The sequence below is a fragment of the Burkholderia sp. YHN3-13 genome, from assembly GCF_055810675.1.
Map to the genome: position 1 here is coordinate 225,342 of NZ_JBVVNQ010000002.1, position 57,671 is coordinate 283,012.

Below are 57,671 nucleotides of genomic sequence, written 5' to 3' on the forward strand. Positions count from 1 at the left end.
ACCCGCACCGACCACGCGCCCGTCACGACACACGATGCGCCATCCGCCGATGCGCCGCGCACGCTCGACGGCCTCGCGGTCGACCTGCGCTTCGAGCTGCCGCCCGCGTCGATGCCGCTCGGCGAGCTGAGCGCGCTGCAGCCGGGCGCCGTGATCGAGCTGCAGCAAGGGATCAACCAGAGCGTGATCCATCTCGTCGCGAACGGGATGCTGATCGGCACCGGCCACCTGATCGCGGTCGGCCAGAAACTCGGCGTGCGCGTCGTCACGCTGACGCAACCCGCGCCGCGCGAGCGCTGAACGATGGGCAACCTGCCGAACCCGGTCGCGCTGATCGCGGTGATCGCCGCGCTCGGCATCGCGCCGTTCGCGGCGCTGATGGTGACGAGCTACACGAAGCTCGTGGTCGTGCTCGGCCTGCTGCGCTCCGCGCTCGGCATCCAGCAGGTGCCGCCGAACCTCGTGCTGAACGGCATCGCGCTGATCCTGTCGCTGTTCATCATGGCGCCCGTCGGGATGTCGATCCGCGATGCGCTGCAGGCGCGCCACTTCGACGCGTCGGGACAGCTGTCGACGGCCGACGTCGGCGCGCTCGCCGATGCCGCGCTGCCGCCGATCAAGGAATTCCTCGTGTCGCACACGCGGCAGCGCGACCGCGAGTTCTTCGTGCGCACCGCGACGTCGGTCTGGCCGAAGCACCGCGCCGACGGCATCAAGGACGACGACCTGCTCGTGCTGGTGCCGAGCTTCACGCTCGCCGAGCTGACGAAGGCGTTCCAGATCGGTTTCGTGATCTACATCGTGTTCATCGTCGTCGACCTGCTGGTCGCGAACATCCTGCTCGCGCTCGGGATGCAGATGATCTCGCCGACGACGATCTCGGTGCCGTTCAAGCTGCTGCTGTTCGTCGCGCTCGACGGCTGGTCGCTGCTCGTGCACGGGCTCGTGATGTCGTACCGCGTGGCGGGTGCGGGATGAACGCGCGCGGCCTACGAATCGCGGCGGCGTGCCTGTGCGCGCTGGCCGTGCTCGCGCTGGCGGGCCTGCAGCCGCGTGACGCGCGGGCGGCCGGCGCCGCCGCGGGTTTCGCTCGACTCGCGCGCGCCTGCGCGCCGAACGTCGATCCCGACACGCTCGCCGCGCTGGTGCGCACCGAGTCGGGCTTCAATCCGTATGCGATCGGCGTGGTCGGCGGCCACCTGACGCGCCAGCCCGCGTCGCTCGACGAAGCGCGCGCGACCGCGCGCGAACTGTCGTCGCGCGGTTACAGCTACAGCGTCGGCCTCGCGCAGGTGAACGCGCGCAACTTCGCGAAATACGGGCTCGACGAAACGACGATGTTCGAGCCATGCCGCAACCTGCAGGCCGGCGGCGCGATCCTGACCGAATGCTTCGCGCGCTCGTCGGGCACCGGCCGCGCCACGCAGGCCGCACTGCGCGCGGCGCTGTCGTGCTACTACAGCGGCAACTTCACGACCGGCTTCTCGAGCGGCTACGTGAGCCGCGTCGTCGCGAGCGCGCAGCGCAACGCGCGCGAAGGCGGCGTCGAACCGATCCCGGTGGTGCGTGACGTGCCGCCGCTGGCGCGGCAGCGACGCATGGACGCGGCCGCGACCACGCCGCCCGATCGCGCGCGCAGGCTGCCGTTGCCGGCTGCCTCCGCCGACCCGCCGTCGTGCCATGCGCGCCCGGTCGTGATGATGTGCCACGGCTTGTCGGCGAGCCAGACGAAGCGGCTGTGCGTGCGGTGTCTCGATCAGTGACCGCATGAGCGCACGCGGCGCCCTGCACGCGCGTCGCTTTCAGGGGTCCGAACCACGCCGCGCGGCACGGCTGCCGCACGCGGCGCCCGTCTCGTAGCCCGCGCGGCGCCCGGGCGCCGGCCCCTTCCTGCCGCTACGAAACAGCGGTGTTCCCGTCGCCGGGGGCGTCCGTACACTCGAACGATCACGTTGCGGCGCGCAGGGCGCCGCGCGTGCCGCGCATTGGGCGGTTCAACGGAGACGAGCATGCTGTTGATCGACGGAGTGGGACTGGGTGTCAACTGGCAGCGCTTCCTGTCGGAAACGCTGAATCCGGTCGTCGCACCGCCGCCTCCGCCGCCTCCGCCGCCGAAAAAGGACGATCCGGCCGCCGGGCCCGCGAGCCCGAGCGTCGCCCCGCCGATTCCCGTCACCGCATCGCTGGCCACCGATCCGTCGAAGCCGACCAACGCCGAGATCCAGTCCGCGACGTCGCTGATCCAGAACATGGCCGCGCAATATACGGCGCCGCCGCCCGACATCACCGTCGAGAACGACAAGACGCGCGCGGTGCAGAAAGCGATCCAGGACGCGCAGACGAACTACGACAACGCATCGCAGACGCTGCAGGGCGCGCAGAACGTGCTGCACCTGGTCAACCGCGATCCCGAGTCGACGGCCGACGACCGCAAGACCGCGCAGGCCGACTACGCGAAGGCGCGCACGGCGGCCGACACCGCGCAGCGCGAGCTGAACGTGACCACCGACGCCGGCTACATGATCCTGTACGGCGAACAGGCGAACGCCGACATGCCGGCCGGGATGAAGATCGACGATTCCGGCAAGGTGACGGACGCCGGCGACGCGCAGCACGCGGCCGACCAGCAGTTCAAGACGCTGCTGGCCGCCTTCCCCGATCATGCGAACGATCCGAACTGGGTACCGCAGCCGGGCGACTGCAAGAATCCGCTGCAGATCCGGCTCTACGACGACTGGCAGACCGCCAGCGCGAAGGCGGCCGTGGGCGCGTCGAAATACTTCGCGGACGTCGCGAATTCCAACCTCGCGTATACGCAGTTCCAGTCGTACCTCGCCGATCCGGACTACAAGGCCGCGCTCGATGCGGGCGTCGGGCGGCTGAACGATGCGCTGCAGCCGCTGGAACTGCAGGTCACGATGCCCGATGCCCCCGCTTCACAGGATGCCGCGCAGCAGGCGGTCACGTCCGCCGCGAAGGATGCGAACTACGCGAACGCCGCGTACGGCGCGGCCAACGACAGCCTGGCGCTCACGAACGCGCAGCAGCACTACGATTCGGCCAGCGGCAAGGAAGGACCGACGGTGGTCGTCGCGAATGCGGTGTCGGACGCGAAGACCGCGCTCGCCCGCGCGCAGACGGCCGCGAACACGAGCGGCGGTTATCTGCAGATGCTGTCCGCGCAGCGGCAGGTCGACGCGCTGCAGGCCGACTATACGAAGAAGCTGGACGCATCCAACGCGTGGCACAAGGACAATCCGCACGCGATGATCAAGGATCCGCAGGTCGATATGGACCTCGGCGATGCGTATGCGAAGCTCGATCAGGCGAAGCAGCAGGCAAGCATCGCGCACGACGGTTTCGTCGTCGCGTACGGTGCGACGCTCGCGCAGCAGTACGACGATCAGGCATCGCAGATCAAGGCGCAGGTGAACGCGCAATCGATATTCACGAAGCCGGGGCTTCAACCGCCGCTGCTGACGCCGTCGCTGTCGACCGCGAACGGCCTGCCGGGGCTGCCCGCATCGTCGTTGTCGACGGCGACGTCGGCCGCCCCCTCCGGCACGCCGCCGCTGCCGAGCGCGTCGCCGCTGGCCCCGCCGACGTTGCCCGGGTCCAACGGCGCAGCGTCGCTGCCCGCGTCGCCGCTGCTCGACAGCCCGTTCCTGCTGCCGCAGTCGTCGGGCCCGTCCGCCGCGCAGGCCGGCCCGACGATGCTCGACGTGAAGCGCATGCAGACCGTCGCGGGCGCGATCCGCGCGGCCGACGGCCGGATGTCGGATTCGGTAAACGAGCGCGCGACCCAGCTCGCGCTGTCGCAGGCGCGCATCCAGCAGACGCAGGCGAAGAGCACGCTCGCGTCGGTGCAGAAGCAGTACGACGACTGGGCAGCCGCGAATCCGCCGCCGATGCGTTTTCGCACCGTCGCGGGCGACGACATGATCCCGGCGCCGTCGATGCCGCGGCCCAACCTGTACCAGGACCCGCTCGACAAGGCGAAGGCGGCCGTCACGCAGGCCGACAATGCGGTGCAACGTCTGCAACTGCTGAGCGAGACGTCGCATCAGCAGGTATTGATGGATCAATTCGACGCGGGACTCGACGAGCGGCTGCGCTACGCGGCGCCCGACTCTGACGCCGGCAACGACTACAAGAAGGCGCTGCACGACTTCTACGAGGCGCACCGCGGCGAGCTGTCGAACTCGCTACTCGACGCGGCGAGCGCGAGCACGCAGAACGGCGATACGATCGCGTTCGGCAAGCTGACCGACAACGAGCAGCGCAACCTGATCGGCGTCGCGCTCGGCATGCAGCCCGACGTGCCGAACACGGCATCGTCGAGCGATGGTTCGGATCCCGTATCGCCGACGAAGGACGATGTCGCGCGCTACACCGACAAGGACAAGCTGTCGACGATCAACAGCGTGCGCGACAAGCTGCTGTCGATCGGCGGCGGCGCGACGACGCAGGTCAACGTGCTGCCGATGGTCTATGCCGCCAAGGATGCCGGCATGACCACCAGCGCGCTGTTCAAGGTCAGCGGCAAGGACGGCACGCAGTACGTCGACGAGACGGCGAGCACCTACAACGACATCAACGACTACATCGACAACAACGAGCTGTCGAAGGACGGCACCGTCGACATCGCGACCGGTCACAACGCGGACGGCTCGCTGCAGCTCGTGTCGAAGGCCGCGCATCACGAAAGCGGCTTCGACAGTTTCCTGAACACGCTGACCAGCACGGGCCTGAACATCGGCATGATGGTCGGCGGGATGGCGCTCGAAGGTCTCGGCACGCTGCTCGACGGCACCGGCATCGGCGCGATCGTCGGCGTGCCGCTGAACATCCTCGGCGCGGGGATGATGTACACGGCGATCGGCGCGACGATGACGAGCGCGGGCCTCGATCTGGCCAACCGCGCCGACCACGGGCGCAGTCTCAATCCGTTTACCGACGCGGGCGCGCGGGCCGACTTCATCAACCTCGTGCCGATGGGCGCGGCGGGCGCCGCGAAGCTCGCCGGCAGCAAGCTGTTCACGCGCGCGGTCACGGCGCTCACGCGCACGCCGAAGGTCGCGTCGGTGCTTACCACCGGCGCGCGCGCCACCGCGGTCGTGACGGGCGTGGGCGGCGCGGTCGAGGCGTTCGGCGAAGCGGGCTACGACTATTTCGTCAAGGGCGACACGAAGGCGGCCGGCGAGCAGCTCAAGTCCGGGATCACCAACGTCGCGCTGATGGCCGCCGGTGGCCTCAAGGAACGCGCGGTGACGTCGGTGCGCACGCACACCGGCCGGCCGGTGCCGATCCGCGGGGCCGACGGCGACACCGTCACGGTCGACAGCCAGATGCTCGGCCAGATCCTGAACAAGGGCGACGTGTCGTCGCTCGCCTACGGCCGCACCCGGGCGACGCTCGACGGGGAAGCCGTGAAGGTGTCGCCCGACGGCATGCTGATGGTCGGCGACAAGATCCTGACCTACGACAACCAACCGATCCGCGTGCTCGACAAGACGTCGAGCAAGCAGATGCCGCCCGGCAAATCGGTGGTGCTCGGCGAGGACGGCACGCTGTCCGTCGTGTCGGCCTCGCCGAAGGAATGGACCAACGGCACGCGCATCGACGACGTGACGGGAACCGGCGAGCGCCTGTCGTTCGGCCCGGACGGCGAGATGACCACGACGCCGAACGTCGTCCCGAAGACGCGGCTCGAACTGCTCGATCACACCCTTGCGCAGACGAGCGAAGCGATCCGGCAGGCAAGCGGCGCCGACGCGCAGGCGCCGCGCAGCCTCGCGCAGACGGCCGCCGAAAGCGAAACGGCCAGCACGGCGAACAACGCCCGCAGCACGCAGCGCGCGAGCCAGGAACGCGCGCGCGTCGATCAGCAGCACGACGAAACCGAACTGGACCGCACGTCGGCCGCGCGCAACGACCGGCGCAGCGAGGATGCGCAGGCGCTGCGGACGCGGCCCGCCGACCTCGAGGAACCCGCCGGCGGCGGCACGCGAACGAAGACGGATGGCTCGCCGCCGCGCGTCAACGTGAAAATCGTCGACCTGACGGACGAAGCGCCGGCCGCCCGACCGGCCGCGCGCGATCCGGCCGGCGTCGCGGTCCCGCGCGGGCCGAGCGCCGAACCGCTGGAGGTCGGCGACCGCACCGTCTATGTCGTGCGCGACCGCGCGGCGCAGGACGCGCCTGGCGCACGGCCGTCCGCGTTGCGCCCGCAGGATCTCGACGAGCCGGTGATCGTCGTCGCGGGCGAACATGACGCGGCACTGGCGCCCGAACTCGCGAACCGCTGGCAGAAGCCCGTCTACGCCGCCGCACCCGACGCGTTCGGCGCCGACGGCCAGCTGCGCGCCGACGCACGCGTGCTGCGTTTCGATCCCGCGCCGGAAACCCCGGCAGCCGAAACCGGCTTGCCGGGCGCGGCCGCGGCCGACGAAACGCCGCCGGCATCGCCCCGCCCGGCTGCCGGCGACGACACGGTGATCGTGCTGGCCGGCAAGCGCGGCCCGAACGAACCGGCGATGCCCCGTACGGCCGCGCCGCCCGAGCCGGTCAAGGCGCTCGACGGCGTGTTCAGCGCGCCGAACCGCGTGCTCGTGCTCGTCAAGCCGGAACGCCCCGGTGCGCCCGAGCGGAACGCGGAGCGGGAAACGGCCGCGGCCGACCGCGGCACGCGCGCGATCGACGACGCGGGCGACCCGACCGCTCCCGCACCGACCGGCGGCGAACGTCGCGCCGCGGCGAACGACGACATCGGCCTCGCCGCCGCGCACCCCGAAACGACCGAGACCGCCCCGCCCGACCCCGGCGCATCGAAGCCGGGCTGGGTCACGCGGATGCAGATGCGCTTCGGCGGCGCGGCGCTGCCCGAAGCCGCACAGGCGCTCGCGATGCAGTCGGGCACGCTCGCCACCCAACTGCGCATGCTGCAGGACGCCGGCTGGCGCGTGACGCTCGGCAAGCGCGGCGGCGGCAGCCGCATCGACCCGCGCAAGCGTCGCGTGACGATCGACGGCGCGCTCCAGCATCCGGGCAGCATCACATATACGCTCGCGCACGAAGCGCGCCATGCGGTCGAGGCGATGGCCGGTGTGCTGAATCTCGACTACGGCAACCGCAGCCGCTTCACGCGCAAGGCGCTCGAAGCCGAGGCGCGCGCGCAGATCAACGCGTTCGAGGCACGCTACGAAATCAAGCTCGCGGGTGGCGGCGACATTGCCGCGCATGTGCGCCTGCCCGATGCGATCGAGCGCGAAGGCGCCGCGTGGCGCGCGCCGTCGCACGACTATGCGGGCACGGTCGGACGCCTCGTCGACGCATTCGCGGATGCGCCCGTGTCGGGCCGCGACGGCGAGACCTACCGCGACTTCTACGACGACGTATGGTCGCGCCAGAAGCGCCGCGGCGGCATCCCGCGCCGAATGCCCGCGCCGCAAACGCACGAGACCGCCGACGCGCCGCGCGGCGTGCGCAGCTTCGACGAACGCGTCGCCTGGAGCCGCGCGCATGCCGACTATGCGTCGCCGTTCGGCGACGGGCCCGTGCCTGCCGCGGCCGACCTCCAAGCAGCGCGCAGCCGCCACTTCACGATGCTGCAGGACGAAGGCGTGCTGATGCTGCATGCCGACACGTTGCCGGACGGCACGCTGCTCGCGGATGGACAACCGGCCAGCGTGCATGAATACGCGCTCGACCAGGCGCCGTCGTTCCTGATCAAGGACGGCTATTCGATCGTGCTGTCGGCGAAGCACGGCGGCGATGCGGCTGCCGCGCAGCTCGCGAACCTGTGGCAGCGGCCGGTGTATGCGCCGCCCCCACACGCGGTCGGCGAACGCGCGGCGCTGCTCGACACCGGCGTGTTCCGCCGCTACGACCCGGCGCCCGCGGCACCGCACGATCTCGGGCCGCTGGCGGCCGACGCCGAAGGCGTGCACGTCGAGGGCAATCCGGCCGCGCGGATCGACGTCGAGCGTCACGTCGGCGAACTGCTCGGCGCCGGCGGCGAGAAAACCGTGTTCGCGCTCGGCCACGATGCCGCGCTCGCGGTTTACGACCACGGCCCGCATACGTCGGAAGCCCGCCAGATCGAAGCGGCGATCGACGAGAGCATCGCACTCGACGATCTCGCCGCGTACGACCTGAAGACCGTGACGATGCACGGTCCGTTCTCCGCGCTGAACCGCGTCGCCGTGCTGTACCGGCCGCTGGGCGTGTTCCACAGCTACGGCTTCGAGACGGGCGCGCTGCCGCGCGTGGTGTCGCGCGCGGCGCTCGAGCATATCCGGCAGATTCGCGAAGTCGTCGAACGCACGGGCATCGGCTTCGACCTGCAAGGCCTCTTCACGCGCGGCGGCGATTTCCTGCTGAGCGACCCCGGCCCGATCGGCACGGGCGCGGGCGAGCACTTCACCGCGCTGCAGCGGCTCGCGGTAATCGAGCGCGCGCTGACGCAAGGCCTCGAGCGCGGCAACATCGAACTCGCGCATCCGCGGCTCGCCGAAACGCCGCCGCCCGATGCGTTCGTGCAAAAACCGTCGGTCATCACGCGCGTGCGGATGCGCTTCGGCGGCGCCCCGCTGCCGAAGGAAGCGTACCGGCTGATCGACGCGTCGAGCCTGCTGTCTCAGCAGCTTCGGCTCGGCACCGACGCCGGCTGGAAAGTCGTGCGCGGCAAGCCCGGCGGCGGCAGCAAGATCGATACGCGGCGGCGGCGCGTCACGATCGACGGCGGCCTGCGGTCGACCGGATCGATGGTCTACGTGCTCGCGCATGAAGCCCGCCACGCGCTCGAGGCCGCGACCGGCACGCTCGGGCTCGACTACGGCTCGACGCAGGGTTACGTGCGTAGCGCGCTGCTCGCCGAGGCGCGTGCGCAGGTCAACGCGTTCGCGGTGCGCGACGAGATCCGGGCGAACCTCGGCGTCGACATCGGCCGCCACGTCGCGCTGCCCGAGGCGATCGCCAACGAATACGGCCGCGCGCGGCCCGGCGACGCCGCCTCGCTCGCGCGCCTCGCCGACGCGTTCGAGCACAGCCCGACGTCGCTCGACGGCGGCGTGACCTACGGCGAGCTGTATCGGCGCCACGCGCAGGCCGCGCGGCGTACCGGGGTCACGATGCCGGCGCCGCGCGACACGGCCGCCACGCTCGCCGAGGAAACGGCATGGTCGCGCGCCCGCCCGGTGAAGGCGTCGCCGTTCGACGGCAAGCCGGTAGCCGGCGTCGACGCACTGACGCTCGACCGCTCGGGCCCGCTGTCCTACGACCGCGACGGCCGCATCGTGATCGTGCATGGCGTCACCGACGCGCAAGGCCGCCTCGTCGATCCGGACGGCCGGCCATACACGCCGGTCGAGGTCACGCTCGCGCACCGCTCGGTGCTCGGCCTGCCCGGCTCGTCGGTGATCCTCTCGGCACGCAACGGCCGCGACGCCGCCGCGTGGCTCGCGAACGTCTGGCAGCGCCCCGTCTACGCCCCGCCGACGATCGCGGTCGGGCTCGGTGCCGAGGCACGGCTCGGCCATACGAACGCGTGGCTGCGTTACGATCCGGCGCCGCACCTGCGCCCGGACCTCGGCGCGCTCGAGGTGGACGGCAACGGCGTCCACGTCAGCGGCGATCCGACCGCCCGCGTGCCGGTCGAGCGCTTCACCGGCGCGGCAACCGGCGCCGGCATCGAGAAGACCGTGTTCGAACTCGGCCGCCGCAATGCGATCGGCCTCTACCAGGGCACCGACAATCGCGCGATCCTCGGTCACATCGAATCGATCCGCCTCGAACAGGAAGGCCTCGCGGCGCTGCGCGCGCACGGGCTGCGCACGCTCACGGTCGGCGGCCCGTTCGCGGCCTTCGATCGCGTGGCCGTGATGTACGCGCCGTTCGCGTCGCTGAGCAGCCACGACGTGATGGCCGGCGTGCTGCCGGCGCGCGTCACCCGCGACGCATTCGCGCAGCTCGACCGTGCGCGCGACATCACCGCGCGGCACCGCCTGTACTACGACTTCGAAGGCGTGTTCGACGCGCACGGCGACTTCTACCTGAGCGACCCGTCGACGGTCATGACCGATGCGCCGAAGCTGAACGTCGAAGGCATCGTCCGCGAGATCGGCGCGCTGCGCGTGACGCTCGAAGACGGCATCGCGCGCGGCGCGATCGAGCTCGCGCATCCGGGCATCGCCGAACACCTGCCGCCCGACGCATTCGTGCAGAAGCCGTCCGTCGTCACGCGCATCCGCATGCGTTTCGGCGGCGCGCCGCTGCCGAAGGCCGCTCATGCGCTGATCGACCGCTCGAGCCTGTTGCGCCAGCAGGTCGCGCTGGCCGGCGAGGCCGGCTGGCAAATCGTGGTGGGCCGGCCCGGGCGCGGCAGCCGGATCGATACCGCGAAGCAGCGGATCGTGCTCGACGGGCAGTTCCACGGCACCGGCACGCTCGTCTATACGCTCGCCCACGAAGCGCAGCACGCGGTCGAGACGATCACGCGCCGCCTCGCGCTCGATCGCTCGTCGCCGGAGGCGCTGACCGACAGTGCGCTGATGGCCGAAGCGCGCGCGCAGGCGAACGCGTTCGCGGTGCGCCGCGAAATCCTCGACGACGGCGGCATCGACATCGCCCGGGACGCCCGCCTGCCCAACGCGATCGCACGGGAAGCCGACCACGTGATGCCCGGCGACGAAGCCGGGCTGCGCCGGCTCGCGGCCGCCTTCGGCGATGCCGCGCCGTCCGTGCCCGGCCACATGAACTATCGCGCGTACTACGCGAACCAGGCCGACGCGATGCATGCGCGCGGCGTGCCGCGCGAGATGCCGGCGCCCGCACCGCAGCCGGCGTCGAACGTGCCGGCCGCCGCCGCGACGGCGGACGCCGCGAGCCGTCGGCATGCGCTCGATCACCTCGCGTCGCATGGCAAACGCGACCTGGTCCGCATCGACGGTTCGCAACTCGCGTCGCTCCAGCAGATGAAGGAAGCGTTCGGCACGAACGCGCACGTGCTGATCGCCGAGCATGAACCGCGGCCGGACGCCTCCGTCGAGGCGCGCCATGCACAGCCGAAGTTCATCGCGAGCATGCGCACCGACGGCAACGGTACGTTCGTCGACAAGGCGTCCGCCGATCCGGCCGCGCCGATCCCGGACGCGGTCTATCGCGCGCTGAAGGACAACGGTGGCGCGCAACGGGCGGACGTCGATTTCTACGTGTCGCCCGTGTCGCTCGCGCAATTGCGCGAGTACGGCGGCGCCGCGCGGATCACCGCGCGCAGCGACGGCCGCACCTGGGAAGCCGAACAGGCGGCGGCGACGCCCGACGCGAGCGTCGTCACGACGCTGAAATCGCTCGCCGACGCGCCGCGTTTTCGCCGGCCGAAGCAGGCGGCGAAGGCGGCCGGCGACGGCGCGACGCTTTACGCGATCGACAAGGAAACCGGCAAGGTGCTCGGCTACGCGACGCGCAACGCCGCGCACGACTGGACCTATCACGAGTCGACCTCGCTCGGCGACGCGACGATCGCACCGCGCGATCTCGGCGCCGCGTTCCGCCGGCGCGCGCGCAATCTGTCCGGCGGCCGGCGCGGCGTGCGATTCGTCGTGACGGACGTCGCGCACGACACGGTCGAGCGCTACGGCGGCTTCGCGCCGGCCGCGATGCGCAAGGCGCTCGGCGACGAGAAGCCGCCGATGCAGAAACTCGGCACGCGCGTGCAGCGCGGCCTCGCGAAGGTCGATCCCGGCGTGCGCCGCAAGATCGCCGAGATCGACGGCGCCGACAGTCCGTTGCTGCCGCCGAAGCTCGTCCCGGACAACGAACAGCTCGCGATCGACTTCAGCGGCGCGAACACGCTGCATCTGATGCGCGCGCTGGAGCTGAAGGCCATCCGCGGCGATCACTACGTGTACGTGTACGAGACCGATCATCCGGTCGCCGAATCGCTGCATGCGCGCCGCGGCATCATCGCGATCCGCGATGGCAACGCGCGCTGGTACGACGACGCCGAGCAATTGCGCGACCGGCCGGACGCGGGCCGCCCGCTCGACGAGATGCCGCTCGGGCGCGGCCCGTTCGGCGCGAATCAGCACTTCCTGCTGTCGACGCTCGCGCCCGATGCGTTCGATCCGCGCGCGACCGCCACGCAGAAAGCCGCGCTTGCGCAACGGCTCACGCAGTTGCTCGACGAGAAATCGAATTTCGATGCGCTGCCGGCGAAGTTCGACCTCGCGACGCGCTGGATCCGCACGCAGATCGCCAGCCAGATCGATCGCGTGAAAGCCGCGCAAGCCGACCTCGCCGCCGCCCAGCAGGCCGCGCAGCCGGCGGGCGGCGGCACGACCCGCCCCGCCGGCCGGGTGCGCAACGCGCTGCGCGGCAAGGGCGGCCGGCGCAGCCGCCGCGCCGCGAATGCGTCGAATGCGTCGAACGTGCCGGCCGCGCCGAAGCCGCCGAAAACGCCGGCCGCCAAGCCGCTGACGCTGCGGCCATACCAGCCGAGCCTGGGGTCGAGCACGGTCGCGGAATGGGTGATGCGCTACGGCGCCGCCAAGGTGGCCGACTGGTTCCCGACGGTCGACCGCGTGAAGGCGGTCGCCACACGCCGGAACCAGCCCGATGCCGGCGGCCTCGCGCTGACCGACGAACCGCAGACGATCCTGGCCGACGCACCGATGCTGAAAGCGCTCGGCATCCCCCTTGGTCTCGCGCGCGAGGTGTCGAGCATGCCGTCGCGCGGGCCGGTCGCCGATCCACACGGCGATCACAACCGGTTCGTGAAGTGGATGCAGGCGTACGCCACGCGCCACAGCGCGGCACGCATGATCGACAAGCGCGCGATCCAGGCGTTCGTGCGCGCGCCGGCCGAGATCCAGGACCGCGTCGCACCGATGGCACGTGCGTTCAACCTGCGCGACGATCCGGCGCTCGCGGTGCGCTACATCGACCAATATGGCGGCGCGATGCCGGTGGTGTCGATTCCGGTCGATCCGCACACGCTCGCGGCCGCGCGCGGCGGCAAGCACGACCCGGCGTTCATCCGGCGCGCCCGCCAGTTCGGGTCCCCGATCGGCGCGCGCTACAACGAGGCCGACGCGACGATCACGCGCGAGACGCCGGACGGCACCACGCGCACGCTCGAGCTCGACGACATCGCGCATCTGCACCAATGGCTCACCGCGGCGTCGCGCTACGGTTTCCAGCTTCGTCTCGAAGCGGCGGCCGGCCGCCCGCTCGTGTCCGCGGACGACCGCCGCACGATCGCCGGCACCAACGACAGCTACGCCGAATACACGCGGCTCATGACGTCGTTCGAGCGCTGGTCGCACGATCACCCCGGCGCACCCGCGCCGAACGTGATGCTGAGCTTTCACGGGTGGGACGCCGTGCTCGAACCGGTGCCGGGCGCCGGCCACGTCGAGCTGCTCGATGCGCTGCTCGACCGCAAGGCGATCGACTGGCTGCACGTCGGGCTGTCGTACGGCACGCACGGGACCGACTTCATCGCGAACCAGGACCTGACGCGGGCGCTGGCGGAACGGATCGTCGACTATTACCAGACCGACCGTCACGGCAAGTTCGCCCGGCTGCACGGCGCCGACGCGCTCACGCGCGTCTTCGAACCGGTGAGCCCCGAGGCGTTCGCGAACCAGCAGCAGGTGCTGTTCGCGGAAATCGCGCGCATCGGCAAGTCGAAAGGCCTGTCCGACGACGCGCTCGCGACGCTGCGCAGCGAAATGTACGAACGCAACACGACCGCGCTCGTCAACCAGGCCCGCAAGGCGACGATCGAGCATGCGATGACGCAGTGGGCGTCGGCCGACCATCCGCCCGCCACGCGCACCGAAAAACTCGCCCGCCGCTTCGGCGAACGCTGGCTCGCGGAAGCCGGCGGCCGCGCGCCCGCACGCGGCACCGTCGTGACGAGCGCCGATCCCGCCGGGCCGCTGGCCGACAGTCGCGCCTACTGGCAGTCGGTGGTCGAGCGTGAAGCGCTGAAGAACGACCCGTCGAAGCCGATCAGCGTCGGCCGGCAGATCGCGGCGAACCCGAAACAGGCCAAGATGATCGAGGAACTGCAGGCGCTCGCGCAGATCAACGCGCTGCGCGTGCACCGGCCGTCGTTCCGCAAGGCGGAGCTGTGGAAGTCGATCGGCTTCAGCTCGCTCGTCACCGGGGCGGGCGCGCTCGTGATCGCCGATACGCTCGGTGCGACGCACGTGCTGCGGCACGACATGCTGAGCAGCGCGACGTCGTCGTTCCTGCTGGGCTCGCGTCTCGGCCGCGTGTTCCAGGTCATGCACCAGGGCGCGGTGCGCAGCCTGCAGGCCGGCGATCCGAAGGCCGCGCAGGCGGTCCTCACGCGGCTCGAAGTGACGCTGTCGCGGCAGTTGCGCTCGGGCGCGCACGATTACGGCCAGAACCGGCGCGCCCAGCTGGAGCAAATCTCGAACGAAGCGCGGACGCTGGCCGCGCAGTACGTCGAACTGAATCGCGTCGGGCTGATGAGTTTCGACGACGCGACCACCCACATCAAGGCGCTCGCCGCGGACGTGCTCGCGCAGATGCAGGGCACCGTCGGCGGCACGTCGCTGCAGCAGCTCCATACCGGCAACCCGCGCCACCTGTTCGGCATCGCGGGTCGCGCGGGCGCCGCGATCACGTCGACCGCGACGCTCGCGGTCGGCATCAGCGGCGTCGTGCACGCGCACGGCGCGTTCGATCTCGCCTACGGCTCGGCCGCCATCGCGAGCGGTGCGTTGGGTGCCACGTACGCGGGGCTCGTCTATACGATCGGCGCGCACCGCGTGAATGCCGACAAGCGCAGCCGCATCGTGCGCTTCACCGATTCGGCGAGCGACTTCATGGCCGTCGCGTACGGCGGTCTCGGCACCGGCGTGCAGTGGAGCGGCGGCCATTACGATCTCGCCATCGCGACCGGCGTGTCCACCGCGCTGCTGCTCGGCGGGCGTCTGAACACGCATTTCCCGAACGCGACGCCGCTGATCAAGAAGATCCCCACGGCCGTCGTGCTGATTCCGGTCGGCGCGTTCGCGTACAAGCTGATCGAAGGTCTGTGGACGACGTTCTTCGGCTCGGGGTCCGGCGCGTCGAATCAGTCGAATTCGTCGCAATCGCATCTCGCGCCCGGCGCGTCGCCGAGCGCTTCGGCCCATCCTTCGGCCAGCGCCGCGCCGAGCGCTTCGACAACCGCGTCGCCCGGTACCTCGCCTGCCGCGCCGGCTTCGCCGTCGGCCAGCGCCACGCCGTCGACCGCGCAACCGTCCGGGTCGCCGCAGCCCTATATCGTCGTGGCCGGCGATTCGCTGTGGGTGATCGCCGACCGGCATCGCCAGTCGCTGCTCGACGCCGCGCACGTGTCGCGCGCCGACCGGCAGGCGATGCCGCGCGGCAAGCAGGATATGCTCGCACTCAACGAGATCCTGCAGCTCAATCCGTCGGTTTCACGCGATCCGAACCAGTTGTCGGTCGGCACGCCGCTGATCGTGGGCTGATATCGGCGCGCCGTCCGCGGGGCGCCGATATCACGCCGCATCACGCCGCCCGCTGATGTTCCAGCCACGCCTGGAACATCAGCACCGTCCACAACGGGTGCTGCCAGTTCATCCGGCCGGTCTGGTGCTGCCGCCACAGCCGCTCGACCGCGGTCGCGTCGAAGAAGCCTTCTTCGCGTAGCCGCGACGGGCGCAGCAGCGCCTCGGCCCAGTCGCGCAGCGCGCCGCGCAGCCAGTGATCGACGGGCGCGCAGAAGCCCTGCTTCGGCCGGTCGATCAGCGCGGACGGCACGTACCGGTCGAGCAGCCGGCGCAGCAGCGCCTTCGACTGCCCTTCCGGCAAGCGCACGGACGCCGGCACGCGCCACGCGAATTCGACGACGTGATGATCGAGGAACGGCATGCGCGTCTCGAGGCTCACGGCCATCGCCGCGCGATCGACTTTCGCGAGAATGTCGGTCGGCAGGTAGGTGAGCGTGTCGATCGCCATCGCCTGCTCGGCGAAGCTCAGGTGCGCGGGCCACGCCGACACCGTGTCGAGCGGCGTCGGCGGCTCCTGCCCCGACAGCGCGATGCGCTCGGGATGATGCACCGACGACATCAGCAGCCGGTACAGCCCGATCCGGCTCTCGGCCGTCATCACGTGGCCGAGCTTGTGCAGGCGATCGCCGATGCGCGTCGCCGTGTCGCGCGCCTCCACGCCGCCCCACGCGCCCTGCGCGACGGCCGCGAGCTGGTCCGCGTGATCGGGCCGCAGCGCATGCAGCGCGGCCGCGATGCGCGCCCGCACGGCCGCCGGCACGCGGTGCAGCTTGCGCCACAGGCGCGGCGTCAGGAAGTAGCGCGTATAGCCGCCGAACAGCTCGTCGCCGCCGTCGCCGGACAGGCTCACCTTCACGTGCCGGCGCGTCAGTTCCGACACGAGGAAGGTCGGGATTTGCGACGCATCGGCGAACGGCTCGTCGTAGATCGACGGCAGCTTCGGGACGACGCCGAGCGCATGGTCGGCCGTCACGTAGAGTTCGGTATGGCGTGTGCCGAGGTGGCGCGCGACGGCCTTCGCGTAACCGGCTTCGTCGTAGCCGGCCTCGTGGAAGCCGATCGTAAACGTGTCGACCGGCGTCGACGATTGCGCCTGCATCAGCGCGACGATCGTCGACGAATCGATGCCGCCCGACAGGAACGCGCCGAGCGGCACGTCCGCTTCCATCTGCCGCGCGACGGCCCGGCGCAGGATCGCGTCGAGCTGGTCGACGGCTTCGTCGGCATTGCCCTCGAACGGCTGCGCACGGCCCGCCTCGATCGTCTGCTCGAGCGTCCAGTACGCCCGCACGCGCGGCGTGTCGCGCGCATGCTCGAACTGGATGTAGGTGCCGGGCGGCAGCTTGTGGATGCCGCGATAGATCGTGTAAGGCGCAGGCACGCTCGACTGACGCAGGTACAGGCACAGCGCGTCGCGATCGATCGCGCCGTCGAAACCCGGATAACCGCGCAGCGCCTTCAGCTCGGACGCGAACACCAGCGCGTCGCCGATCCGGCCGTAGTAGAGCGGCTTCTCGCCGATCCGGTCGCGTGCGAGCGTCAGCACGCGCGACGCGCGATTCCACAGCGCGAACGCGAACATGCCGGTCGCGCGGCGCAACGTTGCCTCGATACCCCACGCGACGATCGCCGCGATCAGCACCTCGCTGTCGGAGTGGCCGCGCCACGCCGGTGCGCGACCCGCGCGCTCGAGCTCCGCGCGCAGTTCGCGATGGTTGTAGATTTCGCCGTTGAAGACCATGACGTAGCGGCCGCACGCGGATGCCATCGGCTGCCGGCCATGCACCGACAGGTCGAGGATCGCAAGTCGCCGGTGGCCGAGCGCGATGCCGGCTTCCGGGTCGACCCAGATCCCCTGCCCGTCCGGCCCGCGATGCGCGAGGCTCGTCGTCATTCGCGCGAGCGTGCCGCGCGCTGTCTCCTCATCGAAGGCGACGCTATTCAGAAAGCCGTCGATTCCGCACATTTGATTTGTCTGCCCCTGTTGACCTGTTCCGTCATGTACCGCGCAAACTCGCGGCCGCCGTCGGGCGTGACGGTCGGGCCATATTACGAAGAAATAAATCAGCAATAATTCACTGGTGAACGCAGACGAAATCCGGAAAAAAACCCGCGTCAAGCCCCGGGGGCGGATCGCCCCGCCAAGGGGCCATATCGAATGGGAATGGACGGCCGATGCGCGACGCGCGCAGGAAATAAGGGCGGCATGCACAAACGCTCACCGCCACCGCGCCACGCCGCGTCACCCCCCGCCGGTCGCCCATTTCAGCAACTGCGCGACCTCGCGGAAATGCTGCGGCTGAATCGTGCCGTTCTCGGGCGTCGTCTCGTACAGCGCCTGGGCGAGCCCGACGTTCGCGAGCGTCGGGCGCAACACGTCGCGGGCGAGCCGCACGATCCGCTCGGCCGCGTCGCCCTCGCCGCGAGCGAGCACCCACGGCAGCGTGCCGATCCCGCCGTAATAGAGCGCCACCGCGACGCGCGGCGAATACACGACCACCGACGCGTAGCCGATACGGTCGGGCAGCGACGCGAACTGCGCTTCGCGCGCGAGCTGCCGGCGCTTCGCCTCGATGTGCGGATCGCCTTCGTCCTCCTTGTGCTCGCGCCGCACTTCGTCGATCGACATCTTCATCTTCTGGTTGAACTCGTGCCGCTGGTGCACGATGTCGATCAGCGCCATCACGATGTAGATCAGCGCGGCCCAGCCGAACAGCAGCATCAGCAGCTTCACGATCAGCGCGAGGATCGAGACCGGCCGCGTGAAACCCGACTGCACCGCCGGGTCGAGCGACTCGACGATCAGCCAGCCGAGCGTCGCGACCAGCAGCGCCGTCTTCAGCAGCATCTTCGCGAGATTGACGAGGTTGCGCAGCGACCACAGGTTCTTCATGCCCTCGGCCGGATTGAGCCGCGACAGCTGCGGCACGAGACGGCTCCACGCCATCACGCCGCCCACCTGCACGAAGCCCGCGAGCAGCCCGGCCAGCAACCCGGCCGCGACGATCTGCGCGGACAGCGTCGCCCAGTCGCGCGCGGCGCCGTCGATCAGCACCGCGAGCCGCGCGGCCGGGTCCGCCGCGCCCACCGCGTCGAACACGAGCCGGAACAGCGCCTGCAGCCGCGCGAACAGCGAACCGATGCCCACCGCGAGCGCGACGCACACGCCGACGAAGAACGCCGACGAAACCGTCTCCGCGCTCTTCGGCACGTCGCCTTTCTCGCGCGCCTCGCGCAGGCGCTTCGCGGTCGGCTTCTGGTCCTTTTCGGCCATGTCGGTGCCGCCGCGCTCAGCCGCCGCCGTGCGCGGCGAACAGCGCGCGCAGCAGCGCCATCAGCCCGCTGTCGGGGCTCAGCAGCGAATGCAGCGACGCGTACACCACCGGCAGGAACAGCATCATCATCAGCAGGGCCAGCGCGCTCTTCAGCGGCTGCGAGAACACGAAGATGTTCAGCTGCGGCACCGCGCGCCCGACGAGGCCGATGCCGAGCTCGACAAGGACCAGCACGATCGTCACCGGCGCCGCGAGCTTCACCATCCATTCGAAGATCGTGTCGGTCTGTCGCACGATGAAGGTCTGCAGCATCGACGAGAAATCGGGGCCGAGCGAACCAATCGGCCACCACGCGTACGACTGCGCGAACAGCTGCACCAGCACCTGCAGGCCGCCCGCCGTGACGAACAGCGTGATCGCGACGAAATTCAGGAATCCCGACGTCGGACCGCCCTCGTGCCCGCCCATCGGATCGAAGAACGCGGCGCTGCCGCTGCCGGTCTGGAAGTCGATCAGGTAACCGACGCCCTGGATCGCGAACAGCACCGCGCTGAACGCACCCGCGAGCAGCATGCCGACCACCGCCTCCTTCGCGACGAGCAGGCACCACATCAGGAACGGCAGCGCGGCCACCTGCGCGGAATCGATCGCGGGCGCGACGAATGCGGCGATCACGACGGCGATCCCGTTGCGCACGAGGCCCGTGATGATCTGCTCGTTGAACACCGGCACAACGAACATGACCGGCAACAGGCGCGGCATCACGTAGAGCAGCGGCCGCAGCGTGCCCGCGACGTCGTTGAAACCCGCGGCCTGATCTAGCATCGGCGCTCCGCGGCCGCGGGTGGCGCGGCATCGTCGGCCGCGGCCTCGCCAGCCGGGCCGGACATCTCCGCATCGAACGCGGCGGCCGCTTCAGGCGGCGTGGACGCATGACCGGCCGTATCGCCCGCCCCGGCCACCCCGGCCACCCATGCGCCGGCCGTCGAGAAACGCCGCACCGCGTAACCGTCCGCGACTTCGTCGGCGTCGCGCTCGATCCGGGCGGCGCGCGCCTGCAGCGCCTTCTCGCCGGCCTTCTCGAGCTTGTCCTCGGCGGCCTTCGCCTTGCGCGCGGCGCGCTGCAGGTCGGCGAGCGTCGCCTCGTGGCCGCGATGCAGGTGCGCGGCCTGGTTCACCGATGCGTTCGCGGTGCCGATGTGGCGGTCGAACGTGCGTGTATCGGCCGCGGCCTCCTGCAGCGCGCGCGCCTCGCGCAGATCGTCGGCGAGCCGCACCTGGATCGCGGCCTTCGCGGCAACCTGTTGCGCAAGCTGCGCTTGCGCGGCATCGAGCGCGCGACGGCTCTGCGCGGCGACGCCCTGCTGGCGCGCGGCCGCGACGCGGGCGATCTGGCTGCGCATCTCGCGCACGCGCTTCAGGCGCGCGAGCGTCGCGAGCACGAGGCGGTCGTCGGTTTCAGACATGATCGTTCGCCAGCTTCATCAGCTTCGCGAGCTGCGCATCGAAACGCACGTCCTCGTTCGACGCCTGCGCGCAGAACGCGCCGATCGCGTCGCGCGCGCGCAGCGCGAGATCGCCGAGCCGGTCGCTGCCTTCGCGATACTCGCCGATCTGCACGAGCAGCTCGATCTCCTGGTACTTCGCGATCAGCTCGCGCACGCGCGCGGCCGCCTGCTGGTGCGCGCGGCTCGCGACGAGCGGCATCACGCGCGACAGGCTCGCGAGCACGTCGATCGCCGGATAGCGGTTCGCGAGCGCGATCTTGCGCGACAGCACGATATGGCCGTCGAGGATCGACCGCACTTCCTCGGCGATCGGGTCCGATTCCTCGTCCCCTTCGACGAGCACCGTATAGAGCGCGGTGATCGACCCGTGCGCACCCTGCCCCGCACGCTCGAGCAGGCGCGGCAGCACCGCGAACGTCGACGGCGGGAAGCTGCGCCGCGTCGGCGGCTCGCCGCTCGCGAGGCCGACCTCGCGCTGCGCGCGGGCAAAACGCGTCAGCGAATCGACCAGCAGCAGCACGCGCTTGCCCGCGTCGCGGAAGTGCTCGGCGATCGCGGTCGCGACCAGCGCGGATTTCACGCGCTCCATCGCGGGGCGATCGGAGGTCGATACGACGACGATCGACCGCGCGCGCACCTCCGGCGACAGGCTGTGCTCGATGAATTCGCGCACCTCGCGACCGCGTTCGCCGACGAGCGCGATCACGTTCACATCGGCCTGCGCGCCGCGCGCGATCATCCCGAGCAGCGTGCTCTTGCCGACGCCGGACGGCGCGAAGATGCCCACGCGCTGCCCGACGCCGAGCGTCATCAGGCCGTCGATCACGCGCACGCCGGTCGGAAACGGCGTGTCGATCATCTTGCGCGCGAGCGGATTCGGCGGGTCCTGCTGCGTCGACACCCACGCGGCGCCCGTCACGGGCCCGCGATCGTCGAGCGGCCGGCCGAGCCCGTCGAGCACCCGGCCGAACAGCCCGTCCCCCACCGGAAACACATGCTCGCGCCCGGACGGCACGACGGTCGTCTCCGGCGACAGCCCCGCCACGTCGCCGAGCGGCGTGAGCAACGTCGTCTGCCGCGAGAAACCGACCACCTCCGCGAGCAGCGTCGGCTGGTTCGGCGTGCGCAGCTCGCAGATCTCGCCGAGCCGCGCGCGGATGCCCGTCGCGTTCAGGATCTGCCCGACCGCGTGATTGACGCGACCCTGCACCGATACCGGCGAGAAGAACGCGAGCCCCGCGTCGAGTTCGCCGACGAGGCGGCCGCGATCGAACGGCGCGCCGTCGTCGTCGCCGCCGAACGGTTGCGGATCGTCGAGCGGCGCGTTCATCGCGCGGCGCCCTTCAGCGCATCGCGGCGGATCGCCTGGCGCAGCGCGTCGATCTGCAGGTCGAGACTCGCGTCGATGCGCCCGGACGGTGTCTCGACCGTGCACGCGTGGCGCTCGAGCCGCGCGTCCTCGACGATGCGGATCTTCTGCCGGTTCGACTGTCCGGCGAACGCGCCGTCGAGCGCGTCGCGCATCTCGTCCTGGCGGCCGGGCGCGACATGCACGACCAGAAACGCCTCGTCGCGCACGAGCGGCGCGATCCGCGCGAGCGCGGCCTCGTACAGCTTCTGCGTGCTCATCTCGCCGACGATCGCGCGTACGGCTTTCACGACGATATCGGCCATCGCATCCTTCATCGTCTCCATCGTGCGCGTGGCCGCAAGCGCCTGCGCATAGGCCTGCGCGGCCTGCTCGCGCTGCGCGCGGCGCATCCCTTCGTCGTAGCCGGCCGCCTGGCGCTTGTCGAATTCGCGCTGCGCGTCGGCGACGATGCGCGCGGCCTCTTCATGCGCGGTCGCGATCACCGCGGACGCATCGAGCAGCGCCGCGTACTCGCGCTCCTTGAGCACCTTGCGCTCCGACAGCAGCTGCAGGTTGTCGCTCGTGATCAGAAAAGCCAGTCCCATGACGCAAGCCTCTCGGGAATCAGAAACAGGAACATCAGTTCGCCGAACTGGTCGCGCTGGGCGCGGTTCAGCCAGTAAGGCGCCTCGTCGTCGATCGCGCGGTTGAATTTCAGGCGCACGCGCCGCGCGACCGCCTCGCCGGCCGCGCCGATGAAATCCGCGAGCAGCCGGCCGCCGCGCGCGCGGATCACGACCGGCAACGCGGCGGGATCGGCCCGCCACGGCTCGAGCGTTTCGGCCAGCGCGCCGAATTCCGGCGCGCGTTCGAGCGCGAGATCCAGCGCGTCGCCGCCGAGCCGCGCCGCGACTTCAGCGCGGATGCGGCGCCCGGCCAGCGCGTCGCGCAGCCACGCGCGATGCAGCAGCAGTCCCGCATACGCGGCCAGTTGCTCGAGCGCCGCGCCCGGCAGCAGCGCGAGCCGCGCGCACGGGTTCGCGACGTCGAAGTCGTGCCGGCCGTCTACGTCGTTCACTGCGAGCAGGTGCCGCGCGAGCAGCTTGCGGCCGGCCGCGCCGAACGCGTCCGGCGAGCGGTAGCGCGCGGGCCAGTCGGCCGGCACGCGCGTCACGTGCAGGTAGCGGTCGGGCCGCAGGTTGAAGTCGCAGACGAGCGCATGAAACGCCGCGCGGCGCGGCGCGGGCGGTGCCGCGAGCGGCTGCAGCCACGGCAGCGGCGCGGCGTCGGCCGGGTTGAGCCCGTCGCCCGGCGGCGGCGCGTGCGGATCGCTCATGCGCCGTCGCGCGCCCCGTCCGCCGCGCGCAGGCCGCCGCCCGGCTGCGACGCGCCGCCGGCACCGTTCGCCCCGCGCGGCGCACCGAGCAGGCCCGCGAGCCGCGCGCCGAACATCCCGCGCCGCGCGGCCGACAGCGCGATGACCGCGCAGGTCAGCAGGATCAGCGCGAACACGAGCCAGCCGAGTGGCGAACGCAGCCGCAGGACGTCCGACACCGCGCTGCCGATCCCGTCCACGCGTGTCGCGCGCGCGGCGGCCGGCTGCAGGAACAGCGACACGTTGTCGTACTGCAGCCCTTCGATGCTGTGCGCGACGAGATCCTTGACCATCGGCGCCATCGCGCGCAGGTCGACGCCGGGCCGGTAGCGGATGTATACGGCCGCCGACGACGGCTTGATCTTGTCCGCCAACGGATCGTTCTCGGGAATCACGACCTGCACGCGCGCGACCACGACGCCCTCGATGTCCTGCAGCGTGCGCGACAGATCCTGCGACACGCCGTACAGGTAGCGCACGCGCTCCTCGGCGGGCGTCGACACGAGGCCCTGCTTCTGGAACAGCTCGCCGAGGCTCGCATAGCTCGGCTTCGGCAGCCCGTTCGCCTGCAGCACCGTGAGTGCCGACTGCATGTCGCCGTCCGCGACGCTCACGAGCCACGCGTTGCGGTCCGACGTGTCGCGCGCGTCGTTGTCCTTCGACGCGCTGATGCCCGCGTCGCCGAGCACGGCGACCATCTGGTTCGCGTCGCGCTCCGACAGGCCCGAGTACAGCTCCTTCTGGCACCCGGCCAACAGCACGAGCAGCCCCGCGAGCAGCGCGCGCGCCGCCCGGCTGCGCCACGCATGCACGCGCGGCGTCGAATCGATCGTCGTCATCGTTTGTCCGCTTCAGGGCGCGCGAGACCGGATCCGGCCCACGCGCGCCATCACTCCTGCGTCTTCAGCACCGTGTGCGTGAAGCCGTTCGCCGCCTGCGCGACCGACAGGCTCAACTGGTATTCCGAAATCGTGGTGGTCGCCGTCCACTGGAAGTCCATCGCCTTCACCATCGTCATCAGCGGGTCGCTACGGCTGTCCGCCATCGACGTCAGCATCTCGCTGCGATGCTTGTCGATGTTCGCGTACCGCGAATCGAGATCGTTGCCGTAGGTGCGCAACCGCTCGACGAGCGACGACTGGTTCGCCTGCGCGGGCGTCATCTGCACGGCCGGCGCCGCATCCGCCGGCGCGCGCGACATCGCGACGCCCGACGCGGACGGCGGGGCCGCCGCCGATGCCCCCGGCTGCATCAGCGCATCGAACTGGCGCACCTGCGCCGGATCGGACGCCGCACCCGTTTGCTGCTGCGCGGCGCTCGCGAGCGCGGCCGCGCCCGGCGGCGCCGCGCCTACGCCTGTCACTGACATGTTCATGCCCTCCTCGAGTGGCCGACGCCGGACCGGATCGGTCGGGCCAGCCCGGAACAAACCGGCCGGCACGCACGCATCCGCCGCCGGACGCCCTGCTCGGGCAGACCCGGCGCGCGGCCACGCGCGGCACGGCCGGCGACCGGCGTCATGCGCGGCCGGCCGAGCTCAGGTGCTGCGCAACCTGGGCGTTCGCCGTCCCCTCTTGCGCGGTCACTGCGTTGCTGGTTTCGAACGTCGCCGTCGACTGCTGGACCTGGAAGTTGATCTTCGTCAGTTCGAGCTGCGTCTTGGTCAGGTCGTCGGCCTGCTGCTGGACCTGGTTCGTGTTGGTTGCACCACCTGCTGCCTGCGTACCCATGTTGTGCTCCTTTAAGTGAAGTTCATCCACCTCCCGGCGGCGGCCCCATGCCCCGCCGGCGACGTGAGCCGCCGCACCGCTGCGACGCCTCGCGTAATGCGCGCACCGCGCGCCGCGCGATGCGCATGACCTGTCGCGGCGCTAGTGCGCCTTCTCCTTCGATGCCGCCGCGGTTGCCGCCGCCTCCGGCAACAGCGTCGGCCCCGGCACCGGCTGCGCGACCCCGGCGGCCGCGCCGCTCGCGAGCGGTGCCACGGGCGGCGCCGGCGCCTGTTCGGGCGCACGCGCCGACGGGCCGCCGAGCGGCATCGTGATGCGCTGGCCGCCGCGTTCGAACACGACTTCGTCCGGGCCGATCGACACGACCGTCGCCCCCTCCTTCAGCCGCGCGCCTTCGAAATAGCGGCTGCCGTCGGCCGTCTCGATGTAGCGCTGGTCGCCGTCGCCCGCGAACACGGTCGTGATCTCCGGAATGCCTGCCGTGCCGCCCAGCGTCGTCGCCGTGCGCGGCGCGGCCGGATCGGCATCGCGCACGTGATCGACGACTTCGAGCGCCGGTCGCGCATCCTTCATGTAGTTGCGGATGCGCGGCTCGATCTGCGCGCGCGCGGCCGCGCCCGTCAGTTCGATCCGGCCGCGGCCGAGATATGTCACCGTCAGCGCCGTATCGCTGAAATAGGTCTGCGCGGTCGCCACCAGGTCGCTGACCACGTAGATGTTGCCGAGCGCCGCGTTGTCGACCTCCGCGACGATCTGCGCGACGCGTTCGCGCGCGGCCGGATCGCTGACGTAGCCCGACACGATCACGCCGTCGTCGCGCGGCGCGACGGCCAGCTCCGGATACGCATGCAGCAGCTGCTGCAGCCGGTGCGTGCGCGCGAGCACCGATTCGTGCTGCCACGGCAGGCGCCCCGACCACGCGACGAAGCCGTAGCCGAGCGCGCCGAGCAGCACGCCGATCCACAACGCGACCAGCGCGATCACGAGCCGGCGGCTGCCGAGGCGGCGCAGGCCGCCCGTGAGCCAGCCGAGCCACGCGGCCTCGCGCGCGGCGTCCGGCGCATCGGCTTCGTCCGGCACCGCGACGCTCGCCTGCGCATGCCGCGCGATGCCGAGCCGGATCGAGCCGACCGTCACGACGTCGTGCGGCGTCAGCGAGCGGCGCCCCGCGCCGAGCGGTTCGTCGTTGAACAGCACCGCCGCGCCGGTCTCGCCGCCGTGGTTCTGCACGGTCACCGCGAGCGCGCCGACCTGCAGGCACACCTGCTTCGCGCCGATCTCGCGATCGGGCAGGATCACTTCGCAATCGGCCGCGGTGCCGACCCAGTTCGCGCCGCGCGCGAGCGACATCGTGCGGCCGTACATCGGCCCGCTCAGGAAGCACAGGTTCCACGGCGACGCGAGCGCGGCCGCGCCGCCCCCCGCGCCGCCGGGCAATGCGCCGTCGCCGTGCGGATCAATGATGCTCGTCGACATGGGGAGTGGCTCCTGCGGTCGTCGCGGGCTGCGCCGCCGCATCCTGCGGCGGCGGCAGCGCGGGCGGACCGAACTTCGTGCCGGGCAGCGGCTTCGGCGTCAGCGGCACCGCGACGTCGTTGTCCGGCGGGCGGTACATCGACAGTCCTTCCTGGCCGGCCGGCGCGTCGACACCCGGGTTCACGGGCGAGCCGTCCGGCGCATACATCGACGCGGTCGTCACCACGCGCGGCGTCAGCAGGTAGAACCGCTCCATGTGGTTGCCCGACTTGTCGGTGTACTTGAACAGGTTGCCGATCAGCGGAATGTCGGACAGCCAGGGCACGCCGCTCTTGTTCAGCTTCACCTCGTCGTCGTTGAAACCCGCGATCAGCAGGCTCTTGCCCTCGTCGATCATCGACTTGGTGACGATGTTGCGCTGCTGGATCACCGGAATGTTCGACACGGCCTGCCCTTGCACGACGTTGCCGTCCTGGATGTCGATCGACATCATCACGCTCTGCGGATTGCCGGACACGGCCGCCGCGTTGCGGATCGCCTCGTCGACGATCATCGGCGTCACCTTGATGCTCGTGCCGGTCGTCACGCTGTACAGCGACGAATCCTGGTAGCCCTGCACCTGCACGTAGAACTGCGTGAGGTTCTCGAGGATCGCCTCGGTGTTGTCGAGCGCGAGCACCTTCGGTTTCGAACGCAACTGCGCCTGCCCCTTCTGCGCGAGCGCGTTCACGCGCGTGAGCAGGTAGTTGCGCAGCGAGCCGCCGATCGATGCCGTCAACGCGATGCCGGTCGGCAGGAAGGTGCCCGTCTGCCCGGTTTCCGACGTGCCGACGCCGAACGTGAGCGGCGGATTGCCCGAGCCGTTGTACTGCGTGTTGCCGTTCAGCGGATTCGCGCCGTTGCCGATCTGCACGTCGCCGTGCGTCGTGTGCAGGCGCCAGTCGATCCCGAGGCTGTCGAGCGAATCCTCGTTGATGTCGATGATCGTCACGTTGATCTCGACGATGCGCGGCCGCTCGTCGAGCTGGTTGATCAGCGACTGGTAGCGGTACATGTTCTCCGGCAGGTCGCGCACGATCACCGCGTTGATCGCCGGATCGGCGACGATCTGCGGCAGCGTGTCGCCGCCGCCGGCGTTCCCGAACGGTGCAAGCCCGCCGCCTGCGCTGCTGTCGCCCGCGTAACCGCCCGCGCGCGGGCCGCCGGCGATATCGGGGAAGTCGAGCCGCGGCACGGCGATCGTCAGCCCCGAGCCCAGCTTCACCTGGCGCGCGGCCTGTCCGAGCGGCGTGCTCGACGGCAGCGCGTTCGTGCCGCCGCCCTTGCCGAACAGGCGGCTCAGGATCGTCGCGACGCCCGGCACCGTCACCTCCTTGCCCGAGCGGTTGATCGTGAAATCCGACGCCCAGCCGTACTTCAGCCGGAACGCGCGGATATCCGCATGCGCGCCGTTCGCCGACGGATCGCCGACCGAGCCGACCGCCTGCCGCACGAGCTCGACGTAGCGGCGCGGGCCAGCCACGTACACGCTGTTCGCGCGGTCGTTGATCACCAGCGTGTAGCGCTTGTCGGGAATCTGCATCGCCTGCAGCGCGCGGCCGATTTCACCGGCTGCGTTCGGCGGGATCGGGATCATCTGCGTCTGCGACTGATCGGCCGGATCGACGTACAGGAACGAGCCGTCGTAGTACCACGTGAGCCCGTAGGTCGAGCAGATCGTGTCGAGCGTCTGTTGCGGCGTGCCCGAGAAGCGGCCGCTGATCACGCCGTCGACCTTCGGGTCGACCACCGCCGTCACGCCCTGCGACGACGCGAGCTCGCGGATGAAGTCGCCGATCTTCTTGCCGTTCGCGACGATCGTGAACGGCTTGTTGCGCCAACGCAGGTCCGCGGCCCGCGCATGCTGCGCGGGCGCCATGCACAGCGACGCCGTGAGCAGCGCGGTCGCGCACATGGCGAGCGCGGCCCGTTGCAGGCTGCGCGGTTGAAACCGGATCGAGGCGACGCGTCGACGCATCAAAGGACTCCTGTGGAAGAAACGAACATGCGTTCCAGCGCCTGCTGCGCGAAGCGCAGCACTTCGCCGCCGAGCCAGCCCGACAACAGCACGAGCGCGACCATCACGGCGATCAGCCGCACCGCGATGCCGATGTTGGCGTCCTGCACCTGCGTGACGGCCTGCAGGATCGCGACGACGAGGCCCGTGACGGCGGCGATCAGCACGATCGGCAGCGACAGCAGCAGCACGAGCATCAGCGCCTGGCGCGTCAGGTCGAGGATCGTCGAGCTCGTCATTGCACGGCTCCCGGCGCACGCACGCCGGCACCCGCGCCGACCGTGCCGTCGTCCGGCGGGTTCTTGACCCAGCCGACCGTATGCAGCTGCACGTCTTCCTCGACCTCCTGGTACGACAGCACCGCGAGGTCGGGCAGGACCGGCTGCAGGATCGTCTTCACGTAGCGGCGCGCGCCGAGCGCGACCATCACCGCGAGCCGCACGGCGCCCTGCGCATTGCCGTGCCCGCCGCCGCCCGCCTGCGCGGCCTGCACGATCGCGCGCACCTGCTCGCCGATGTCCTGCTTGACCGCGCTCGACAGCGCGAGGAAATTGCCCTGCTTGGTGCGCATCACCGCGCTCTCGATCCGCTCCTGCAGGTTCTGCTCGAACAGCACGACCCGCAGCTGGCGCGTCGTGCCCGCGTGGCGGTCGGTAATCATCCGGCGCAGGTCGACGCGCACGAGCTCGACCAGCGCGATCACGTCGTCCGGTTCGTTCGGCGCCCACGTGATCAGGCTTTCGAAGATCACGCGCAAATTGCGGATCGGTACCTGCTCGGCCAGCAGTCGGCGCAGCACCTCGGTCACGCGCTGCAGCGGCACGAGCCGCGTCAGCTCGCCCACGAGTTCCGGATGCTCGCGGCGCACGAGATGCACGAGCGCCTGCGTTTCCTGGATTCCGAGCAGTTCGTCCGCATGCTGGCGCACGATCTGCTCGACATGCGCGGCGAGCGCGCTTTCGCTCGACAGCCACTTGCCGTCCGGCGCGGGGCCGTCGGGCTTGATCCACAGCGCCGTCGCGAACGGGCCGAATGCCTCGGCCGGCTGGCGCTCCGCGCGCTCGGGCAGCGGCGCGACGCCGTCCCACAGCAGCCAGCCCGGCTTCAGCGCGCCGTGCGCGGCGAGCACGTCCTGCAGATAGATCCGGTACGTGCCGGCCGCCGCGCCTTCGTCGTCGTTCAGCGTGATGCGCGGGAACACCGTGCCGATGTCCGCATCGACGCGCGCTTTCGCGCTCGACAGCGCGGCTTGCAACTGCGCGAGGTTCAGGCTCGCGCGCAGGTCGTCGGACAGCGACACCGCGATCAGCGACGTGACGCCGGCCGCATGCGACACCTTCGCGGGCTGGCCGTCGTCGGCCGCGCCGACGCGCCCCGCGATCTGGATCAGGTTGAAACTCGGCGCGGCCGTCTTGCGCTTGAGCTGCGAGAACGCGAACACGCCGAGGCCGATCGCGATCAGCGCGAACGACCATTTCGGAAAACCGGGCACGACGAGGAAGCCGGCCAGCACGACCGCCGCGATCAGCAGCGCGCGCGGATGCGCCCCCAGCTGCTCGCCGAGCTGTTCGCCGAGCTGGCGCTGCCGCGCATCGCGCGTCGCGACGCGGGTCGTGACGATGCCGGCGGCGATCGACACGAGCAGCGACGGAATCTGCGACGCCATCCCGTCGCCGACCGTCAGGATCGCGTAACGCTGCAGCGCCTGGCCGATATCCATCCCGTGCATCAGCGTGCCGACCGCGATCCCCGCGACGATGTTGATGAACGCGATCACGAGGCCCGCGATCGCGTCGCCCTTCACGAACTTCATCGCGCCGTCCATCGCGCCGTGCATCTGCGATTCCTGCTCCAGCTTCTCGCGTCGCTCGCGCGCTTCGTCGGCGCTGATGATGCCCGCGCGCAAGTCCGCGTCGATGCTCATCTGCTTGCCGGGCATCGCGTCGAGCGAGAAGCGTGCACCGACTTCCGCCACCCGCTCCGACCCTTTCGCGATCACGATGAACTGCACGACGGCGATCACGAGGAACACCACGCCGCCCACCACGACGTTGTTGCCGACCACGAGCCGCCCGAACGCGTCGATCACGTGGCCCGCGTTCGCGTGCAGCAGGATCAGCTTGCACGACGCGATGTTCAGCGCGAGCCGGAACAGTGTCGTGAACAGCAGCAAGGCGGGAAACGACGAGAAGCTCACCGCCGACGGCACGTAGGTCGATACCGTCAGCAGTACGACGCTCGCGGCGAGGTTCAGCGAGATCATCCCGTCGAGCGCGGCCTGCGGCAGCGGCAGGATGAACAGCGCGACGACCGCGACGATGAACACCGCGATGAACAGGTCGGCGCGCGGCGATGCGCCCCCGAGACGCGGTCCGGACACGCCGCGGCCGGCGGAAAACAACCGCTGCCAGTCGCGGGGGAGCGCCTTCGGTTCAGCCATCGTGCCGTCGTCCTGTCGTTATCGCCGGCCGGCACGGGCAATCCTGCCCGTGCCGCGCGGACCGTTGAATGGGACGAGTGTAGCGACGGGAAACGATGGAAAAAGGGATGCGCCTCGTAGCGCGAAAGCGCGTTTTCCGGCGACGATCGAATCGGACTACGAAACCCGGCGGCACGCTCGGGCACGCGCCGCCGGAACCGCTTCCATTGCGGGCCGGGCCGCCGGCGCGCACGCCGGCGGTGTGCCGCTTCGGGGTTACAGGCGCCGCGCGGCGAGGTACGCGAGCTGCGCGCGGTTCTGCACGTTGAAGAGTTTCTCGAGCGACCGGATGTGATGGCCGACCTTGTGCAGCGACGTGCGCAGCGCGCTCGCGATCTCCTGGTCGGACAGCCCGTGCACGAGGCGATCGAGCACCTGCTGCTGCTCGTCGCCGAGCGCGAAACCGCGCATGCGTGCGATACGCGCCTCGAGGAACGGCAGCGCGACGCGATGCACGGCGAGGCTCACCGCCAGCGCGCCGCCGATCACGCGATCGTCGATCCATTCGGTGCCGTGCGTCTCCGACGTCACGTTCACCGCGACGCGCAGGTCGAGACGCGGCGCCGACAGGCTGAAGATCACGCCGCTGTTCATCGCGTGCGCACGCAGATGGCCGGCGAGCGCCAGCACCTTGCGGTCGCCGCTGCCCTGCGCGGCCGCCTCGATCTCGTCGAGCCGCCATGCGACCGGAAAGCCGCTCTGCCGCACCTGCGCGAAACGCGGGTCGCTCTCGTAGAGCATCCCTTCGATGAACGGCTGCATGAACGTTGCCGGCGCGAGATCGCGCAGCAGATGGGCGCACAGAATGCGCCGCCCGATCATTTCGTAGGCGCCGTAACCGAGCGTACTGAAACCGATTTGCCGCAATCGCGCATGGCATTGCGCGAAATCGATTGGCGCAAGGTCGGTTTTACCGGATCCGATTTGAATGCCGGTAAAAACGTCGCGCTCGATTGCCTGATATTCGCTCGAATAAGCGGCCGCTGCCGCGATATCGGCATGTGAGAACCATTCGACGCGTGGTGCGCCGTCAGCATGTGTCATGAGGAGCCCGCCCCTTTCCCAATATATGAAACTGCGCCCCGTCACGATCTGGTCTTTTCTTTATGATTTTCTGGTAGTCAATATACGCGCGCGAACATGAACCTTTCGCCGCAATTAGTATTACGGCATATTACGCATACACAGGCATTTTTGTACAATGCCCCCGCGTTTCGTCAGGGATGACGATCGGCGCATATCAAAACGATGCTCGATCGCACCGCCGCGAATGCCGTTCACGATACGGCCGCCGCCAGGCGATGCGCGTCGATTCCGAGGGATGGCTCATGTCCGATATTGCATTGCATGAAGAAGCGGTCGCCCCAACCTTTCCGCGCGCGTCGGGCGCCTGCGCGGATGCGCGCCGGGAGCGCACCGTGCAGGTCGTCTGGTGCGACGACGTGAAGGGCGGCGACGTCACGCAGCCGCACGCGCCGAAGCTCGGCGTCGCCGATACGCTCGCGCACGCGCAGAGCACGGCCGAGCGCAACCGGATCGTCACGAGCCTGCTGCATCTGACAGGCTTCTCGACGTTCGCGTACTTCGCGCTCGAATTCTCGCGCGAGCGCGTCGAAAGCCTCTATCTGCACGAAGCGTTCACGCCGCCCACCTATCGCGGCGACTACGTGCGGCACAACCATCACGACGTCGATCCGCGCACGCTCGGCGCGCGCGTCTGCAACATGCCGATCGTGTGGGACCTGCAGCAGCTGCGCCGCGAGCACCGCGAGCGCGACGACGGCCCGAACGAAAGCCCCGCCACGCTCGACGGCTTCCTGCAGACGATGCAGGACGACGGGATGTGCAGCGGCATCATGTATTCGATGGCCGTGCCCGGCACGCGGCTGCACGCGTTCATGAGCTTCACCGCGCCGCGCCGCACGCGCGAGTGGATCACGCCGGCGACGATCGAGCAGGCATTGTCGATCGGGTTGTCGGTGCACAAGTTCGCCTCGCCGCAACTGATCTCGACGTCGCGCGAGCGCGCGGTGAACGGGCTCACGCCGTTCGAGCAGGAACTGCTGCTCGGCATTGCCGAAGGCGCATCCGACAAGGAGATCGGCCGGCGCCTCGACACCAGCGCGCACAACGTCGACTATCACCTGCGCAAGCTGCGCAAGCGCTTCGGCGTCGCGAACCGGATCCAGCTCACGTACCTGACGTCGAAGCTCGAATTGATCTGAGCGCGGCGCCGCCGCTTGGCGAATTCGAACGCGTAAACGCGCATGCCGGCCTCGAGGGCCGGCATGCGCGGGTTGCGGTGCGACGTTACGTCAGCAGCGTCATCTGCACGACCTTCACGATCACGAGCCCGACCGCGATCACGAGATAGCCGCGCAGCACGGCCATCCAGATCCGCGTCGCGAGCGTCATGTTCTGCGGCTCGAGCGTGTCGAGCGGCGGCATCCGCCACGTATCGCGCAGCGACCGGTCGACACCCGGCTCCACCACGCGCTTGTTGCGGCGAATCAGGACCGTCGCGAGATACCCCGCGATCGCAAGCACGGTACCGCCCACCAGCACGTCGACGATCGCTTCGCCGCTGATATCCGGATACATCACCGACGCGGTCAGGATGATCGACAGCAGCACGAGTACCCAGATCACCGCGCCCGTGAACACGTTGAGCTTCGTCGAGTTGACCCACGGGCCGAGCACCTGGCGGTCGTTGCACAGCACCAGCAGGAACACCGTGGCACTCGGCAGCAGCACGCCGGCCAGCGTCTGCACGGCTTCGGTCAGCAGGCCGAGCGGGCTGCCCGGGATCAGCACGAGCGTGGCCGCCGCCGCGACGATGCCGAAGTAGACGAGATAAAAGCCCTTTGCGTCGGTCACGCCGCGATGCAGCGAGTGGCGGATCTTGAACACGTCGCCGATCGCATACGCGGTCGACAACGACACCGCCGCCGCGCCGATGATGCATGCGTCGAGCAGCGCGATCGCGAACAGCGTCGCGCTCGTGCGGCCCGCATACTTCTCCAGGCCCGCGATGATGCCGCCCGCGTCGGTAAAGTTGCCGGCTTCCGGATGGCCGCTGAACAGCGCGGCGCTGAAGCCGATCATGGCCACCGCGCCGACCAGCACGAACGCGATACCGATCCACAGGTCGGCCTTCTCGTACTTCATGAAGCGCGGCGTGATGCGCTTGTCGATCACGTAGCTCTGCTGGAAGAACAGCTGCCAGGGCGCAACCGTCGTGCCGACGATGCCGATCACGAGCAGCATCACGTCCGACAGCTTCGCGTGCGCGGGCCAGTTCGGCACGAAGAAATCGCGCGACATCTGCGCGACGCTCGGATGGATCGACACGAGCACGGGCACGAGCAGCAGGCTCATCACGCACAGCCCGATCGCGAACCGCTCGAAGCGCCGGAAATCGCCGGTACTCACCGCGGCCATCGTCAGCGCGGCGGCCACGCACACGCCGGCCACCTTCGGCAATCCGAAGAAATCCAGCACGAACGTGATGCCGATGAACTCGGTGACGATCGTGAGCGCATTGAGCAGGAACAGGTCGATCACGCTGAACGCGCCCCAGAACTTGCCGAAACGCTCGAAGATCAGGCGTGCATGGCCGACGCCGGTGACCGCGCCGAGGCGCAGCACCATTTCCTGGTTTACGTACAGCACGGGCACGAGCAGCAGCAGCGTCCACAGCAGCGTCGTGCCGTAGTTCTGGCCGGCCTGCGTGTAGGTGCCGAATGCGCCGGCGTCGTTGTCGCCGACCATCACGATCAGGCCCGGGCCGATGATCGCGAGCAGCGTGCGCAGGCGCGCCCACCACGTGCCGCGCGCACCGGTGTCGTGGTGCGGGATCGTGCCGAGTGCGCCGCGGATGTCGCCGAGGTGGGCGTCGTCGAGCACGGCGCTGCGTTCGGCGGCGATCGGTGGAGAGACGTTGGATGGCGTGGACATGATGTGTTCCGTACGGCTAAGGGTTATGCGATTCGATAAGCGTGTGACCTTGGAATGCGCACGGGGCGACCGCCCGAAGGCGGCCACGCGTGCGCATGCCGAGGCGCGCTCGGCGCTTCCTTCAGTGGATCAACGATTTCAGCTGGTTCAGCAGGCGGGAGAACACCCGCGGACGGGCGTCGAGCGTCAGCATCGCGTCGTACTGGTTGCGCGATTCCGTGACGTGCGGAAGGTTCGACAGCAGAAGGCCGAAGTTCATGGTCTGGCTCCGTGCGGCGACGGCAGGCGTGCCGGCCGCGTCGTGGGCGCGGGGCCAGTCCGGGGCCTGAACGACGTGTCAGGCTAGTCGGCCGGATTGTCCCTGCGACCGGGGTTCAAAAGGGTCGGTGCGTGCAACGGGCATAAGGGACAACTGTCACTGTCGTTCATGGCGGCTCCTGTGCGGTGTTCCGGAAAACACGGTTGACCGCCGTCAGGCCGGCGGGCCGCCATTCGCGAGCCGGGAAAAGGCACGCGCGAACGCGGCCGCCTGCCAGGCGGCGGTGAAACCGGCCAACGCATGCGAAAACGCATCACGCTAACCGGCGCGAATCAGGGTGCACGTAGGAATTTGCTGCGGAATGCTGCTGCGCGCACCGTTTGCCCGGGAGACAAACGGCGGCTTCGATGAGGCGCGGACGTCGGTCGCTCAGGCGGAAATTTCGTTCGAAGATCGACTACTGCAGGCGTCCAAGGCGGCGGCCCCAAGAGTGAAGATGGCGGATTCTATGGACGGCCCGAAAGTGAAGTCAACCCCTCCCAACCCCATTTCCCGAAATAAATTCCCCGCGTTTCGCCGCTGAAAGATTTGCCCTTGAAATGGCGCACCGAAACCTTTCAGCGCGTCAGGATGCACTCCGGCGGCGATGCGTGCGCGCAACGGCACAGAGTATCCCGCCGCGTGCGCTTCCGGCCCCCGCCAGGCCGCTGCCGCGCGACCGCGGTCCGTTGCGACGCGCAGGCCACGGACGTCATCTTTCGTGCGTTTTTTGCTTGCGCCGCAGCAAAAGTCGCGACTACAATCCGCCCCAATTCATCAAGGGAGTCCCCCCGTGGACACATGCTCTAGTTGCAGTTCGATGCCGGTCCAGGCCGGCCAAGCCATCGCGAGATAGCAGCCAGACGCATGTCTTTCGCCGCTAGCTCGCATTCGTCGGGTTAGCGCGCTTCCTCCCGGGCCGGCCATCGCCGCCTCGCCAGTCGCACGCTCCGTTACGTTCCACCCTCCGATCGCAGGTTGCGTCATGCGCCCGCGCTCGATCACGTCGTCCGGCGTTTGCCGGACCGGACGGAGGCAGCGTCATGTTCTTTCCATCCTTCGCGCTCAGACTCAAGCGCATCGCCCACGTCGCGTGCGACCGTGCATTCGTTTCCGGCCTCTCGCCGCTCGCCCACGCGTTCAGCAACTGGCGCGGCATCGCGCTCGCCCACGTGCCCGCGGCACCACGCCCGCTCGACTGCGTGCTGGTCGCCGCGATGGCGGCCGCGGTCGCGCTCGCCGCGCTGCTGTGCGCGGCCGCCTCGCGCCTCGGCTTCGCGCAGGTGTGGCGCGTCGGCGGCTGGCTGCCGTAATCCCGTCGCCGCGCGGCGGTACCACTCGCCCTGGAACGCCGCGCGATCGTCTCGTCGCATTTCCCGCATCGCGCCTTCATTTATTCAGTCTAGCTAATCAAATCATCAACGGAATCCGCATGAAGAATCACCTCGAACCTGTCCCGCGCAAGCGCCGCGTCAATGCGCTCGCCACGCTGCTGCTGTCGCTTGCCGCCACCCCCGCGTTCGCGCAGGCGTCGTCACCGGCCGCGGCCGAACCGGCAGCCGGCGCCAGCGACGCCGCCGCGCCCGCACGACAGGCCGCCGATACCGCCGCGCCCGCCCCCACCGGCTTCTGGGAGCGTTCGAACCTGCTCGGCGACATGGGCGGCCTGCGCGACCTGCTGGGCGATCACGGCGTCACGCTGAGCCTGCAGGAAACCAGCGAGTACCTGTACAACACGTCCGGCGGCACGCATCGCGGCGGCGCGTACCAGGGGCTCACGCAATTCGGTTTCAACGTCGATACCGGCAAGGCGATCGGCCTGCCGGGCGGCACGTTCAACGTGTCGGGGCTGCAGATCCACGGCACCAACCTCACGCAGCGCTACCTGCAGACACTGCAGACCGCGACCGGCATCGAAGCGAACTCGACCACGCGCCTGTGGGAGCTCTGGTACCAGCAGTCGTTGCTCGACGGCAAGGTCGACGTGAAGGTCGGCCAGCAGAGCGTCGACCAGGAATTCATGGTGAGCCAGAACGCGTCGACGTTCATGAACGCGACGTTCGGCTGGCCCGTGTTGCCGTCGACCGACCTGCCGGCCGGCGGCCCCGCGTATCCGCTGTCGTCGCTCGGCGTGCGCCTGCGCGTGAAGCCGGCCGACGCGTGGACCGCGATGATCGGCGTGTTCGACGGCAACCCGGCCGGCCGCACCGACGGCGACGCGCAGGTGCTGAACGCGCACGGCACCCACTTCAACCTGCGCAGCGGTGCGTTCGTGATCGGCGAGGTGCAGTACGCGCTGAACGCGCCGCCGGCCGATCCGAAGGCGCCGCAGCCCGTCGGCCTGCCCGGCACGTACAAGCTCGGCTTCTGGTATCAGTCGCAGCACGCGAACGACCCGCGTTACGGCACCGACGGCCTGTCGCTCGCGGATCCGGCGAGTCACGGCACGCCCGCCACGCATCGCGGCAACTACGGGTTCTATGCGGTCGCGGACCAGATGGTGTGGCGGCCGTCGGCCAACAGCCCGCGCGCGCTCGGCGTGTTCGCACGCGTGACGGGCGCACCCGGCGACCGCAATGTCGTCGACTTCGCGGCCAACGCAGGCGTGACGCTGAAGGCGCCGTTCGCCGGACGCGATAACGACGTCGCCGGCATCGCGATCGGCTACGCGAAGATCGGCTCGCATGCGCGCGGCCTCGACGGCGATACCGGCGTGTACACGACGCCCGGCTATCCGGTGCGTCGCGCGGAGACGGTCGTCGAAGCGACCTACCAGTACCAGGTCACGCCGTGGTGGCAGTTGCAGGCCGACCTGCAGCACTTCTTCCGCCCGGGCGGCGGCATCCCGAACCCGAACGCGGCCGGCGCGCGCATCGGCGACGAAACGGTGGTCGGCGTACGCACGACGATCACGTTCTGATGCGCGCCGCATGAAAACACGGGCCGGTCGGCCGCTCGCGCGACCGTCCGGCCCGTTTGCTCGTGTGCCGCGCCGCGAATTACTCGCCGTACAGCCCGAGCAGTTTCAGCGTGACGCCGTTGGTCCAGCCGAACCCGTCCTGCAGCGGATATTCACCGCCTCCGCCACCGCCCGTGCCGGCGCCTTCGACCACGTACTTCTCGACGAGCTTGCCTTCCGTCGCATACACATGCTTCACGTCGGACAGGAAGCGCGTGCCGATGTCCTTCGCGAGCGCCGGTTCGCCATAACGGCGCAGCCCGTCGATCGCGATCCACTGCAGCGGCGCCCACCCGTTCGGCGCATCCCACTGCTGGCCCGTGTTCTCGGTCGTCGTCGCGAGCCCGCCCGGTTGCAGCAGCGTCTTGCGCACTTCGCGCGCGGTCGCCTTCGCGCGCTCGGGCCATGCGACGCCCGCGAACAGCGGATACAGCGTGGCCGCCGTCACGCCGTCGCGCGGCTTGCGCAACTGCCAGTCGTAGTCGCCGTAATAGCCGTGACGATTCCACAGGTAACGGTTGATCGCGGCCGCACGCCGTGCCGCGCGCCCGGAGAAATCGATCACGCATGCCATGTCGCGCGCGACCGTGCAGCCCTTCACGATCGTCGTCTCGAGATGGAACATCAGGCTGTTCAGGTCGACCGGCACGATCGACGTCGTGCGGATCGTCGCGAGCGTCTTGCCGTCGCCGAACCAGCGCGAGCTGTAGTCCCAGCCGCTTTCGGCGCCCGCACGCAGGTCGCGGTAGACCTCGTTCGCCGGGCGGCCGGTTGCCGACTTCGCGGTCGTCACGTCCTCCAGATACGACTCGTCGCGCGGCGTGTCGCTCGCGTCCCAGTAGCGGTTCAGTACCGCGCCGTCGGGCATCGCGACCACGTGGCGCGCGGCCTGCCCGCGCGGCGTCGTGGTTTCGCCCTGCATCCAGTACGCGTGTTCCTTGCGCAGCTCCGGCAGGTATTTCTGGTAGACCCTGTCGCCTTCGGCCTGCGCGGCGAGCGTGACCATGTACGCGAAGAACGGCGGCTGCGAGCGGCTCGCGTAATACGTCCGGTTGCCGTTCGGGATGTGGCCGATCGTATCGATCAGATATGCGAAGTTGTCGAGCATGTTGTCGACGAGATCCTCGCGTCCCGACACCTGCAGGCCGAGCATCGTGAAATAGGTATCCCAGTAGTAGCCTTCGCGAAAGCGGCCGCCCGGCACGACATACGGTTTCGGCATCGCGATCAGCGAACCGTATTGGGGCACCGTGACGCTCGTGCGCGTGAGCTGCGGCCACAGCCAGTCGATGTGCTGGCGCAGCGTCTGGTTCGGCGGCGGCGTCACGCCGCTTTCCGGCGGCGGCGTGAAGTGCTGGCCGACGAACGTCTTCAGCGAAAAGCCCGGTTGCGATTTCTGTTGCTGATACAACTGCACGATCGTCGCGGGATCGGTATCGGGCGTCGCGTCGACGAAGGTCTTCTGGTCGGGGTAGATCTGCGCGGTCTGCACCGCGACGAACAGGTCGCCGTAGAGCTGGCTCGGCGGCGGCAGCAGCGTGCCCGATACGGCGGGTGCCGCGGCGGTGGCGGCCGCGGCCGGAGACTGGCCCGCCGCTTGCGCGGCGGCCTGGTTCGCGTTGTCGGCCTGCGCGGCGCAGCCTGCGACAGCGAGATAGGCGACGGCCAGCGTGGCCGCCCAGCGAAGACGCGGCGCGGGTGGCGCAGCGCGTGACGAGAGATGAACCGGGAAGCGAGTTGCAATCGGTGCGGCACGACGTGGCGTCATGACGTGTCCCCTCCTTTCGATGGTGAATGGATCGGCAAGGGGTCTCGTTCGCGCGCGCGTTCGTCTCGATGGCCCTCGATCGATACGCGTCATGTGGTGGTGCGAGTCGGTCCGACTGTCGCACGAAACGCGCACATCAAGCAAGTTTCGATTCGCGCGACTCGCGCAGGTAACCGCGCACGGCCCGCGATGCACGCGCCTCGAGCGCCGCCGCATCGGTCTCGCCGCGGGCGCCCGCCGCGTCGACAATCCCTTTCACGATCGCCAGCAGATCGTGCGCGACGACGTCGGGCGCGGCGACACGCGGCGCATCGCGCAAGCCGAGCGCATGCAGCAGCGTCGCGTGGATGCGGTCCGCGACGCGTGCCGCACGCACACCGAGCGGCAGCCGCGCTTCCTCGAAATCGATCAGCCGCGCGAGCACCGGCCGGCGCATCTGGTGCGCGACGGCTCCGCGCACCAAGGCGCGCAGCACGTCGTCGCAGGACGACAGCGCGGCCGCCCGGTCGACGTCGTCGAGCAGATGCGCACTCTCGCGCTCGACGAGCGCGGCCGTCAGCGCGTCGCGATTCGGGAAGTATTGATAGAGCGAGCCGATGCTCACGCCGGCCAGCGCGGCGACGGCGTTCGTCGTGTAACCGTCGAAGCCGTCGCGCTCCAGAATGCGGGCAGCGGCCTCGACGATCGCGTCGACGGTGGCCGCCGAGCGGCGCTGGCGCGGCGCCTTGCGGGGCGACAGCGCGATACGCGAGGACGATCCGGACATGGCGGGCAGGCGAGCTTCGAATATGAGCAAACGCTCATATTCTAGAAACGCACGTGCCCACCGTCAAAAGAAATCGGCACGCATGCGCGGTCGTTCCTTCCGCGCATCCGGCCGAAAAGGACGACTGTTGCAACATGCGGAACAACTGTTGTCATGCGTGACGCAACGGTCACATTGTGGGCATAATGGCGTCTTTACCGCGCGCCCAGCCCATGTCGCCCGTCTTTCTAGCACCGCTCATCGTTGCCTGTGCGTTGTTCATGGAAAGCGTCGACGCGAACATCATCGTCACCGCCCTGCCCGCGATGGCGAGGGACTTCGGGCACAACCCCGTCACACTGAACATCGCGATCACGGCCTACGTGGTCGGCCTCGGCGTGTTCATTCCGATCTGCGGCTGGCTCGCCGACCGCTTCAGCGCACGCTCCGTGTTCCGCACCGCGATCGGCATCTTCGTCGTCGGCTCGCTGATGTGCGCGGCCTCCAACTCGCTCGGCGTGCTCACGTTCGCGCGCTTCATCCAGGGCGTCGGCGGCGCGATGATGGTCCCGGTCGGCCGCATCATCATCTTCCGCGCGGTGCCGCGCTCCGATCTCGTGCGCGCGATGAACTACCTCGCGATTCCCGCGCTGTTCGGGCCCACGGTCGGACCGCTCGTCGGCGGCTTCATCACGACCTACCTGCACTGGCGGATGATCTTCTTCATCAACGTGCCGATCGGCCTCTACGGGATCTATCTCGCGAGCAAGCACATCGCGAACACGCACGAGCCCGATCCCGGGCCGCTCGACTGGTTCGGCTTCCTGCTGTCGGCGAGCGGCGCCGCCCTGCTGCTGATGGGGCTCACGCTGATCGACGGCGCGCTCACGTCGCGCTCGAACGCGCTCCTCATGTGCGTGGCCGGCACCGCGATGCTGGCGCTCTACGTGCCGTATGCGCGCCGCAAGGAACGGCCGGTGCTCGATCTCAGTTTCCTGAAGATCCCGACGTATCACGCGAGCGTCGTCGGCGGGTCGCTGTTCCGCATCGGCCTCGGCGCGGTGCCGTTCCTGCTGCCGCTCGCGCTGCAGGAAGGACTCGGCATGAGCGCGTTCCATTCGGGGCTCATCACGTGCGCGTCCGCGCTCGGCGGCGCGGTGAGCCGCTCGACGGCCACGCATACGCTGCGCCGCTTCGGCTTTCGCACGGTGCTGATCTACAACGCGGCCTTCGCGGGCCTCGCGATCGCCGCGTACGGCGTGTTCCATCCCGGCATGGCGACCTGGGCGATCTGGCTGATCGTGCTCGTCGGCGGCATCTTCCCCGCGCTGCAGTTCACGAGCCTGAACTCGATGATCTACGCGGACATCTCGCCGCGCGACGCGGGCCGTGCCACGAGCCTCGGCAGCGTCGTGCAGCAGATGTCGCTCGGCCTCGGCGTGACGGTGGCCGGCCTCGTGCTGCACGTGTCGCACTGGCTGCAGGGCCACCAGAAGATGATGTGGTCGGATTTCTGGCCCGCGTTCCTGGTGGTCGGGCTGTGCTCGTTCGCGTCGATTCCGATCACGCGGCGGCTGCCGCCCGGCGCCGGCGACGAAGTGGCGCGCGGCAAGCGGCAATGAGCGGCAACACGCGGTCGGCGCATCGGAATCGTTTCCGCCGCCCTCGGCCGCCTGTCGGTTGCCTCGTTTTTATTTTTTAATTTCCGGTTTATTCAAGAAATCGAAACGCGCGAAAAACGCGGGCCGGAATGACGGCTTCGACAAGACATCAGGCTGGAAAATCGCCTGCACCGAATCGGATCGGAGATCCATGCGCCGCGGTGCAATGCCCGCCCGGCCGCACGGCCGACGCACCGCGATTGCGCGCACGTCGTTAACTTGAAAATCCGGAATATATCGGCCAATAATGGGCGGTCGCATCGGCGCGAACATTCATCCCCACGCCGACATACGGAAGTTGGCATAACAATCCCCCTGCTGTTTGACGTTTCGATCGCTTCCCGCCTCGAAGGAGTCGCCATGACTCAAGAGCTGATTGTGCGCGCGCCGGAAACATTCGCCATCGATTCGCCCGCCGTACCGAGCGTTGCGGCACAGCCGCTGCCCACGCATCTCGCCGTCATCCTCGACGGCAACCGGCGCTGGGCCGACCGGCTCGGCCTGCCGACCGCCGACGGCTACCGGGCCGGCGGCCGCAACGTGCATGCGCTGCTGTCGTGGTGCGAGGAAGCCGCCATCCCGTTCGTCACGCTGTGGCCGCTGTCCACCGAAAACCTGAACCGCGACGCCGAGGAATTGCGCGGGCTGCTCGCGGTGATCGCCGACGTTTTCGACGAGCTCGCCGCCAGCGGCCGCTGGCGCCTGCACGTGATCGGCGACCTGACGAAGCTGCCGCCCGACACGGCCGAACGGATCGGCGCCGCGCAACGACGCACGGCCGATGCGCGCGGGCTCGACGTCAACATCGCCGTCGCGTACAGCGGCCGCCTCGACCTGCTGAATGCGATCCGGTCGCTGATCGAGGAGCACGTCGCGGCCGGCACCGTCGATCAGTTGCTCGCGCAACTCAGCCCGGAAATGATCGCGAGCCGGCTCTGTACGGCCGGCCAGCCCGAGCCGGACCTCGTGATCCGCACGTCCGGCGAGCAGCGCCTGTCGAATTTCATGCTCTGGCAAACCGCCTTCTCGGAGTTCTATTTCACGCCGACCTGCTGGCCCGATTTCGGACGCGACGATTTCGATCAGGCCATCGATGCGTACGGCAAGCGCGCGCGCCGGTTCGGCAAGTAAGCCGGACTCCCTTCACGACACCCGTTGTCACCCGCTATCCGCGAGGTACGCCATGTCCGCCGTCGAAACCGTTGCCGCCGCGCCCACGCTGGTGCTTCCGCACCTGTTTCACCCGTTCCGGACGCCCGTGCACCCCGACGCCGACCGCGCCGAAGCCGACCTGCAGGCCTGGATGAACGGTCATGGCCTGCTCGAGGATCCGCGCTGGGCCAGCGGCATCCGTCACGGCAAGATCGGCGAATACTGCGCGCGGGTCTATGCGTACTCGACCTTCGACGGCCTGTGCTCGGCGACCCGCGCGTACGGCTGGATTTTCTCGATCGACGACGGCCTGTGCAGCCTGCATGGCGTCGCCCGCTCGCCGGGCGATCTCGGGGCGCTCTACCTGTGGCTGTACGAGATGATCGCGGATCCGGCCGGTCACGATCCGGCGCCGCTGCGCGATGCGCTGGCCGCGCGCCTGCCGCACATGGCCGCGTTCCTGCCCGCGCTGCAACGCGCGACGCAGGACATCTGCACGCGCATCGCGGCCGCGTCCACGACCGCGCAATACGCACGCTGGACGGCCGGCATGATGACGTTCCTGTTTTCGACGCTGTGGGAGGCCGGCCGCTACGCGACGGATGTCGTGCCGGGCGAGGCCGAATACCTTTCCGGCCGCACGTACAACGGATGCGGCGAAGGCGCGTTTGCACTGATCGACATCGCGGCGGGTTACGAAGCGCCCGTCGCATTCTATGCGGACGAAGAGGTCCGGCGCCTGCGCAAGCTGTCCGGCCTGATCCTGTGCCTCTGCAACGACATCTTTTCGTATCCGAAGGAAGCCGGCGAATCGAGCAGCAATCTCGTCTGCGTCCTGATGCACGAGCGCGGCCTCGCGCCGCAAGCCGCGCTCGACGCGGCGGCCGCGATCCACAACGGGTATCTGATGCGTTATCTGGAACTGGAGGCCCGCGTGCGGGCGCGCACCGACGATCGAACGTCGCTGCGCCTGCTCGAAGGCGCGCGCTCGTACATCCGCGGCAACTACGACTGGCATTTCGGTTCGCCACGCTACGGTGCGGCCAGACACTACGACCTGTCGCGCGCGCTGCGGCCCGGGGAAACGAGTGCCGCGGCGTGACAGGCACGGCGGCGGCGCGTGAAAATCCGGCAATACAAAAAAATCAGCGGACATCCACTCGGGGCCGGTGCACAGCCGCATGGATGTCCGCTCAGGGCTCCTGAATTCCCGATGGGGGTTGAGAATCCAGGATTCGCTTCCTGCGTGCCATGGACATATGTGCGTCGGAAGCGGAATCGTTGCGCGCATTTGTCGCCGCGCCATGAACTGCACTATAGGGAAACTTGCGAAACCTATCTGTCAAGCATTGTCAGACGCGCGGCGGCAGCGCATCGCACGCGTGCGCCGCTTTCGCGCTAAAGTGGTCCCCGATCACCACCCTCGACCGCCATTCCGATGCTTACGCTCTCGCCCGCCGCCGCCCGCGCGCTGCATCTCGCCGCGCAGGGCCTGCTGACGCCGCCCCGCCGCAAGGCAACCAAAACCGACGTGCTCGACACGATCCGCCGCATGGCGCAGTTGCAGATCGACACCATTCACGTCGTCGCGCGCAGCCCGTATCTCGTGTTGTTCAGCCGCCTCGGCGATTTCGCGCCGCAGTGGCTCGACGAACATCTCGCCGAAGCGCGCCTGTTCGAGTACTGGTCGCACGAGGCATGCTTCCTGCCGGTCGAGCAGTTCGGGCTGATGCGCTACAAGATGCTCGATCCGTCGGGGATGGGCTGGAAATACGCGGCCGAATGGCATGAGCGCAACCGGCCCGACATCGAGCGGCTGCTCGCGCGGATTCGCGACGAGGGCCCGGTGCGGTCGGCCGATTTCGCGCGCGAGGATGGCGCGAAGGGCAACGGATGGTGGGATCGCAAGCCGGAGAAACGGCACCTGGAGGTGCTGTTCACGACGGGTGACCTGATGGTGTCGGAACGCCGCAATTTCCAGCGCGTGTACGACGTCCGCGAACGCGTGCTGCCCGGCTGGGACGATTCACGCGACCTGCCGCCACGCGAAGCCGTGCTGCCGGCGCTGCTCGACTACACGTGCCGTGCGCTCGGCGTCGTGCGCGCGGACTGGGTCGCCGACTACTACCGGCTGCCGCGCCGCTCGTACCGCGACGAACTGGAGCGGCTCGCGGCAGCCGGCGACCTGATTCCGGCGCGGATCGACGACTGGAAGGAACCGGCCTACGTGCATCGCTCGCTCGAAGCCTGGCTGCCGGCCGCCGAGGCCGACACGCTGCGCTCGACGGTCACGACGCTGCTGTCGCCGTTCGATCCGGTCGTCTGGGACCGGCGGCGCGCGTCGACGCTGTTCGGCTTCGACTACACGATCGAGTGCTATACGCCCGAGCACAAGCGGCGCTACGGTTATTTCTGCCTGCCCGTGCTGCATCGCGGCCGGCTGGTCGGCCGCGTCGATGCGAAAGCGCATCGCACGCTGGGTACGTTCGAGCTGAAGGCGGTGCATGTCGAGCCGGGCGTGCGCGTCGGTGCGGGGCTCGCGGCCGACGTCGCGAAGGCCGTGAAGAGACTCGCGGCGTGGCACGGCACGCCGGAGGTGACGGTCAGACACGCGCCGCCCGAGCTGGTGAAGGCGCTGGCCGGCGCGTGACGGATTGGCCGGTTCGCGCGGCGGCGGCGCACGCGCCGCCGGCACGGATCAGTCGCGCAGCTTGCGAAAGCGCGGCGTACCGTCCTCGAGGTTCCCGTTGAACATCGCTTCCGGGCGCACCCACAGCCCGCGCGCATGCGGCCACAGATGCTCGTACACGACCACCGATTCCTCGGTTTCGGAGTGGCGTGCAACGCCGATGTAGCGGTACAGCCCGCCCTTGTAGTGACGGTGCGTCGCGAGCTGTTCGGCTTCCTGTTCGGTCATGATGGGCTTCTCTTCGGCAAAAAACGGAAAGCGCGTATTGTATGCGCTGCGCCGCGCGTCAGCGTTTCGCGTAGATGTCGGGGCGGCGGATCTCCATCAGCCGCTCGGGATTCGCGGACGGCCCGAAGCCGACCGGCCGGTACAGTTCGTGCGCATCGGTCGTCACGAGCATGATGCGGCGCAGCCGCTGCACCATCTCCTGCGCGAACACGTGATCGATCAGCGCACGGCCGTAGCCGTTGCCGCGATCGGCCGGCAACACGAACACGTCGCACAGGTACGCGAACGTCGCATGATCGGTAACGAGCCGCGCGAACCCGACGAGCCGGTCGCCGACATACGCACCGAAGCACAGCGAACCCTCGATCGCCTTCTCGACCACGTCGCGCGGAATGCCCTGCGACCAGTACGCATCGCGATGCAGGAAGTCGTGGATCGCGTCGATGTCGAGTTCGCGCTTGTCGGTGGAAAATCTCAGCGTGGCGGGGGCGGCTGCGGGCACGGCGGTTCTCCGGTCGAGGTCGGAAGGCGGAGCATCGACGATACCGCGCCGTGAAGCGGCGGACAAGGTACACCATCGATCCGCCGCGGCCGAATCGGCGACAATGTCACCCGCCCCATGAACCGGTCACGTCGCCTCATGCCCTTCCGCCTCATCGCATTCGACTTCGACGGCACCCTCGCCGATTCGCTCGACAGCTTTCTCGCGGCGCTGTCGGAAGCGTCGCGCCTGCACGGCTTCCGCGACGTGACGCCCGAACTGCGCCCCGCGCTGCGCGGCATGTCGGCACGCGACATCATTCGCGCGCTCGAGGTGCCGATGTGGAAAGTGCCGCGCGTGACGATCGACATGCGCCGCCTGATGCGGCCGCGCGTCGCGCAGGTGACGCTGTTCCCCGGCGTCGACGCAACGTTCGACGCGCTCGCCGCGCGCGGCATCCGTATCGCGATCGCCACGTCCAACACCGAAGACATCGTGCGCGACCGGCTCGGCCCGCGTGCCAGTGCCCACGTCGACACGTTCGCATGCGGCATTCCGCTGTTCGGCAAGGCGCGTCGCCTGCGCGCGCTGGTGCGCGAGGCCGGCGTACGTGCCGACGAAGTGCTGTACGTCGGCGACGAAATCCGCGACGCCGACGCAGCGCGACGCGCACGCATCGCGTTCCAGGGTGTCGCGTGGGGCTACACCGCGCCCGATGCATTGCAGGCACATTGCGCGACACCGCTGCTGCTGCGCCTCGATGCGTTGCTCGATCGCGTGTGACGCTTGCTCGCGCATCGCATGCGCGACCCGACAGCACGACGCTCAACCACCGATGACACGCGCGTGCGTCCCATGCATCGCATGCGTCACGCGCACGCAAAAATTGCCGCCGCCGCAGGGGCATCAGGTACGCACTACCTGTCCGCCGGCGCGCGCATCGTTTCGTCTTACCAACCGTTACACAAGCCACATCGCGGTTGCACCTGCTACCCGACCGCCCTCCTAGAATCAGTCGGGCCGGGAAACACTTCGACCGGCGCCGCGGCAGAGCGGTGGTCGAATCCGGTCCGGGCGCGCCCGGTCTCTCGCACAGCGACGGATCACGTGATCCGTTTTTCAACCAGAGCCCCGATTGACAGGAGGTCCTCATGAACCGCTTCCCCCCCATCTCGCGCCTTGCTTTGTCTGCCGCTGGCCTGCTTCTCGTCGCCGTGACGGCGACCGCGCAAACCGCGCAACCGGCACCGGCTGCGCCGGCCGCCGCCGCGACGCGCATCCACGAAGCCGACCAGGCCTTCATCACCGACGGCACGAAGACCGTGTCGACGCAGCACGACGCGGCGCGCATCGCCGATTCGCGCACGTCGGACAGCCAGGTCAAGGCATTCGCGCAACGCGTGTCGACCGACGATGAAAAGATCATCCAGGCGATGCGCGCGGCGAGCCCGCGCGGCGTCGACGTGCCGGCCAACGACCCCGACACGGCCGTGCTGAGCAGCATCAAGAACCTGCGCGGTGCCGAGTTCGACAAGGCATACATCGAGCAGGTCGCGCTCGCGGGCCAGCAGAAGGCGATCTCGGCATTCCAGGCCGAAATCGCCTCGGGCCGCGACACGAAGCTGAAGGAAGTCGCACGCCAGTCGCTGCCGATTCTGCAGGCGCACTACGCGGACGCGCAGAAGCTCGCGCAGCGTCATCACCTCGCTTCGGCGCAGTAACGCGATACAGCGCCGCGCCTCGCGCGCGGCGCCCCGCTTCCCCCGTCGTCGCGCTGCCGCCGCTCCCGCCGGCGGCGCGACGCACGTCACGCGTCAGCTCGCGAGCTTCGCCACCAGCCGCGCGCTCACTTCCGGCCATTCGTCGTCGATGATGCTGAAGCGCACCGAATTGCGCTTGCGGCCATCCGGCATGATCCGTTCGTGACGCACGATGCCCTCCTGTTTCGCGCCGATCCGCAGGATCGCCGCGCGCGATTTCTCGTTCAGCTCGTCGGTCGTGAACTGCACGCGCACACAGTGCAGCGTGTCGAACGCATACGCCAGCAGCAGCCACTTCGCCTCGGTATTCGCACGCGTGCGCTGCGCCGATTCGCTCAACCACGTATGACCGATCTCGAGCTTGCGATTCTTGCGGTCGATCTTCCAGAAGCGCGTGCTGCCGATCACGCGGCCCGATGCGCGATCGACGATCACGAACGGCATCACGGTGCCGGCCGCGCGCCCCTGCAATGCGGTATCGATATACGCGTCGATCGTCCCCGCGCCCGGCACGACCGTGACCGTCAGGTTCCACAACTCGCCGTCGGCGGCGGCATCGAGCAGCGCCTGCCGGTCGGATGCATCGAGCGGCCGCAGGACGACGCGCTCGCCGCGGAGTGTCGGTGGTTCGAGGGAAGACGATGCGGCGGTCATGGCGAGATTCCTGGAAACGAGGACGATGGCGGCGAAACGCCCATCATACGGGGCCGCTAGCCGAGGTGCGCGGCCAGCCGCCTGCGGATGGCCTTCGCCTCGCCGCGCAGCGCATCGGCGAACGCATCGACGAGCAGATTCTTCGGCCGGTGCTCGGGCACGATCATGCTGACGCGGTACGGAAACGATCGCGTGAGCGGCCGCACGTGCAGGTCGCGCCCGACGAAATCGAGCGCGGTCAGCGGATTGACGATCGCGGCGCCGAGCCCCTGCCGCACGAATGCGCACACCGATACGGCCGACGGCGTGTCGACCACCGAGCGCGGCGCGACGCCGAGTTGCGCGAACGCCTCGTCGATCAGGATGCGGTACGGATCGTTCAGCGACAGGCTCACGAACGGTCGATCGGCGAGATCCAGCAGGTCGATCGCGTCCTGCGCGAGCAGCGGGTGACCGTCGGGCAGCACGCATACTTCATCGACTTCGAGCAGCGGCGTGAGCACGGTGCCGGCCGGCGCGACGTCGTGCTCGGTCAGCCCCAGGTCGTAACGCTGCGCGGTCAGCCACTCTTCGAGCATCGGCGATTCCTGCGTTTCGACCGACAGGCTGACACCCGCATGCGCGCCGTGAAAACGGCGGGCCGCGCCGGGCAGGATCGCGTGCGCAAACGCCGGCAGCGCGATCACCGACAGCTGGCCGTCGCGAAACTCGCGCAGGCGCGCGGCCGTCGCCGCGACGCGTTCGAGCCCCACATACGCGAGCCGCACGTCGTCGAACAGCGTGAGCGCGGCCATCGTCGGCCGCAGCCGGCCATGCGCGCGCTCGAACAGCGCGAAGCCGACGACCTGCTCCATCCGCGCGAGTTCGCGGCTGATCGTCGGCTGCGACGTGTACAGCATCTCGGCCGCGCGCGTCGTGCTGCCGGTGACCATCAGCGCGCGGAATACCTCGATGTGACGGTGCGTGAGCATGACTATCTATATCAGAAATGAATCGAACATCTAAAAACAGGCATTTTACTGTATAGACGATCGGGTGCATCATCCACACTATCCGTTCATTCGATCCGATTCATCCACCATATGTCACTCGATTCCCGCCAGCTCGCGACGCTCGCGCAGCAATACGGCACCCCGCTGTGGGTGTACGACGCCGACGTCATCCGCGACCGCATTGCCCAACTGCGCCAGTTCGACGTGATCCGCTACGCGCAGAAGGCGAACTCGAACGTCCATATCTTGAAGCTGATGCGCGAGGAAGGCGCGTGCGTCGACGCCGTGTCGCTCGGCGAGATCGAACGCAGCCTCGCGGCGGGCTTCAGCCCGGCCGGCGAACCGGAAGGCGTCGTGTTCACGGCCGACCTGATCGACCGCCCGACGCTCGCGGCCGTGCTCAAGCACGGCGTAACCGTCAACGCCGGCTCGCTCGACATGCTCGCGCGCATCGGCGAGCACGCGCCGGGCCACCGCGTGTGGCTGCGCGTCAATCCCGGCTTCGGCCACGGCCACAGCAACAAGACCAACACCGGCGGCCCGCAGAGCAAGCACGGCATCTGGATCGACGACGTGCCGCGCGCGATCGAGATCGTGCGCCAGTACGGGCTGAAGCTCGTCGGCATCCACATGCACATCGGCTCGGGTGTCGACTACGGCCACCTGTCGCAGGTGTGCGATGCGATGGTCGATCTCGTCACGTCGCTCGGCCACGACATCGACGCGATCTCGGCCGGCGGCGGCCTGTCGATCCCGTATCGCGACGGCGAACCGCGCGTCGACGTCGGTCACTACTTCAGCCAGTGGGACGCCGCCCGCAAGCGGATCGAGCGGCACCTCGGCCACCCGGTGCGCATCGAGATCGAACCGGGCCGCTTCCTCGTCGCGGAAGCCGGCACGCTCGTCACCGAAGTGCAGGCCGTGAACCGCCGGCCGAAGCACGATTTCGTGCTGATCGACGCGGGCTTCAACGACCTGATGCGGCCGTCGATGTACGGCAGCTATCACGCGGTGTCCGTGCACGCGCACGACGGCACGCCGCCGGCCGGCCGCCCGGCCGTCGATCTGGCGATCGCGGGCCCGCTGTGCGAATCCGGCGACGTGTTCACGCAGGACGCGGGCGGCGTGGTCACGCACCGCAAGCTGCCGCAGCCGCAGATCGGCGACCTGCTGTTCCTGCACGATGCGGGCGCATACGGCGCGTCGATGTCCTCGAACTACAACAGCCGGCCGCTCGCGCCGGAAGTGCTCGTCGATCACGGCACGCCGCGGCTGATCCGGCGCCGGCAAACGATCGAGGAACTGCTCGCACTCGAGACGTTCGAATAACGCCGCGCATCGCGGGACGGGGCGCGCGCCCGCGCGCCTCGATCACCCCGCGCGCCGCACGGGCGCCATCTTCGAGAAATACTTCGCGCCCGCCACGCAGCCGACCACGACCACCGTCACGACGATCATCGACGGCGGCACCGTTTCGTGCAGCAGGCCGGCCGCCAGCAGGAAACCGAAGAACGGCTGCAGCAACTGCAGCTGGCCGACACCGGCGATCCCGCCGAGCGCGAGCCCGCGATACCAGAACACGAAGCCGATCAGCATGCTGAACAGCGACACGTACGCGAGCCCCCACAACGCGGCGGCATCGACGGCGTCGAACGACGCGGGCCACGTGAACCACGCGAGCGGCCCCATCAGCGGCAGCGACAGCACGAGCGCCCACGAGATCACCTGCCAGCCGCCGAGCTGGCGCGACAGGCGCGCGCCTTCCGCGTAGCCGAGCCCGCACGCGACGATCGCCGCCAGCATCAGCGCATCGCCGACGACCGACGCCTGCCCGCCGTTGCGCAGCGCAAACGCGGCCACCGCGCCGCTGCCGACGATCGAGAAGATCCAGAACGGCAACCGCGGCCGCTCGCCGCCGCGCCATACGCCGAACAACGCGGTTGCCAGCGGCAGCAGGCCGACGAACACGATCGCGTGCGCCGACGTGACATGCTTCAGCGCGAGCGCCGTCAATAACGGAAAACCGACCACGACGCCGAGCGCGACGACGGCCAGCGACACGATCTCGGCACGCGTCGGCCGCCGCTGCTTCAGCACGGCGAGCAGCAGCAGGCCGAGCGCACCGGCGATCGTCGCCCGCGCGAACGTGAGAAACAGCGGATCGAGCCCCTGCACCGCGATACGCGTCGCAGGCAGCGAGCCACTGAAGATGATCACGCCCAGCAGGCCGCTGAGCCATCCGTCGGTCGTCTTTTGCACGGGAAATCCTGAACGGGAAAAGTAGATCACCGATGATCCGCCGCCCGCGAAAAGCGCGTAAGCTACAGCCCAATACAATCCGGACGAACTGTACTGGACAACCGGCCGTACAGTTCATTTTTCGCCATGAGCCAGGTCGCCCCGTCTCCCGTTCCGCCCGCGGCGTCGCGTACACGCGTCGAAACCGTGATGGATACCTTGCACGCACGCATCGCGAGCCGCGCGCTGATGCCCGGCGCACGCGTGCCGTCGATCCGGATGATGGCCGACAGTCTGGGGGTATCGAAATCGACGGTCGTCGATGCGTACGAGCGGCTCGCGAGCGAAGGCGTGCTGATTGCGCGGCGCGGTTCGGGCTTCTACGTGTCGGGCCACGCGCCGCCGCTCGCGCTCGCCGATCTCGGCCCGCGCCTCGATCGCGAACTCGATCCGCTGTGGCTGTCGCGCCAGTCGCTCGAAGCGGCGCCGACCTCGGTGAAGCCCGGCTGCGGCTGGCTGCCGTCGTCGTGGCTGCCGGACGAGAGCCTGCGCCGTGCGCTGCGCGCCGTGTCGCGCGACGACGCCGACGCGCTGACCGACTACGCGACGCCGCTCGGCCTGCCCGCGCTGCGCCAGCAGCTCACATGGCGGCTCGCGCAGCACGGTGTCCATGCAGAGCCCACGCAGATCATGCTGACCGACGGCGGCACGCATGCGCTCGATCTCGTGTGCCGCCTGCTGCTGGAACCCGGCGACACGGTCGTGCTCGACGATCCGTGCTACTTCAATTTCCAGGCGCTGCTGCGCGCGCACCGCGCACGGATCGTCAGCGTCCCGTACACGCCGACCGGTCCCGATCTCGGGCGCTTCGAGCAGGTGCTCGCCGAGCATCGCCCGCGCCTGTACATCACCAACGCGGCGCTGCACAATCCGACCGGCGCGACGCTCGCGCCGCCCGTCGCGCACCGGCTGCTGACGCTCGCGGCCGAGCACGGGCTGCTGATCGTCGAGGACGACATCTTCGCGGATTTCGAAAGCACGCCCGCGCCGCGCCTCGCGGCATTCGACGGGCTGTCGCGCGTCGTGTCGATCGGCAGCTTCTCGAAGACGCTGTCGGCCGCGATCCGCTGCGGCTACGTCGCCGCGCGCCCGGAATGGATCGACGCGCTCGTCGACCTGAAGCTCGCGACGTCGTTCGGCAACGCGCAGATCGGCGCGAACGTGGTGCACCGGCTGCTGATCGACGGCACGTACCGGCGCCATCTCGACAGCCTGCACGCGCGTCTCGCGGATGCGATGGGCGAAACGATCCGGCGCCTCACACGGGCCGGGCTCGGCATCTGGACGGAGCCGCGCGGCGGCCTGTTCGTGTGGGCGGAACTGCCCGACGGGCTCGATGGCGCGCGCGTGGCGCGCCACGCGCTGGATCACGACGTGGTGCTCGCGCCCGGCAACGTGTTCAGTCCGTCGCACGGCGCGACGTCGTACCTGCGCTTCAACGTATCGCGCTGCAAGGGGCCCGCCGTGTTCGATGCGCTTGCGCGGGCGATGGACGCAACGCGTTCGGCGGCGCACGCGATCGCACGGCCGGTTGCCGGCCCGCGTTGACGGCAGGCGGGCACGCTAAGGGCCGGCCGCCACGATCTCCGCGACGAAATCGACGAACGCCCGCACCTTTGCGGGCGGCAGGTGACGCGACGGATAGTAGGCAAACAGCGGAAACGACTCGCCGCGCCAATCCGCGAGCAGCTCGACGAGCCGCCCCTGCTCGATCAGGCCCGCCACCCCGCTCGCCTTGAAACGCGCGACACCCACACCGGCCAGACACGCGCCGAGCATCGTGCCGGCGTCGTTGACGAGCAGCCGGCCCGCCGTCTTGACCGGCACGCGCTTGCGCCCCAGCCGATAGACCCATTCGAGCGGCTGACCGGTCAGCGTATTGCGCATCTGGATGCACGCATGGCCGGCAAGATCGGCCGGCACCACGGGACGGCCGTGCCGCTTCACGTAAGCGGGCGAAGCGACCGTCAGCGCACGGGTTTCCAGCAGTTTGCGCGCCACCAGCGACGACGAGGGCGGCTCGCCGAACCGCACCGCCACGTCGAATCCGTCGGCGACCAGATCGCCGAGTTGCTCGCGCGCCGCCAGTTCCAGCGACAGATCGGGATGGCGCGCCAGGAACGCCGGAAGATGCGGCGCCAGCATCCGCCGCGAGAAATACGCATCGACGTTCACGCGCAACCTGCCGCGCACGGCGGCGGCCGAACCGGCGGCCAGCGTGAGCGCATCGCCGATGCCGGCAAGCAGCGGGCCGATCTCTTCGTACAGCCGGCGCCCTTCGTCCGTCAGCGTGACCGACCGCGTCGTGCGATCGAGCAGCCGCACGCCGACGCGTGCCTCGAGCCGCCCCACGGCCCGGCTGACCCCGGAGGGCGACAAGCCGAGTGCGTCGGCCGCGCGCGCGAAACTGCCGCTTTCGACGATCGCGGCCAACACGCTCACGTTCGCCAGAATTCGCCCGTCGATACCCATGATTTCACTCATGACTCAAGATCACCAATCCAATGACATGAATTCGATTCCATCAGGAATCGCCGATCCCTATCATGCAACCCGATGCATCGCGACGGCAAGTCCGAACGCCGGATGCAGTCCCGGCGCCCGACCGAATCGGTGCGCCCGCTCCCTTCTCGATGAGGATGTCGAACCATGTATGCCATTACCGGTATCACCGGGCAGGTCGGCGGCGCGCTCGCCCGAACGCTGCTCGCCTCCGGCCAAACCGTACGCGCGGTCGCGCGCGCCGCAAACCGCGCCGCACCGTGGGCCGAACGCGGTTGCGAGGTCGCGGTTGCCGACATGACCGACGCCGCCGCGCTGACGGCGGCCTTCGCGAACACGGACGGCGTCTTCGTCCTGCTGCCGCCGTGCTTCGATCCGTCTCCGGGGTTCCCCGAAACGCGCGCCGTCATCGATGCCGTCGGCACGGCGTTGCGGGCGGCGCGTCCGCGCAAGGTCGTCTGCCTGTCGACGATCGGCGCGCAGGCGACACAGGTGAATCTGCTGACGCAGTTGACGATGATCGAGCAGGCATTCGCCGATTTGCCGTTGCCCGTCGCGTTCCTGCGTCCCGCGTGGTTCCTCGAGAATGCCGCCTGGGACGTCACGACCGCCCGGGACGCCGGTGTCGTCCACAGTTTTCTCCAGCCGCTCGACAAACCGGTGCCGATGGTGGCGACCGACGACGTCGGCCGGACCGCGGCCGCGCTGCTGCAGGACGAATGGACCGGCACACGCGTCGTCGAGCTCGAAGGGCCTCGCCGCGTCAGCCCGAACGACCTCGCGGCCGCATTTGCCCGCGTGCTCGGGCGCCCGGTGCACGCCGAAGCCGTGCCGCGCGACACATGGGCGGCGCTGTTCGATGCGCAGCACATGCGTTACCCCGAACCTCGCATGCGCATGCTCGACGGCTTCAACGAGGGCTGGATCGATTTCGAGTCGGCGCGCGCGGATGTCGTTCGAGGCGAAATCGACGCCGACGCCGTGCTGCGCCGGCTCGTCGCCCGCGCCGGCGAAGCGTAAACGGAGCGCCGGCGGGCGCGGCGGCCTTGCCGCGCCCGCCGTCAGTTACGCCTCGCCCGCATGCGCCCGCGCGCGCACCTCGGCAAACGTCGTATCGACGAGCAGCCGCCCCGTATCGAACACGGTCTCGAGCGCGTCGTCCCACTCGCCTTCCAGCATGCGGTCGTCCCACGCGACGGGCAGCGTCACGGTCCGATACTCGCCGGTGCGCCGATTGCGCAGCAGCGTGAGCCGCCCCTGCTTCGAACGCTTGCCCCGGTCGGTGACCGGATCCTTGCGAACGTCGTGCCACACGCCGCCGCGCCGGACCGCCGAGCACTTCATCGCGAAGCGCTGCGTATCGCGGTTCACCTGCTGCAACAGCGCGCCGCCCATGCCGAACACGACGTTGCCGGCCGCATAGCCCGCGTCGTCGAGCGCCGTCAGAATCGCTTCGATCGACGCCTCGTCGACACCGTCGCCCTGAATCACGCGCACGCGATTCAGCACGCGACGCCCCTTGCCGTTTACGGTCGAACCGAACGACGCGTCGAGCGCGCGCACGGTCTGCAGCACGATCGTCACGGGATCGCCCGAATCCGGCCGCACGACGAGCGTCGCCCCCGAATCGATCACGGCCTGCCGCAGTTCGCCGCCCCACAGATCGAGCGCGGCGAACAGATCGTAGGAATCCGACACGACCGACACGATTGCACCGGGCAACCCGAAGCGGCGGATCATGTTGCGATACGCATCGGCCTCGCCGTCACGGCCCCACGACGTGATCGTGCTGTGCTCCGCGGCCGGCACCGAGTACGCGGCCATCGGCTCGCGATAGAAGCGGTTCGCGGCCAGCACGCCGAGCACCGTGTCCGAGCCCATGAAGTTCACGAGGTGTGCGGCGCCGCCGATCGCGGCCGATTCCGCGCTCGATACACCGCGCGCGCCGAAGTCGTGCAGCTTGAACGGCAGTTGCGCGAGATCGTCGTCGGTCTTTTCGAGGAAGCGGCGAATCGTCTGCCGCAGGTGCCAGCTGCGCGTCGCGACCGTCACCGGATACCAGATGCGCAGCAGCATCGTCTCGAGATACGACGCGAGCCAGAACACCCGCGGATCGTCGCATTCGACGGTCATCAGCACGTTGTGCACCGGCACCACCGCGCCCTCGGGCACCGCGCGGATCTTCACCGGCAGGTAGCCGTCGTAGCGTTCGACGATGTAACGCCACCCGGCTTCGTTGAACGGCTCGCCGTGTACCGCGAAGAAATCGCGTGCGTCGTCGATCATCGCGGGCGTGACCGGCTTGCACAGATATTCCTTCAGCAGCATCTGCAGGCCGAAGAACACCGTGCGGTCGTATCGGCCGCCGCGCGATTCGACGTACGAAAACATCGCCGACGCATCGGGCGGATACTGCAGGAAGTGGGAAGCCTTGTAGGAATCCGTATTGAGAATCGGATTGGCGAGAACCGCGGCAAAGCCGCCGGGATCGTTTTGCATGGCTAGAGCTCCTCTAGGCCGTTGAAGTGCCGCCGCGTCTGTCGCGGCGGACGGAATGCGGGGAATCAGCGGATCACAGCTTCCCCAGGAAGTGGTACGCGATGTCGAAGTGATCCTCGAACATCACGTTGCGCATCTGCGCGAACTCGTTGAGCGGCACCCAGCGCGCCTTGTCGGCGTCGTCGCTGCCTTTCACGCGCGGCAGCTCGCCGGTCGGGAAGTTG

General features: G+C 69.3%; 45 protein-coding genes (2 of these 45 cut by a window edge). 17 read left to right on the plus strand and 28 right to left on the minus strand.

Annotated features, from left to right (window positions below):
• The 4 genes from sctQ to AC0KUR_RS05985 form a co-directional block, all read left to right on the plus strand.
• Positions 1-300, plus strand: partial view of a type III secretion system cytoplasmic ring protein SctQ gene (gene sctQ, locus AC0KUR_RS05970; RefSeq protein WP_473375539.1) — the final stretch only. It extends 855 nt beyond the left edge of the window; 300 of the gene's 1,155 nt are visible here — the last part of the coding sequence; its start codon lies beyond the left edge, outside the window; its stop codon occupies positions 298-300.
• A 3-nt stretch (positions 301-303) separates the two neighbouring features.
• Entirely contained in the window at positions 304-978 is a 675-nt protein-coding gene (gene sctR / locus AC0KUR_RS05975; protein WP_049034062.1) for a type III secretion system export apparatus subunit SctR, read from the plus strand.
• Positions 975-1,763, plus strand: a complete 789-nt coding sequence (locus tag AC0KUR_RS05980; RefSeq protein WP_473375540.1) for a lytic transglycosylase domain-containing protein — start codon at positions 975-977, stop codon at positions 1,761-1,763. Before sctR ends, AC0KUR_RS05980 begins: the two co-directional genes overlap by 4 nt.
• A gap of 246 nt (positions 1,764-2,009) precedes the next feature.
• Positions 2,010-15,512 carry an LWXIA domain-containing protein gene (locus AC0KUR_RS05985; RefSeq protein WP_473375541.1) on the plus strand — a complete coding sequence of 4,501 codons (13,503 nt, stop codon included), beginning with the start codon at positions 2,010-2,012 and terminating at the stop codon, positions 15,510-15,512.
• A gap of 40 nt (positions 15,513-15,552) precedes the next feature.
• Here the strand turns inward: AC0KUR_RS05985 and asnB are convergent, their stop codons facing one another.
• The 15 genes from asnB to AC0KUR_RS06060 all read right to left on the minus strand — a co-directional run bounded on the left by asnB (position 15,553) and on the right by AC0KUR_RS06060 (position 31,848).
• Positions 15,553-17,520 carry an asparagine synthase (glutamine-hydrolyzing) gene (gene asnB / locus AC0KUR_RS05990; protein ID WP_034189407.1) on the minus strand — a complete coding sequence of 656 codons (1,968 nt, stop codon included), beginning with the start codon at positions 17,518-17,520 and terminating at the stop codon, positions 15,553-15,555.
• 276 nt (positions 17,521-17,796) lie between these two features.
• Positions 17,797-18,828 carry an EscU/YscU/HrcU family type III secretion system export apparatus switch protein gene (locus tag AC0KUR_RS05995; RefSeq protein WP_473375542.1) on the minus strand — a complete coding sequence of 344 codons (1,032 nt, stop codon included), beginning with the start codon at positions 18,826-18,828 and terminating at the stop codon, positions 17,797-17,799.
• A 16-nt stretch (positions 18,829-18,844) separates the two neighbouring features.
• Positions 18,845-19,654: a type III secretion system export apparatus subunit SctT gene (sctT, locus tag AC0KUR_RS06000; protein WP_034189405.1), complete on the minus strand. Its 810-nt coding sequence runs from the start codon at positions 19,652-19,654 to the stop codon at positions 18,845-18,847.
• Positions 19,648-20,295: a hypothetical protein gene (locus AC0KUR_RS06005; RefSeq protein ID WP_175029176.1), complete on the minus strand. Its 648-nt coding sequence runs from the start codon at positions 20,293-20,295 to the stop codon at positions 19,648-19,650. The genes sctT and AC0KUR_RS06005 overlap by 7 nt, the downstream gene beginning before the upstream one ends.
• A complete protein-coding gene (gene sctN, locus AC0KUR_RS06010) occupies positions 20,288-21,667 on the minus strand; it encodes a type III secretion system ATPase SctN (protein WP_034189403.1) in 1,380 nt (459 codons plus the stop codon). The genes AC0KUR_RS06005 and sctN overlap by 8 nt, the downstream gene beginning before the upstream one ends.
• Positions 21,664-22,293 (minus strand): type III secretion system stator protein SctL, encoded by a 630-nt coding sequence (gene sctL, locus AC0KUR_RS06015; RefSeq protein WP_034189402.1) that lies wholly within the window; start codon positions 22,291-22,293, stop codon positions 21,664-21,666. Before sctL ends, sctN begins: the two co-directional genes overlap by 4 nt.
• Positions 22,275-23,024 carry a SctK family type III secretion system sorting platform protein gene (locus tag AC0KUR_RS06020; protein WP_473375543.1) on the minus strand — a complete coding sequence of 250 codons (750 nt, stop codon included), beginning with the start codon at positions 23,022-23,024 and terminating at the stop codon, positions 22,275-22,277. Before AC0KUR_RS06020 ends, sctL begins: the two co-directional genes overlap by 19 nt.
• The gene (gene sctJ / locus AC0KUR_RS06025; protein ID WP_034189400.1) at positions 23,021-23,902 is read right to left on the minus strand and encodes a type III secretion system inner membrane ring lipoprotein SctJ; all 882 of its coding nucleotides are present in this window, start codon (positions 23,900-23,902) and stop codon (positions 23,021-23,023) included. The genes AC0KUR_RS06020 and sctJ overlap by 4 nt, the downstream gene beginning before the upstream one ends.
• A gap of 50 nt (positions 23,903-23,952) precedes the next feature.
• On the minus strand, positions 23,953-24,432 hold the full coding sequence (locus tag AC0KUR_RS06030; protein ID WP_034189520.1) for a hypothetical protein: 480 nt from the start codon (positions 24,430-24,432) through the stop codon (positions 23,953-23,955).
• A 148-nt stretch (positions 24,433-24,580) separates the two neighbouring features.
• A complete protein-coding gene (locus tag AC0KUR_RS06035) occupies positions 24,581-24,793 on the minus strand; it encodes a hypothetical protein (RefSeq protein WP_034180511.1) in 213 nt (70 codons plus the stop codon).
• Positions 24,794-24,934: 141 nt separating this feature from the next.
• Complete coding sequence (gene sctD, locus AC0KUR_RS06040) at positions 24,935-26,269, minus strand: type III secretion system inner membrane ring subunit SctD (RefSeq protein WP_034189399.1); 1,335 nt, start codon at positions 26,267-26,269, stop codon at positions 24,935-24,937.
• Positions 26,250-28,286, minus strand: coding sequence for a type III secretion system outer membrane ring subunit SctC (sctC, locus tag AC0KUR_RS06045; protein WP_069706830.1), 2,037 nt, complete (start codon positions 28,284-28,286; stop codon positions 26,250-26,252). The genes sctD and sctC overlap by 20 nt, the downstream gene beginning before the upstream one ends.
• Positions 28,286-28,564, minus strand: coding sequence for a type III secretion system export apparatus subunit SctS (sctS, locus tag AC0KUR_RS06050; protein ID WP_473375544.1), 279 nt, complete (start codon positions 28,562-28,564; stop codon positions 28,286-28,288). Before sctS ends, sctC begins: the two co-directional genes overlap by 1 nt.
• Complete coding sequence (gene sctV / locus AC0KUR_RS06055) at positions 28,561-30,765, minus strand: type III secretion system export apparatus subunit SctV (protein WP_226252635.1); 2,205 nt, start codon at positions 30,763-30,765, stop codon at positions 28,561-28,563. Before sctV ends, sctS begins: the two co-directional genes overlap by 4 nt.
• A gap of 255 nt (positions 30,766-31,020) precedes the next feature.
• Positions 31,021-31,848, minus strand: a complete 828-nt coding sequence (locus tag AC0KUR_RS06060) for a helix-turn-helix transcriptional regulator (protein ID WP_034189396.1) — start codon at positions 31,846-31,848, stop codon at positions 31,021-31,023.
• Between the two features lie 284 nt (positions 31,849-32,132).
• Here AC0KUR_RS06060 and AC0KUR_RS06065 point away from each other — a divergent pair, with 284 nt between their 5' ends.
• Entirely contained in the window at positions 32,133-33,029 is an 897-nt protein-coding gene (locus AC0KUR_RS06065; RefSeq protein ID WP_226227746.1) for a helix-turn-helix transcriptional regulator, read from the plus strand.
• A gap of 85 nt (positions 33,030-33,114) precedes the next feature.
• Here AC0KUR_RS06065 and AC0KUR_RS06070 read toward each other — a convergent pair whose 3' ends face one another.
• Both AC0KUR_RS06070 and AC0KUR_RS06075 read right to left on the minus strand, forming a co-directional pair.
• Positions 33,115-34,761: an Nramp family divalent metal transporter gene (locus tag AC0KUR_RS06070; RefSeq protein ID WP_226252636.1), complete on the minus strand. Its 1,647-nt coding sequence runs from the start codon at positions 34,759-34,761 to the stop codon at positions 33,115-33,117.
• A 121-nt stretch (positions 34,762-34,882) separates the two neighbouring features.
• Positions 34,883-35,020 (minus strand): hypothetical protein, encoded by a 138-nt coding sequence (locus tag AC0KUR_RS06075; RefSeq protein ID WP_167361904.1) that lies wholly within the window; start codon positions 35,018-35,020, stop codon positions 34,883-34,885.
• Between the two features lie 361 nt (positions 35,021-35,381).
• On the opposite strand from AC0KUR_RS06075, the gene AC0KUR_RS06080 reads away from it, so the two are divergent.
• From AC0KUR_RS06080 to AC0KUR_RS06090, 3 genes are all read left to right on the plus strand, one after another.
• Positions 35,382-35,603, plus strand: coding sequence for a hypothetical protein (locus AC0KUR_RS06080; protein ID WP_154233767.1), 222 nt, complete (start codon positions 35,382-35,384; stop codon positions 35,601-35,603).
• Positions 35,604-36,102: 499 nt separating this feature from the next.
• Entirely contained in the window at positions 36,103-36,372 is a 270-nt protein-coding gene (locus AC0KUR_RS06085; RefSeq protein WP_049035638.1) for a hypothetical protein, read from the plus strand.
• Between the two features lie 119 nt (positions 36,373-36,491).
• Entirely contained in the window at positions 36,492-37,979 is a 1,488-nt protein-coding gene (locus AC0KUR_RS06090) for a carbohydrate porin (protein WP_473375545.1), read from the plus strand.
• 79 nt (positions 37,980-38,058) lie between these two features.
• On the opposite strand, the gene treA is transcribed toward AC0KUR_RS06090, so the two are convergent.
• Together treA and AC0KUR_RS06100 are read right to left on the minus strand one after the other, a co-directional pair.
• The gene (treA, locus tag AC0KUR_RS06095) at positions 38,059-39,786 is read right to left on the minus strand and encodes an alpha,alpha-trehalase TreA (protein WP_200086380.1); all 1,728 of its coding nucleotides are present in this window, start codon (positions 39,784-39,786) and stop codon (positions 38,059-38,061) included.
• A 136-nt stretch (positions 39,787-39,922) separates the two neighbouring features.
• Positions 39,923-40,552, minus strand: a complete 630-nt coding sequence (locus AC0KUR_RS06100; protein WP_301742183.1) for a TetR/AcrR family transcriptional regulator — start codon at positions 40,550-40,552, stop codon at positions 39,923-39,925.
• A 212-nt stretch (positions 40,553-40,764) separates the two neighbouring features.
• On the opposite strand from AC0KUR_RS06100, the gene AC0KUR_RS06105 reads away from it, so the two are divergent.
• Positions 40,765-42,153, plus strand: coding sequence for an MFS transporter (locus AC0KUR_RS06105; protein WP_059556796.1), 1,389 nt, complete (start codon positions 40,765-40,767; stop codon positions 42,151-42,153).
• A 69-nt stretch (positions 42,154-42,222) separates the two neighbouring features.
• Here the strand turns inward: AC0KUR_RS06105 and AC0KUR_RS06110 are convergent, their stop codons facing one another.
• Complete coding sequence (locus tag AC0KUR_RS06110) at positions 42,223-42,465, minus strand: hypothetical protein (protein WP_226227753.1); 243 nt, start codon at positions 42,463-42,465, stop codon at positions 42,223-42,225.
• Positions 42,466-42,552: 87 nt separating this feature from the next.
• On the opposite strand from AC0KUR_RS06110, the gene uppS reads away from it, so the two are divergent.
• From uppS to AC0KUR_RS06125, 3 genes are all read left to right on the plus strand, one after another.
• Positions 42,553-43,323: a polyprenyl diphosphate synthase gene (gene uppS / locus AC0KUR_RS06115; RefSeq protein ID WP_034189389.1), complete on the plus strand. Its 771-nt coding sequence runs from the start codon at positions 42,553-42,555 to the stop codon at positions 43,321-43,323.
• 52 nt (positions 43,324-43,375) lie between these two features.
• Positions 43,376-44,446 carry a terpene synthase family protein gene (locus AC0KUR_RS06120; RefSeq protein ID WP_473375546.1) on the plus strand — a complete coding sequence of 357 codons (1,071 nt, stop codon included), beginning with the start codon at positions 43,376-43,378 and terminating at the stop codon, positions 44,444-44,446.
• A 336-nt stretch (positions 44,447-44,782) separates the two neighbouring features.
• Entirely contained in the window at positions 44,783-45,994 is a 1,212-nt protein-coding gene (locus AC0KUR_RS06125; RefSeq protein WP_473375547.1) for a winged helix-turn-helix domain-containing protein, read from the plus strand.
• Between the two features lie 48 nt (positions 45,995-46,042).
• On the opposite strand, the gene AC0KUR_RS06130 is transcribed toward AC0KUR_RS06125, so the two are convergent.
• The gene (locus tag AC0KUR_RS06130) at positions 46,043-46,261 is read right to left on the minus strand and encodes a DUF1653 domain-containing protein (protein WP_006480837.1); all 219 of its coding nucleotides are present in this window, start codon (positions 46,259-46,261) and stop codon (positions 46,043-46,045) included.
• Positions 46,262-46,319: 58 nt separating this feature from the next.
• Complete coding sequence (locus tag AC0KUR_RS06135; protein ID WP_034189386.1) at positions 46,320-46,763, minus strand: GNAT family N-acetyltransferase; 444 nt, start codon at positions 46,761-46,763, stop codon at positions 46,320-46,322.
• A gap of 138 nt (positions 46,764-46,901) precedes the next feature.
• Between AC0KUR_RS06135 and AC0KUR_RS06140 the strand changes: the two genes are divergently transcribed.
• Both AC0KUR_RS06140 and AC0KUR_RS06145 read left to right on the plus strand, forming a co-directional pair.
• Positions 46,902-47,525 (plus strand): HAD hydrolase-like protein, encoded by a 624-nt coding sequence (locus AC0KUR_RS06140; RefSeq protein ID WP_473375548.1) that lies wholly within the window; start codon positions 46,902-46,904, stop codon positions 47,523-47,525.
• Positions 47,526-47,893: 368 nt separating this feature from the next.
• Positions 47,894-48,463 (plus strand): DUF4142 domain-containing protein, encoded by a 570-nt coding sequence (locus AC0KUR_RS06145; protein WP_049034712.1) that lies wholly within the window; start codon positions 47,894-47,896, stop codon positions 48,461-48,463.
• Positions 48,464-48,556: 93 nt separating this feature from the next.
• Here the strand turns inward: AC0KUR_RS06145 and AC0KUR_RS06150 are convergent, their stop codons facing one another.
• Both AC0KUR_RS06150 and AC0KUR_RS06155 read right to left on the minus strand, forming a co-directional pair.
• Positions 48,557-49,156, minus strand: a complete 600-nt coding sequence (locus AC0KUR_RS06150; RefSeq protein WP_034189383.1) for a GNAT family N-acetyltransferase — start codon at positions 49,154-49,156, stop codon at positions 48,557-48,559.
• A 56-nt stretch (positions 49,157-49,212) separates the two neighbouring features.
• A complete protein-coding gene (locus AC0KUR_RS06155; protein WP_059556801.1) occupies positions 49,213-50,127 on the minus strand; it encodes a LysR family transcriptional regulator in 915 nt (304 codons plus the stop codon).
• 111 nt (positions 50,128-50,238) lie between these two features.
• Here AC0KUR_RS06155 and lysA point away from each other — a divergent pair, with 111 nt between their 5' ends.
• On the plus strand, positions 50,239-51,477 hold the full coding sequence (gene lysA, locus AC0KUR_RS06160; protein ID WP_473375549.1) for a diaminopimelate decarboxylase: 1,239 nt from the start codon (positions 50,239-50,241) through the stop codon (positions 51,475-51,477).
• Positions 51,478-51,519: 42 nt separating this feature from the next.
• Here the strand turns inward: lysA and AC0KUR_RS06165 are convergent, their stop codons facing one another.
• A complete protein-coding gene (locus AC0KUR_RS06165) occupies positions 51,520-52,407 on the minus strand; it encodes a DMT family transporter (protein ID WP_034189380.1) in 888 nt (295 codons plus the stop codon).
• A gap of 126 nt (positions 52,408-52,533) precedes the next feature.
• On the opposite strand from AC0KUR_RS06165, the gene AC0KUR_RS06170 reads away from it, so the two are divergent.
• Positions 52,534-53,994, plus strand: a complete 1,461-nt coding sequence (locus AC0KUR_RS06170; RefSeq protein WP_069706822.1) for an aminotransferase-like domain-containing protein — start codon at positions 52,534-52,536, stop codon at positions 53,992-53,994.
• Between the two features lie 15 nt (positions 53,995-54,009).
• Here AC0KUR_RS06170 and AC0KUR_RS06175 read toward each other — a convergent pair whose 3' ends face one another.
• Positions 54,010-54,918 (minus strand): LysR family transcriptional regulator, encoded by a 909-nt coding sequence (locus AC0KUR_RS06175; RefSeq protein ID WP_034189518.1) that lies wholly within the window; start codon positions 54,916-54,918, stop codon positions 54,010-54,012.
• A 177-nt stretch (positions 54,919-55,095) separates the two neighbouring features.
• Here AC0KUR_RS06175 and AC0KUR_RS06180 point away from each other — a divergent pair, with 177 nt between their 5' ends.
• Positions 55,096-55,968, plus strand: coding sequence for an NmrA family NAD(P)-binding protein (locus tag AC0KUR_RS06180; RefSeq protein WP_473375550.1), 873 nt, complete (start codon positions 55,096-55,098; stop codon positions 55,966-55,968).
• Between the two features lie 45 nt (positions 55,969-56,013).
• Here the strand turns inward: AC0KUR_RS06180 and AC0KUR_RS06185 are convergent, their stop codons facing one another.
• Positions 56,014-57,447 carry a nicotinate phosphoribosyltransferase gene (locus AC0KUR_RS06185; protein WP_473375551.1) on the minus strand — a complete coding sequence of 478 codons (1,434 nt, stop codon included), beginning with the start codon at positions 57,445-57,447 and terminating at the stop codon, positions 56,014-56,016.
• Between the two features lie 73 nt (positions 57,448-57,520).
• Positions 57,521-57,671, minus strand: the final stretch of a protein-coding gene (locus AC0KUR_RS06190; protein ID WP_034189376.1) for a bifunctional nicotinamide-nucleotide adenylyltransferase/Nudix hydroxylase. It continues 890 nt past the right edge of the window; 151 of the gene's 1,041 nt are visible here — the last part of the coding sequence; its start codon lies beyond the right edge, outside the window; it ends in the stop codon at positions 57,521-57,523.

Coding starts and splice junctions, on each gene's coding strand:
- sctR (WP_049034062.1), top strand. CDS start 304: ATGGGCAACCTGCCGAACCCGGTCGCGCTGATCGCGGTGATCGCCGCG.
- AC0KUR_RS05980 (WP_473375540.1), top strand. CDS start 975: ATGAACGCGCGCGGCCTACGAATCGCGGCGGCGTGCCTGTGCGCGCTG.
- AC0KUR_RS05985 (WP_473375541.1), top strand. CDS start 2,010: ATGCTGTTGATCGACGGAGTGGGACTGGGTGTCAACTGGCAGCGCTTC.
- asnB (WP_034189407.1), bottom strand. CDS start 17,520: ATGTGCGGAATCGACGGCTTTCTGAATAGCGTCGCCTTCGATGAGGAG.
- AC0KUR_RS05995 (WP_473375542.1), bottom strand. CDS start 18,828: ATGGCCGAAAAGGACCAGAAGCCGACCGCGAAGCGCCTGCGCGAGGCG.
- sctT (WP_034189405.1), bottom strand. CDS start 19,654: ATGCTAGATCAGGCCGCGGGTTTCAACGACGTCGCGGGCACGCTGCGG.
- AC0KUR_RS06005 (WP_175029176.1), bottom strand. CDS start 20,295: ATGTCTGAAACCGACGACCGCCTCGTGCTCGCGACGCTCGCGCGCCTG.
- sctN (WP_034189403.1), bottom strand. CDS start 21,667: ATGAACGCGCCGCTCGACGATCCGCAACCGTTCGGCGGCGACGACGAC.
- sctL (WP_034189402.1), bottom strand. CDS start 22,293: ATGGGACTGGCTTTTCTGATCACGAGCGACAACCTGCAGCTGCTGTCG.
- AC0KUR_RS06020 (WP_473375543.1), bottom strand. CDS start 23,024: ATGAGCGATCCGCACGCGCCGCCGCCGGGCGACGGGCTCAACCCGGCC.
- sctJ (WP_034189400.1), bottom strand. CDS start 23,902: ATGACGACGATCGATTCGACGCCGCGCGTGCATGCGTGGCGCAGCCGG.
- AC0KUR_RS06030 (WP_034189520.1), bottom strand. CDS start 24,432: ATGTCAGTGACAGGCGTAGGCGCGGCGCCGCCGGGCGCGGCCGCGCTC.
- AC0KUR_RS06035 (WP_034180511.1), bottom strand. CDS start 24,793: ATGGGTACGCAGGCAGCAGGTGGTGCAACCAACACGAACCAGGTCCAG.
- sctD (WP_034189399.1), bottom strand. CDS start 26,269: ATGTCGACGAGCATCATTGATCCGCACGGCGACGGCGCATTGCCCGGC.
- sctC (WP_069706830.1), bottom strand. CDS start 28,286: ATGCGTCGACGCGTCGCCTCGATCCGGTTTCAACCGCGCAGCCTGCAA.
- sctS (WP_473375544.1), bottom strand. CDS start 28,564: ATGACGAGCTCGACGATCCTCGACCTGACGCGCCAGGCGCTGATGCTC.
- sctV (WP_226252635.1), bottom strand. CDS start 30,765: ATGGCTGAACCGAAGGCGCTCCCCCGCGACTGGCAGCGGTTGTTTTCC.
- AC0KUR_RS06060 (WP_034189396.1), bottom strand. CDS start 31,848: ATGACACATGCTGACGGCGCACCACGCGTCGAATGGTTCTCACATGCC.
- AC0KUR_RS06065 (WP_226227746.1), top strand. CDS start 32,133: ATGTCCGATATTGCATTGCATGAAGAAGCGGTCGCCCCAACCTTTCCG.
- AC0KUR_RS06070 (WP_226252636.1), bottom strand. CDS start 34,761: ATGTCCACGCCATCCAACGTCTCTCCACCGATCGCCGCCGAACGCAGC.
- AC0KUR_RS06075 (WP_167361904.1), bottom strand. CDS start 35,020: ATGAACTTCGGCCTTCTGCTGTCGAACCTTCCGCACGTCACGGAATCG.
- AC0KUR_RS06080 (WP_154233767.1), top strand. CDS start 35,382: ATGCTGCTGCGCGCACCGTTTGCCCGGGAGACAAACGGCGGCTTCGAT.
- AC0KUR_RS06085 (WP_049035638.1), top strand. CDS start 36,103: ATGTTCTTTCCATCCTTCGCGCTCAGACTCAAGCGCATCGCCCACGTC.
- AC0KUR_RS06090 (WP_473375545.1), top strand. CDS start 36,492: ATGAAGAATCACCTCGAACCTGTCCCGCGCAAGCGCCGCGTCAATGCG.
- treA (WP_200086380.1), bottom strand. CDS start 39,786: ATGACGCCACGTCGTGCCGCACCGATTGCAACTCGCTTCCCGGTTCAT.
- AC0KUR_RS06100 (WP_301742183.1), bottom strand. CDS start 40,552: ATGTCCGGATCGTCCTCGCGTATCGCGCTGTCGCCCCGCAAGGCGCCG.
- AC0KUR_RS06105 (WP_059556796.1), top strand. CDS start 40,765: ATGTCGCCCGTCTTTCTAGCACCGCTCATCGTTGCCTGTGCGTTGTTC.
- AC0KUR_RS06110 (WP_226227753.1), bottom strand. CDS start 42,465: ATGTTCGCGCCGATGCGACCGCCCATTATTGGCCGATATATTCCGGAT.
- uppS (WP_034189389.1), top strand. CDS start 42,553: ATGACTCAAGAGCTGATTGTGCGCGCGCCGGAAACATTCGCCATCGAT.
- AC0KUR_RS06120 (WP_473375546.1), top strand. CDS start 43,376: ATGTCCGCCGTCGAAACCGTTGCCGCCGCGCCCACGCTGGTGCTTCCG.
- AC0KUR_RS06125 (WP_473375547.1), top strand. CDS start 44,783: ATGCTTACGCTCTCGCCCGCCGCCGCCCGCGCGCTGCATCTCGCCGCG.
- AC0KUR_RS06130 (WP_006480837.1), bottom strand. CDS start 46,261: ATGACCGAACAGGAAGCCGAACAGCTCGCGACGCACCGTCACTACAAG.
- AC0KUR_RS06140 (WP_473375548.1), top strand. CDS start 46,902: ATGCCCTTCCGCCTCATCGCATTCGACTTCGACGGCACCCTCGCCGAT.
- AC0KUR_RS06145 (WP_049034712.1), top strand. CDS start 47,894: ATGAACCGCTTCCCCCCCATCTCGCGCCTTGCTTTGTCTGCCGCTGGC.
- AC0KUR_RS06150 (WP_034189383.1), bottom strand. CDS start 49,156: ATGACCGCCGCATCGTCTTCCCTCGAACCACCGACACTCCGCGGCGAG.
- AC0KUR_RS06155 (WP_059556801.1), bottom strand. CDS start 50,127: ATGCTCACGCACCGTCACATCGAGGTATTCCGCGCGCTGATGGTCACC.
- lysA (WP_473375549.1), top strand. CDS start 50,239: ATGTCACTCGATTCCCGCCAGCTCGCGACGCTCGCGCAGCAATACGGC.
- AC0KUR_RS06170 (WP_069706822.1), top strand. CDS start 52,534: ATGAGCCAGGTCGCCCCGTCTCCCGTTCCGCCCGCGGCGTCGCGTACA.
- AC0KUR_RS06175 (WP_034189518.1), bottom strand. CDS start 54,918: ATGGGTATCGACGGGCGAATTCTGGCGAACGTGAGCGTGTTGGCCGCG.
- AC0KUR_RS06180 (WP_473375550.1), top strand. CDS start 55,096: ATGTATGCCATTACCGGTATCACCGGGCAGGTCGGCGGCGCGCTCGCC.
- AC0KUR_RS06185 (WP_473375551.1), bottom strand. CDS start 57,447: ATGCAAAACGATCCCGGCGGCTTTGCCGCGGTTCTCGCCAATCCGATT.